This is a genomic window from Streptomyces sp. NPDC085937, from assembly GCF_044540535.1.
GTDB lineage: Bacteria > Actinomycetota > Actinomycetes > Streptomycetales > Streptomycetaceae > Streptomyces.
Genome location: NZ_JBITSH010000003.1, coordinates 1 through 54,398 on the forward strand (window position 1 = coordinate 1; position 54,398 = coordinate 54,398).

56 protein-coding genes are annotated in these 54,398 nt (G+C 73.2%); 34 read left to right on the forward strand and 22 right to left on the reverse strand.

Going from position 1 to position 54,398, the window contains the following annotated elements:
* The first annotated feature begins 334 nt into the window (after positions 1-334).
* The 10 genes from ACIF8S_RS07055 to ACIF8S_RS07100 all read left to right on the forward strand — a co-directional run bounded on the left by ACIF8S_RS07055 (position 335) and on the right by ACIF8S_RS07100 (position 11,896).
* Positions 335-1,591 (forward strand): ATP-grasp domain-containing protein, encoded by a 1,257-nt coding sequence (locus tag ACIF8S_RS07055; protein WP_399997810.1) that lies wholly within the window; start codon positions 335-337, stop codon positions 1,589-1,591.
* A complete protein-coding gene (locus ACIF8S_RS07060; RefSeq protein ID WP_399997812.1) occupies positions 1,588-2,544 on the forward strand; it encodes a hypothetical protein in 957 nt (318 codons plus the stop codon). The genes ACIF8S_RS07055 and ACIF8S_RS07060 overlap by 4 nt, the downstream gene beginning before the upstream one ends.
* Complete coding sequence (locus tag ACIF8S_RS07065) at positions 2,541-3,638, forward strand: PLP-dependent cysteine synthase family protein (protein WP_399997813.1); 1,098 nt, start codon at positions 2,541-2,543, stop codon at positions 3,636-3,638. Before ACIF8S_RS07060 ends, ACIF8S_RS07065 begins: the two co-directional genes overlap by 4 nt.
* The gene (locus ACIF8S_RS07070) at positions 3,635-4,711 is read left to right on the forward strand and encodes a dipeptide epimerase (protein WP_399997814.1); all 1,077 of its coding nucleotides are present in this window, start codon (positions 3,635-3,637) and stop codon (positions 4,709-4,711) included. The genes ACIF8S_RS07065 and ACIF8S_RS07070 overlap by 4 nt, the downstream gene beginning before the upstream one ends.
* Positions 4,708-5,970 (forward strand): MFS transporter, encoded by a 1,263-nt coding sequence (locus tag ACIF8S_RS07075; RefSeq protein WP_399997815.1) that lies wholly within the window; start codon positions 4,708-4,710, stop codon positions 5,968-5,970. Before ACIF8S_RS07070 ends, ACIF8S_RS07075 begins: the two co-directional genes overlap by 4 nt.
* 16 nt (positions 5,971-5,986) lie before the next feature.
* Positions 5,987-6,793: a class I SAM-dependent methyltransferase gene (locus ACIF8S_RS07080; protein ID WP_399997816.1), complete on the forward strand. Its 807-nt coding sequence runs from the start codon at positions 5,987-5,989 to the stop codon at positions 6,791-6,793.
* A gap of 66 nt (positions 6,794-6,859) precedes the next feature.
* Positions 6,860-8,455, forward strand: coding sequence for an ABC transporter substrate-binding protein (locus ACIF8S_RS07085; protein WP_399997817.1), 1,596 nt, complete (start codon positions 6,860-6,862; stop codon positions 8,453-8,455).
* Complete coding sequence (locus ACIF8S_RS07090) at positions 8,452-9,405, forward strand: ABC transporter permease (RefSeq protein ID WP_399997818.1); 954 nt, start codon at positions 8,452-8,454, stop codon at positions 9,403-9,405. The genes ACIF8S_RS07085 and ACIF8S_RS07090 overlap by 4 nt, the downstream gene beginning before the upstream one ends.
* The gene (locus ACIF8S_RS07095; RefSeq protein WP_399997820.1) at positions 9,402-10,322 is read left to right on the forward strand and encodes an ABC transporter permease; all 921 of its coding nucleotides are present in this window, start codon (positions 9,402-9,404) and stop codon (positions 10,320-10,322) included. The genes ACIF8S_RS07090 and ACIF8S_RS07095 overlap by 4 nt, the downstream gene beginning before the upstream one ends.
* Positions 10,319-11,896, forward strand: a complete 1,578-nt coding sequence (locus tag ACIF8S_RS07100) for an ABC transporter ATP-binding protein (protein ID WP_399997822.1) — start codon at positions 10,319-10,321, stop codon at positions 11,894-11,896. The genes ACIF8S_RS07095 and ACIF8S_RS07100 overlap by 4 nt, the downstream gene beginning before the upstream one ends.
* Before the next feature lie 16 nt (positions 11,897-11,912).
* Here ACIF8S_RS07100 and ACIF8S_RS07105 read toward each other — a convergent pair whose 3' ends face one another.
* Entirely contained in the window at positions 11,913-12,803 is an 891-nt protein-coding gene (locus ACIF8S_RS07105) for an SGNH/GDSL hydrolase family protein (protein WP_399997824.1), read from the reverse strand.
* Positions 12,790-13,359 (reverse strand): PadR family transcriptional regulator, encoded by a 570-nt coding sequence (locus ACIF8S_RS07110; RefSeq protein WP_399997826.1) that lies wholly within the window; start codon positions 13,357-13,359, stop codon positions 12,790-12,792. Before ACIF8S_RS07110 ends, ACIF8S_RS07105 begins: the two co-directional genes overlap by 14 nt.
* Before the next feature lie 73 nt (positions 13,360-13,432).
* On the opposite strand from ACIF8S_RS07110, the gene ACIF8S_RS07115 reads away from it, so the two are divergent.
* On the forward strand, positions 13,433-13,879 hold the full coding sequence (locus ACIF8S_RS07115) for a nuclear transport factor 2 family protein (RefSeq protein WP_399997827.1): 447 nt from the start codon (positions 13,433-13,435) through the stop codon (positions 13,877-13,879).
* A gap of 135 nt (positions 13,880-14,014) precedes the next feature.
* Entirely contained in the window at positions 14,015-14,725 is a 711-nt protein-coding gene (locus ACIF8S_RS07120) for a helix-turn-helix domain-containing protein (protein WP_399997829.1), read from the forward strand.
* Here ACIF8S_RS07120 and ACIF8S_RS07125 read toward each other — a convergent pair.
* Complete coding sequence (locus ACIF8S_RS07125; protein WP_399997830.1) at positions 14,707-15,282, reverse strand: dihydrofolate reductase family protein; 576 nt, start codon at positions 15,280-15,282, stop codon at positions 14,707-14,709. The two genes, ACIF8S_RS07120 and ACIF8S_RS07125, sit on opposite strands and share 19 nt — an antisense overlap.
* 112 nt (positions 15,283-15,394) lie before the next feature.
* Positions 15,395-16,933, reverse strand: a complete 1,539-nt coding sequence (locus ACIF8S_RS07130; RefSeq protein ID WP_399997832.1) for a fused MFS/spermidine synthase — start codon at positions 16,931-16,933, stop codon at positions 15,395-15,397.
* A gap of 185 nt (positions 16,934-17,118) precedes the next feature.
* Here ACIF8S_RS07130 and ACIF8S_RS07135 point away from each other — a divergent pair, with 185 nt between their 5' ends.
* The 4 genes from ACIF8S_RS07135 (at position 17,119) to ACIF8S_RS07150 (ending at position 23,175) form a co-directional block, all read left to right on the forward strand.
* Complete coding sequence (locus tag ACIF8S_RS07135; RefSeq protein ID WP_399997833.1) at positions 17,119-17,796, forward strand: 2-phosphosulfolactate phosphatase; 678 nt, start codon at positions 17,119-17,121, stop codon at positions 17,794-17,796.
* 256 nt (positions 17,797-18,052) lie between these two features.
* Positions 18,053-21,373 carry a GH92 family glycosyl hydrolase gene (locus ACIF8S_RS07140; RefSeq protein ID WP_399997834.1) on the forward strand — a complete coding sequence of 1,107 codons (3,321 nt, stop codon included), beginning with the start codon at positions 18,053-18,055 and terminating at the stop codon, positions 21,371-21,373.
* Between the two features lie 210 nt (positions 21,374-21,583).
* Positions 21,584-22,372: a DUF427 domain-containing protein gene (locus ACIF8S_RS07145; protein ID WP_399997835.1), complete on the forward strand. Its 789-nt coding sequence runs from the start codon at positions 21,584-21,586 to the stop codon at positions 22,370-22,372.
* A 254-nt stretch (positions 22,373-22,626) separates the two neighbouring features.
* A complete protein-coding gene (locus ACIF8S_RS07150) occupies positions 22,627-23,175 on the forward strand; it encodes a DUF1062 domain-containing protein (RefSeq protein WP_399997836.1) in 549 nt (182 codons plus the stop codon).
* Between the two features lie 293 nt (positions 23,176-23,468).
* Here the strand turns inward: ACIF8S_RS07150 and ACIF8S_RS07155 are convergent, their stop codons facing one another.
* Complete coding sequence (locus tag ACIF8S_RS07155) at positions 23,469-24,350, reverse strand: NAD(P)-dependent oxidoreductase (protein ID WP_399997837.1); 882 nt, start codon at positions 24,348-24,350, stop codon at positions 23,469-23,471.
* 97 nt (positions 24,351-24,447) lie between these two features.
* Between ACIF8S_RS07155 and ACIF8S_RS07160 the strand changes: the two genes are divergently transcribed.
* On the forward strand, positions 24,448-24,810 hold the full coding sequence (locus ACIF8S_RS07160) for a winged helix-turn-helix transcriptional regulator (protein ID WP_399997838.1): 363 nt from the start codon (positions 24,448-24,450) through the stop codon (positions 24,808-24,810).
* A 57-nt stretch (positions 24,811-24,867) separates the two neighbouring features.
* On the opposite strand, the gene ACIF8S_RS07165 is transcribed toward ACIF8S_RS07160, so the two are convergent.
* A complete protein-coding gene (locus ACIF8S_RS07165) occupies positions 24,868-25,443 on the reverse strand; it encodes a TetR/AcrR family transcriptional regulator (protein ID WP_399997839.1) in 576 nt (191 codons plus the stop codon).
* 372 nt (positions 25,444-25,815) lie between these two features.
* Between ACIF8S_RS07165 and ACIF8S_RS07170 the strand changes: the two genes are divergently transcribed.
* From ACIF8S_RS07170 to ACIF8S_RS07210, 9 genes are all read left to right on the forward strand, one after another.
* Complete coding sequence (locus ACIF8S_RS07170; RefSeq protein WP_349794954.1) at positions 25,816-27,015, forward strand: hypothetical protein; 1,200 nt, start codon at positions 25,816-25,818, stop codon at positions 27,013-27,015.
* Positions 27,016-27,028: 13 nt separating this feature from the next.
* On the forward strand, positions 27,029-27,619 hold the full coding sequence (locus tag ACIF8S_RS07175) for a hemerythrin domain-containing protein (protein WP_399997842.1): 591 nt from the start codon (positions 27,029-27,031) through the stop codon (positions 27,617-27,619).
* A 94-nt stretch (positions 27,620-27,713) separates the two neighbouring features.
* Complete coding sequence (locus tag ACIF8S_RS07180; RefSeq protein ID WP_399997843.1) at positions 27,714-28,232, forward strand: DUF2243 domain-containing protein; 519 nt, start codon at positions 27,714-27,716, stop codon at positions 28,230-28,232.
* The gene (locus tag ACIF8S_RS07185) at positions 28,229-29,104 is read left to right on the forward strand and encodes a cytochrome c oxidase assembly protein (protein WP_399997844.1); all 876 of its coding nucleotides are present in this window, start codon (positions 28,229-28,231) and stop codon (positions 29,102-29,104) included. Before ACIF8S_RS07180 ends, ACIF8S_RS07185 begins: the two co-directional genes overlap by 4 nt.
* A gap of 233 nt (positions 29,105-29,337) precedes the next feature.
* Positions 29,338-29,556 carry a hypothetical protein gene (locus ACIF8S_RS07190; RefSeq protein ID WP_399997845.1) on the forward strand — a complete coding sequence of 73 codons (219 nt, stop codon included), beginning with the start codon at positions 29,338-29,340 and terminating at the stop codon, positions 29,554-29,556.
* A gap of 109 nt (positions 29,557-29,665) precedes the next feature.
* Entirely contained in the window at positions 29,666-30,016 is a 351-nt protein-coding gene (locus tag ACIF8S_RS07195; RefSeq protein WP_399997846.1) for a hypothetical protein, read from the forward strand.
* An 85-nt stretch (positions 30,017-30,101) separates the two neighbouring features.
* On the forward strand, positions 30,102-30,278 hold the full coding sequence (locus tag ACIF8S_RS07200) for a hypothetical protein (RefSeq protein WP_399997847.1): 177 nt from the start codon (positions 30,102-30,104) through the stop codon (positions 30,276-30,278).
* A 43-nt stretch (positions 30,279-30,321) separates the two neighbouring features.
* Positions 30,322-30,840: an adenylate kinase gene (locus tag ACIF8S_RS07205; RefSeq protein ID WP_399997849.1), complete on the forward strand. Its 519-nt coding sequence runs from the start codon at positions 30,322-30,324 to the stop codon at positions 30,838-30,840.
* A gap of 133 nt (positions 30,841-30,973) precedes the next feature.
* Positions 30,974-31,195, forward strand: a complete 222-nt coding sequence (locus ACIF8S_RS07210; RefSeq protein WP_399997851.1) for a hypothetical protein — start codon at positions 30,974-30,976, stop codon at positions 31,193-31,195.
* A 41-nt stretch (positions 31,196-31,236) separates the two neighbouring features.
* Here the strand turns inward: ACIF8S_RS07210 and ACIF8S_RS07215 are convergent, their stop codons facing one another.
* Both ACIF8S_RS07215 and ACIF8S_RS07220 read right to left on the reverse strand, forming a co-directional pair.
* Positions 31,237-31,779, reverse strand: a complete 543-nt coding sequence (locus tag ACIF8S_RS07215; RefSeq protein ID WP_349794946.1) for a DapH/DapD/GlmU-related protein — start codon at positions 31,777-31,779, stop codon at positions 31,237-31,239.
* Between the two features lie 184 nt (positions 31,780-31,963).
* The gene (locus ACIF8S_RS07220) at positions 31,964-32,155 is read right to left on the reverse strand and encodes a hypothetical protein (protein WP_399997853.1); all 192 of its coding nucleotides are present in this window, start codon (positions 32,153-32,155) and stop codon (positions 31,964-31,966) included.
* Between the two features lie 245 nt (positions 32,156-32,400).
* Here ACIF8S_RS07220 and ACIF8S_RS07225 point away from each other — a divergent pair, with 245 nt between their 5' ends.
* Positions 32,401-34,563: a TerD family protein gene (locus ACIF8S_RS07225; protein ID WP_399997854.1), complete on the forward strand. Its 2,163-nt coding sequence runs from the start codon at positions 32,401-32,403 to the stop codon at positions 34,561-34,563.
* Positions 34,564-34,904: 341 nt separating this feature from the next.
* On the opposite strand, the gene ACIF8S_RS07230 is transcribed toward ACIF8S_RS07225, so the two are convergent.
* Entirely contained in the window at positions 34,905-36,146 is a 1,242-nt protein-coding gene (locus ACIF8S_RS07230) for a PP2C family protein-serine/threonine phosphatase (RefSeq protein ID WP_399997855.1), read from the reverse strand.
* A 256-nt stretch (positions 36,147-36,402) separates the two neighbouring features.
* A complete protein-coding gene (locus ACIF8S_RS07235) occupies positions 36,403-36,645 on the reverse strand; it encodes a DUF6411 family protein (protein ID WP_024887005.1) in 243 nt (80 codons plus the stop codon).
* Between the two features lie 234 nt (positions 36,646-36,879).
* Here ACIF8S_RS07235 and ACIF8S_RS07240 point away from each other — a divergent pair, with 234 nt between their 5' ends.
* Positions 36,880-38,247 (forward strand): hypothetical protein, encoded by a 1,368-nt coding sequence (locus tag ACIF8S_RS07240; RefSeq protein ID WP_399997856.1) that lies wholly within the window; start codon positions 36,880-36,882, stop codon positions 38,245-38,247.
* A gap of 290 nt (positions 38,248-38,537) precedes the next feature.
* Positions 38,538-39,056: a molybdenum cofactor biosysynthesis protein gene (locus tag ACIF8S_RS07245; RefSeq protein ID WP_399997858.1), complete on the forward strand. Its 519-nt coding sequence runs from the start codon at positions 38,538-38,540 to the stop codon at positions 39,054-39,056.
* Between the two features lie 48 nt (positions 39,057-39,104).
* Here the strand turns inward: ACIF8S_RS07245 and ACIF8S_RS07250 are convergent, their stop codons facing one another.
* From ACIF8S_RS07250 to ACIF8S_RS07260, 3 genes are all read right to left on the reverse strand, one after another.
* Positions 39,105-39,635, reverse strand: coding sequence for a hypothetical protein (locus ACIF8S_RS07250; RefSeq protein WP_399997860.1), 531 nt, complete (start codon positions 39,633-39,635; stop codon positions 39,105-39,107).
* Between the two features lie 259 nt (positions 39,636-39,894).
* Entirely contained in the window at positions 39,895-41,316 is a 1,422-nt protein-coding gene (locus ACIF8S_RS07255) for an amino acid permease (protein WP_399997862.1), read from the reverse strand.
* Positions 41,317-41,513: 197 nt separating this feature from the next.
* Positions 41,514-41,693, reverse strand: a complete 180-nt coding sequence (locus ACIF8S_RS07260; protein ID WP_399997863.1) for a hypothetical protein — start codon at positions 41,691-41,693, stop codon at positions 41,514-41,516.
* Positions 41,694-41,860: 167 nt separating this feature from the next.
* Between ACIF8S_RS07260 and ACIF8S_RS07265 the strand changes: the two genes are divergently transcribed.
* Positions 41,861-43,174 (forward strand): DUF2254 domain-containing protein, encoded by a 1,314-nt coding sequence (locus tag ACIF8S_RS07265; RefSeq protein ID WP_399997864.1) that lies wholly within the window; start codon positions 41,861-41,863, stop codon positions 43,172-43,174.
* On the opposite strand, the gene ACIF8S_RS07270 is transcribed toward ACIF8S_RS07265, so the two are convergent.
* The 4 genes from ACIF8S_RS07270 to ACIF8S_RS07285 form a co-directional block, all read right to left on the reverse strand.
* On the reverse strand, positions 43,159-44,622 hold the full coding sequence (locus ACIF8S_RS07270; protein ID WP_399997866.1) for a dihydrolipoyl dehydrogenase family protein: 1,464 nt from the start codon (positions 44,620-44,622) through the stop codon (positions 43,159-43,161). The genes ACIF8S_RS07265 and ACIF8S_RS07270 overlap by 16 nt on opposite strands.
* Before the next feature lie 88 nt (positions 44,623-44,710).
* Positions 44,711-45,184: a VOC family protein gene (locus tag ACIF8S_RS07275; protein ID WP_399997868.1), complete on the reverse strand. Its 474-nt coding sequence runs from the start codon at positions 45,182-45,184 to the stop codon at positions 44,711-44,713.
* A 153-nt stretch (positions 45,185-45,337) separates the two neighbouring features.
* A complete protein-coding gene (locus ACIF8S_RS07280; protein WP_399997869.1) occupies positions 45,338-46,267 on the reverse strand; it encodes an NAD(P)H-binding protein in 930 nt (309 codons plus the stop codon).
* 252 nt (positions 46,268-46,519) lie between these two features.
* The gene (locus ACIF8S_RS07285; protein ID WP_399997870.1) at positions 46,520-47,089 is read right to left on the reverse strand and encodes a CGNR zinc finger domain-containing protein; all 570 of its coding nucleotides are present in this window, start codon (positions 47,087-47,089) and stop codon (positions 46,520-46,522) included.
* A 335-nt stretch (positions 47,090-47,424) separates the two neighbouring features.
* Here ACIF8S_RS07285 and ACIF8S_RS07290 point away from each other — a divergent pair, with 335 nt between their 5' ends.
* Entirely contained in the window at positions 47,425-48,342 is a 918-nt protein-coding gene (locus ACIF8S_RS07290; protein WP_399997871.1) for an NADP-dependent oxidoreductase, read from the forward strand.
* A 130-nt stretch (positions 48,343-48,472) separates the two neighbouring features.
* Positions 48,473-48,949 (forward strand): VOC family protein, encoded by a 477-nt coding sequence (locus tag ACIF8S_RS07295; protein WP_399997873.1) that lies wholly within the window; start codon positions 48,473-48,475, stop codon positions 48,947-48,949.
* A gap of 119 nt (positions 48,950-49,068) precedes the next feature.
* On the opposite strand, the gene ACIF8S_RS07300 is transcribed toward ACIF8S_RS07295, so the two are convergent.
* Genes ACIF8S_RS07300 through ACIF8S_RS07315 form a run of 4 tightly spaced genes read right to left on the reverse strand, consistent with a single transcriptional unit; the run spans position 49,069 to position 51,950 of the window.
* Positions 49,069-49,341 carry a DUF6510 family protein gene (locus ACIF8S_RS07300; protein WP_145824458.1) on the reverse strand — a complete coding sequence of 91 codons (273 nt, stop codon included), beginning with the start codon at positions 49,339-49,341 and terminating at the stop codon, positions 49,069-49,071.
* A gap of 19 nt (positions 49,342-49,360) precedes the next feature.
* Positions 49,361-50,116, reverse strand: coding sequence for a ferredoxin reductase (locus tag ACIF8S_RS07305; RefSeq protein WP_399997875.1), 756 nt, complete (start codon positions 50,114-50,116; stop codon positions 49,361-49,363).
* Entirely contained in the window at positions 50,086-50,685 is a 600-nt protein-coding gene (locus ACIF8S_RS07310) for a sulfite oxidase-like oxidoreductase (protein ID WP_399997876.1), read from the reverse strand. The genes ACIF8S_RS07305 and ACIF8S_RS07310 overlap by 31 nt, the downstream gene beginning before the upstream one ends.
* A gap of 38 nt (positions 50,686-50,723) precedes the next feature.
* A complete protein-coding gene (locus tag ACIF8S_RS07315; protein ID WP_399997877.1) occupies positions 50,724-51,950 on the reverse strand; it encodes a cation:proton antiporter in 1,227 nt (408 codons plus the stop codon).
* Positions 51,951-52,123: 173 nt separating this feature from the next.
* On the opposite strand from ACIF8S_RS07315, the gene ACIF8S_RS07320 reads away from it, so the two are divergent.
* Positions 52,124-52,531 carry a YciI family protein gene (locus ACIF8S_RS07320; RefSeq protein ID WP_349794923.1) on the forward strand — a complete coding sequence of 136 codons (408 nt, stop codon included), beginning with the start codon at positions 52,124-52,126 and terminating at the stop codon, positions 52,529-52,531.
* An 8-nt stretch (positions 52,532-52,539) separates the two neighbouring features.
* The gene (locus ACIF8S_RS07325; RefSeq protein ID WP_399998462.1) at positions 52,540-53,685 is read left to right on the forward strand and encodes an RNA polymerase sigma factor; all 1,146 of its coding nucleotides are present in this window, start codon (positions 52,540-52,542) and stop codon (positions 53,683-53,685) included.
* Positions 53,686-53,732: 47 nt separating this feature from the next.
* Here the strand turns inward: ACIF8S_RS07325 and ACIF8S_RS07330 are convergent, their stop codons facing one another.
* Entirely contained in the window at positions 53,733-54,392 is a 660-nt protein-coding gene (locus ACIF8S_RS07330; protein WP_349794922.1) for a TetR/AcrR family transcriptional regulator, read from the reverse strand.
* Positions 54,393-54,398: the final 6 nt, after the last annotated feature.

Genomic DNA, 54,398 nt, shown 5'->3' on the forward strand with positions numbered 1-54,398 from the left:
ACAGCGGGTCCGGGGGCGGGTTAACCCTGGGGCGGCGGGGGGGGCCCCCCCCGGGGGCCCCCCCCCCCGGGGGGGGGCGGGGGGGGGGGGGGCCCGCGCCGGGCCCGGCCGTCCGCCGTTCCGTCTCCGTCCGCGACCGGCCGGCGAACCTTGGGACGCGACCGCCCGGCGGCCCGACACACCGTCAAAACAACCGCACCCCCTCGACGGCTGACATTGAAAATGATTACCGTTATCGTGTCCAGTGCGACGGCCCGGCCCCTCCCGCAGGGGTCCTGTCGGGCTGCCGCAACATGGCGACCGCGCCTCAGGACACGGCACGAAAAGGGGAGTTGTGGCTCATCTGCTGGTGGTCGAGAGCTGGGTCGGATCGATGAGCAGGCTGCTGCCACGGGCGATACAGGAGGGTGGACACACGTTCACGTTCCTCACCCGCGACCTGCACCACTACCTGCGTACGGCGTCCGAGGGCGCGGCGCACCCGCTGCTCGGGGCCCGCAACGTGATCACGGCGGACACCAACGACCCGGACGCCCTGCTGCCGCTCGTCGCGCGGCTGCACGAGGTGCTCGGGTTCGACGGCGTGCTCACGTCCTGCGACTACTACCTGCCGACGGCGGCGCTCGCGGCCGAGCGGCTCGGACTGCCCGCGCCGGACGCCGCGGCGGTGCGGGACGCCTGCCGCAAGGACACGACGCGGCGCGTGCTGGAGGAGGCCGGGGTGCCCGGTCCTCGGTTCGCGGTGCACGAGGAATGGGCGCGGATCGCCGCGGCGGCGCGGGACATCGGCTACCCGTTGGTCGTCAAGCCCGTCGACCTGTGTGCGGGGATGTACGTGCGACGGGTGGACGACGAGGCCCAACTCGCCGCCGCGGTGGCCGCGCTGGCCGACTTCCCGGTCAACGCGCGCGGTCAGCGGCGGGCTCCGGCGGTGCTGCTGGAGGAGCTGCTGGACGGGCCGGAGGTGAGTGTCGAGACCGTGTCGCACGCGGGCGCGGTCCAGGTGGTGGGGGTGACCGACAAGAGCATCGGCGGCGCGCCCGCGTTCATCGAGACCGGCCACATGTTCCCCGCCGCGCTGACGGCCGCCGAGGCCGACGACGCGGTGCGGACCGCGACGGACGCGCTCAAGGCGCTGGGTCTCACGGAGGGCGTCGTCGCGCACACCGAGATCAAGCTGACCCCGGCGGGAGCGCGCGTGGTAGAGGTCAACCCCCGGCCCGCCGGCAACCGCATCACCGAACTCGTCCGCCGTGTCACCGGTGTCGACCTCGTCGCGGCCTTCGTGGACGTCTCGCTGGGCCGCGCTCCCGATCTGCGGCGCACCGACACGGGACTGCGGTCCGCCGCCGTCGGCTTCCTCGTGCCGGAGTCCACCGGCACGCTCACGGCGCTGGACGGAACCGGACTCCGGTCGCTGCCGGACGTGCTGGAGGTGGAGCTCGCCGAGCCGGGACGGCAGGTGAGGGCGGCGGGCAGCAACAACGAGTACCTCGGGCACGTCATGGTGGGCGACCCGGAGGGGTCCGGCGCCCGGGCCAGGGTCGAGAGCCTGCTCGGCGAGCTGCGGTCCGGGCTGGTGATCCGATGACCACCGTCGATCCGTTGACCACCGCCGGTCCGACGACCGGCGCCGACCCGGCGACCATCGTCCGCCGGGCGACTCCGGCCGAGCGGACGGCCGCGGTCCCTGCGACGATCCCCGGCAGCCTGGCGTCCGCCGGCGCGACGACGTACGAGACGCTCCTGGCGCGGGTCCGCGGCGGAGCGCTCGGGCCGGATCCGGCGGCGCTGCGCATCGCCGTGGCGTTCACGACGCGGCAGGCCGTGCGGCACGACGGGCGGGGCACCGGCTACCGCAACGAGGTGCTCGGGCTGCGTCTCGGCGAGGCCGTCGGCAGTTGCGCGGTGGAACCGGGCACGCTCTCCGACACCGTGGTCGAGGAGTGTGCCGGCGCGGGCGTGGACCGGCTGCTCGCGCATCCGCTGGCCCCGGTGCGCGTGGCCGCCCTGGACGCCTACCTGATGCACGTCACCCCGCACTCACCGGCCCACGGGGCGCTGCCGGTGCCGGTGCCGGCCGGCAGCTCGCTGGAGAAGTCACGGGCCCGGGCGCGTGCGGTCGTCGGGCTGCTCGACCTGCCGCCGGGATCCACGGTGCTCGTGGTCGGCGTGGTCAACTCCCTGCTGGAGGCCCTGCGGAACCGCCACCTGGCGTACGTGCCCTGCGATCTCAAGGGCGGCGTCACCGAATGGGGCGAGCCCGTGGTCACCGACGCGTGCGCCGAGGCGGGCCGCTGTGACGCGCTGCTCGTCTCCGGGATGACCCTGGGCAACGGGACGTTCGAGCCGTTGCGGCGGCACGCGCTGGAGCACGGCAGGCAACTGGTGGCGTTCGCGCAGACGGGCAGTGCCGTGCTGCCCCGCTTCCTGGGCCACGGGGTGAGCGCGGTGTGCGCGGAGCCGTACCCCTTCTTCTGGCTGGACGGCGGTCCGAGCACGCTCCACCACTACCGCGCCGACCGTCGGGGAGGCGTCGGGTGACCGCCACCGTCGCTCCGGCGGCCCCTCCCACCGCCCGTCCGGAACTGCTGACCCTCCTCGGCCGCACCCCCGTCGTCCGTGTCACCACCGGTCTGCCGCACGCGCACCCGGGGTTCTGGGCGAAGCTCGAAGGGCTGTCGGCCGGCGGGATGAAGGCACGGCCCGCCGTGTCGATGCTGCTGGACGCCCGCGAACGCGGCGACCTGCGTCCTGGCGCACCGGTGGTGGAGTCGACGTCCGGCACGCTCGGGCTCGGCCTCGCCTTCGCGGGGCAGGCCCTCGGGCACCCCGTCGTCCTGGTGGGCGACGGCGAACTGGAGCCGTCCATGCGGCAGTTGTTGCGGGCCCACGGGGTGCGGCTGGAGATCGTGGACCGTCCCGTCGCACGGGGCGGCTGGCAGGCGGCCCGGCTGGCCCGGCTCCGGGAGCTGCTGGCCGAGTTGCCGGGAGCGTACTGGCCTGATCAATACAACAACCCTGGCAACAGCGCCGGTTACGCCTCGCTCGCCGCCGAACTGGCCGTGCAGCTCGACCACCTGGACATCCTCGTGTGCAGCGTCGGCACCGGCGGGCACAGCGCGGGGCTGATCGGTCCGTTACGACGTCACTGGCCCGCGCTGCGGCTGATCGGCGTGGACTCCACCGGCTCCACGATCTTCGGGCAGCCCGCCCGGCCGCGGCTGATGCGCGGGCTGGGCAGCAGCATCCACCCGCGCAACGTCGCCTACGACGCGTTCGACGAGGTGCACTGGATCGGCCCGGCGGAAGCCGTGGACAGTTGCCGGCGGCTCGCCTCCGGCAGTTTCGTCACCGGCGGCTGGAGCACCGGCGCCGTCGCCCGGGTCGCCGCCTGGGCGGCCCGCGTCCACCCGGGCGCGGTCGTCGCCACCGTCTTCCCCGACGGCCCGCACCGCTACCTCGGCACCGTCTACGACGACGATTTCACCTCCGCCCACGGCCTCGACCCCGCCACCGCGGCCACCCGCCCCGTGGAGATCCCGCACCCCCGCGCCGCCGAGGCCATCGGCTGGGCGCGCTGCACCCGTGTCACCGACCCCTTGAAGACCGCACCCCCCGCAGGGAGGACCCCGTGAAGGCCGCGACGCGCACCGTGCGGCTCGAACTCACCGAGCCGCTGCGCATATCCCGTGCGACGATGTCCGCCCGCGAGGCCGTGTGGCTGAGCGTCGAACACGACGGCGCCACCGGTCACGGCGAGGCCGTCACCAGCGTCTACTACGGCTTGGACGCCGCGGGCCTGCAGCGGTGGTTCACCGACGCCGCCAGGGACCTGACGCGCTACGCCGATCCGGTGAGCGCCCTGGAGTCGCTGCGCGCCGGTGAGCTGGCCGGCGGGGCCACTCCCCCGGCGGTGCGCGCCGCCGTGGAGTCCGCGCTGCTCGACCTCACCGGGGTTCTCGCGGGTCTGCCGGTGCACCGGCTTCTGGGCTTCCCCCGGGTTCCGGTGGCCGCCACCGCCCGCACCATCGGCATCACCTCGCCGCTCGAGGCGGCGGCGCGGGCGAGGTCGCTGACGGCCCGCGGTTTCGGCATCCTGAAGGTCAAGGCGGGCTGCCCCGACCCGGAGGACGACGTCGAGCGCCTCCGTGTCGTCCGGGACGCCGCGCCCCGCGCCCGGCTGCTCCTCGACCCCAACGGTGCCTGGACCACCCGTCAGGCCGCCTCGCTCCTGCCCCGCTTCGCCGACCTCGGCGTCGAGGCCGTCGAACAGCCCGTCGCCCCCGGCGATCCCGAGGCGCTCGCCGCACTCGCCGAACGCTCGCCGCTGCCCGTCGTCGCCGACGAGGACGCCGTCGGTCCGGAGGACGTACGCCGGCTCGCCGGACGCGTCCACGGGGTGAACGTCAAGCTCGCCAAGTGCGGCGGTGTGCACGCGGCCCTGCGTATCGCCGAAACCGTCGCCGGGAGCGGTACCGAGCTGATGCTGGGGTGTCTGACGGCCAGCAGCCTCGGCATCGCGCCCGCGGTGCATCTGGCCGGGCGGGCCCGCTGGACCGACCTCGACGGGCATCTGCTGCTGGCCCACGACCCGTGGACCGGCATCGGCGGCGAGGACGGGTACGTACGGCCAAGTGGCCTGCCGGGGCTGGGCGTCGCGCCACGAGGCGTGCGCCACCGCGCCGGGGGGCCGGTGGGTGTGTCGTGAGGACCTGGCAGGAGATACGCCGCTTCCCGCTCGCGGTCCAGTTGCTGCTGGTCAACCAGTTCGGTGTGAACACCGGCTTCTACCTGCTGATCCCCTACCTCGCCACCCACCTCACCGAGGACCTCGGCATGTCGGCCGCCCTCGTCGGCATGGTCCTCGGTGTCCGCACCCTCAGCCAGCAGGGCCTGTTCGTCGTGGGCGGGTCCGCCGCCGACCGGCTCGGTGCCCGGGGTGTGATCATCGCCGGCTGCGCGCTGCGCACCGTCGGGTTCGCCCTGTTCGCGCTCGGGGACGGCCTGGCGGTGCTGCTGTCCGCGTCCGTGCTCAGCGGCTTCGCCGGGGCGTTGTTCAACCCCGCCGTGCGCGCCTACCTCGCGCAGGAGGCGGAGGGGCGCAGGGCGGAGGCGTTCGCGTTGTTCAACGTGTTCGCCGCCACGGGTGCGCTGGCCGGGCCGCTGCTGGGCAGCGCGTTGCTGCTGGTGGACTTCCGCACCTCGGCCCTGACCGCCGCAGGAATCTTCGCCGTCCTCACCGTCGCCCAGGTCATGGTGCTGCCCGCCCGCACGACCGGGCCGCGTGCCGGGACGGTGTCGGCGGACTGGCGGGAGGTCCTCGGCAACCGGGCGTTCCTCGCCTTCGCGCTCGCCATGGTCGGCATGTTCACCCTGGAGAGCCAGTTGTATCTGCTGCTGCCCGACGGCGCGCGGCGGGCCACCGGCTGGGACGGCTCCGCCGGGCTCGTCCTCCTCGTGGGCACCGTCGCCCACCTGTCCCTGCAGCTGCGGGTCACCCGCGCCTTGAAGCGGCGGGGGCACCGGGGGCTCTGGGTCGTCGCGGGCCTCGCCCTGATGGCGCTTGCGTTCCTGCCGCCGGCCCTGGCCTCGGGCGCCTCCGGGGGGCCGGACGGTGTCGTGGACGGGGCGCTGCGTGTGCTGCCCGTGCTGACGGGGGCGCTGCTGCTGAGCCTCGGGGTGATGGTGGCACAGCCGTTCGTGATGGAGCTGATTCCCGACTTCGGCCGCGCGGGGCTGACGGGCACGTACTTCGGGGTCTTCTACGTCGTCTCGGGTGTGGCGGCGGCCGTGGGCAACACCGTCGTCGGCTGGGCCATGGACACGGCCGGGCACAGCGGCGCGGCATGGCTGCCGTGGGCGTGCTGTGCGCTGTTCGGGCTGGCGTCGGCCCTGGCGGTGGCCAGGCTGCGCCGGACAGGGGCGCTGCCCGCGTCGCCTAAGTCCGCCGTGCCTGCGACGGCTTGAGGGAGGAGAGACCGGCATGACTGTTCCGTCCGACGGGCGTAGCCGCAACCTGCTCACGGACCGTCCCGAGCTGTACGAGGCCCGCTTCCCCGATCCCGGCCGGCTGGCCGGGCGGTGGGCGGAGGACTGCCTGCGACGGCACGACGCGGGGCCGCGCGTGCTGGACGTGGGCTGCGGCACCGGGCGCGACGCCGCCCACCTGCACGGTGCGGGACGCCGGGTGACCGCGGCGGACCTGTCCGAGCGGATGCTCGCCCACGCCCGCCTCCATCACCCGGGGCCCCGTTACGTGCGCGCCGATCTGCACGGATTCGACCTCGGACGGGCCGCGTTCGACGCCGTCGTGTGCCTTGACAGCGCTCTGCTGTACTGCCACACCAACGAGCAGCTCGACCGCTTCCTGTCCTCCTGCCGACGGGCGCTGGACCGCGGCGGCCTGTTGGTGGCGGAGATGCGCAACGGCGCCTACTTCCTCGGGCGTTCGGACCTGCTCGGCTCCCCCGCCGTCGCCGCGTTCGACTGGCGGGGCACCGTCCACCGGTCCGTCACCACGCTCACCGTGGACCGGACGGCCCAGCTCCTGCGCCGGGTCCGCGTGTGGCACGCGGACGACGGCGCCGAGCCCGTCGAGGAGCGTACGGCGTGGCGGCTTCTGTTCCCGCAGGAGCTGCGCCACCTCCTGGCCTTCCACGGCTTCGAGGTCCTGGAACTGCACGACGGACCGGGCCCGCGCACCGAACCGCCCTGGCGCGAGGGGCTGCTCCCCGGCCGCACCGCCGACGCCGACCGGCTGCACGTCGTGGCCCGCCTGACCCAGCCCTGACATCTGCCTCCGCGTCCGTCTCCGGGCACCACCGACCATCGACCACACACCCGCAAGGACATCCCCATGCACGAAGGAACAACTCTCCCGTTGCCCCAGGACCGCTTCGCGGGCCTGCGACGACGCGGCTTCCTCGCCGCCACCGGCGCCGCCTCCCTCGGCGCGCTCTCCCTGGCCGGCTGCGGCGGCCCCGGAGACGACAGTGACCCCGAGCCGGGCGGCAGGCCGAAGCGCGGCGGCCGGCTGCGCGCCGCGTTCGCGGGCGGCGGCGCCAGTGAGACGCTCGACCCGCACCGGGCCAACCTGTTCGCCGACGCGGCCCGCGCCAAGGCGCTCTTCGACAAACTCGCCGACTACGGCCCCGATCTGTCCGCCCGGCCGCGCCTCGCGGAGCGGTGGGAGCCCAACACGACCCTGGATCGCTGGCAGGTCACCCTGCGGGAGGCGACCTTCCACGACGGCAGACCGGTCACCGCCGAGGACGTCCTCCACAGTTACCGTCGTATCGCGGATCCCGGGGAGTCCTTCCGGGCCCGGGCCTCCCTGGAACCCGTCGACCTGGACGCGAGCCGTGCCACGGGCCGGCGGACCGTCGAGTTCGTCCTCAAGCGGCCCACCGCCGAATTCCCCAACGTCCTGGCCGCGTTCGGCGCGTACGTCGTGCCCGCGCACGCGTCCGACTTCGACCGGAACCCGGTCGGCTCCGGCCCCTTCCGCTTCGTGTCGTTCACCCCGGGCCGCTCGGCCGTCTTCCGCCGCTACGACGACCACTGGGACGGCGCCCCGTACCTGGACGAGGTCGAGTTCGTCGTCGCCAACGACGAGTCGGCCCGTGTCAACGCCCTGCTCGGCGGACAGGTCGAGTACGCCCACGAGCTCGCCCCGACGACCGCCCGCGCCCACGAGGACCAGGGCCGGATCAGGATCGTGCGGCTGCGGAACAGCGCCATGCAGGCGTTCTGCATGAAGACCGACCGGCCGCCCTTCGACGACGTACGGGTACGCCGGGCGTTCTTCCTGATCGCCGACCGGCGGGAACTCGTCGACGCCGCGCTGTCCGGTGCCGGCGAGACGGGCAACGACCTGTTCGGCAAGGGCTACGAGTACTACGCCGACGGTCTGCCGCAGCGCGAACAGGACCTGGACAAGGCCAGGTTCCTGCTCGAGCAGGCGGGTGCCGCGGACCTGCGGGTCACCCTCGACACCTCTGCCGTCGCCGCCGGTTTCACCGAGGCCGCGAGTGTCTTCCGCGACCAGGCGAAGCGGGCGGGAGTCACGGTCGACGTGCGGATGGGCGGCAAGGACACGTACTGGAGCGACGTCCTCGACCGCGGCACCCTCTGCTGCTACCGCTCCGGCGCCATGCCGATCGAGTCCCACTTCTCGCAGCGCCTGCTCACCGACTCCACCACCAACGCCACCCGGTGGCGGCACCGGGACTTCGACGCGCTGTACCGGCAGGCGCAGTCCACCCGCGACCGGCGGGAACGCGGCGCCGTCTACGAGCGGATGCAGCGCCGTCTGTACTCCGAGGGCGGGTTCCTCGTCTGGGGGTTCGCCGACTGGATCATCGGAACCGCGCGCACGGTGCGGGGGGTCGCGACGGACGCGCCGGCCAACACCCTCGACTGGGCGCGCTTCGACACGGTGTGGCTCGCGTGAGCGGACTGCGCTCCTTCGTCGCCCGGCGGCTGCTCCTCGGTGTGCTGCAGATCGTGGCCGTGGTGCTGCTGGTCTTCGCACTCACCGAGGCGCTGCCGGGCGACGCCGCCGTCGCCCTCGCCGGTGACCAGCCGGACCCGGCCCGCATCGAGGCGATCCGCACGGCCATGGAGCTGGACCGGCCCGCGTGGGAGCGGCTGGCGGACTGGACGGTGGGCCTGCTCCACGGGGACTTCGGCACCTCCCTGACCTCGGGGCGTCCGGTCGGCCGGTACCTCGCCGACGGCTTCGGTCCCACCCTGCTGCTGGCCGCGCTCACCGTGGTGCTGCTGGTGCCGGCCGGGCTGGGTCTGGGGGTGCTCGCCGCCCGGTACGAGGGCCGCGCGGTCGACCGGCTGATCAGCTCGGTGACGCTCGCGGTGTACGCGGTGCCCGAGTTCGCCCTGGGGGTGCTGCTGATCACGGTGTTCGCGCTGCGGCTGGGCTGGCTGCCGCCGACCGCGGTCGGCCACGGCACGGACCTGCTCGGCCGGCCGGAAGTGCTCGTCCTGCCCGTCGTCGTACTGCTCGCCCGGCCCGTGTGCTCCCTGGTCCGGCTGGTGCGCGCCGGCATGATCGACGCGCTGGCCTCCCCGTACGTGGCGCAGGCCCTCCGGTACGGCGTCCCGGGCGTCCGCGTGCGCTTCCTGCACGCGCTGCCGCACGCGCTGGTGCCCGCGGTCCAGCAGTTGGCCCGGACGATCGACTGGCTGCTGTGCGGGGTCGTGGTCGTGGAGACGCTGTTCGTGATCCCGGGGCTCGGCACCGTTCTCCTCGGCGCCGTGGGTGAGCGCGACATTCCTGTCGTGCAAGGGCTGGCGGTGGTGTTCGGTGTGGTGACCGTCGTGCTGAACCTGGGGGCCGACCTGGTGGCGCACCGGCTCGCCCCGCGTGCGGGGGTGGCGGCGTGAACAGTGTTCGACATGCGCGGACGGGCCGCTTCGCGCTGGGGGCCGCGATCGTCACCGTGCCGGTGGTGCTCGCCCTGCTGGGGCCCGTCCTCGCGGGCGAACCCGGCCCGCGGGCCGCGTCGTTCGCCGAGGGCGGCGGGCACCTGTTCGGCACCGACTTCGTCGGCCGTGACGTCGGGTACCAGGTGCTGCACGGCGGGCGGCCGGTCGTGCTGACCGCGCTCGCCGCCTCCGCCCTGGCCTACCTCGTGGCACTGCCGATCGGCCTGGCCGGCGCGCTCACCCGCCGGCGGTGGCTGGAGGAACTGCTGATGCGGCCGCTGGACGTCCTGCTCGCCGTGCCGTCACTGCTGATGATCCTGCTGGTCGCCACCGTGTTCTCGCCCGGAGCCGTGGGGCTCGCGCTGCTGGTCGCGGTCGTCAACGTGCCGGACGCGGCCCGGCTGGTACGGGCGACGGCGACGGAGATCGCGGCACGCCCGGCGGTGGAGGCCCTGCGGATGCAGGGGGAGACGTGGTGGCGCGTCGCCGTCGGCCATGTCGGCCGTTCCATGGTGCGCACGTTGGCCGCCGACGCCGGTACCCGGCTCACGGGTGTGCTGTACCTGGTAGCCACGGCGGCGTTCCTCGGCGTCGGAGCGGCGCCCGACGCCGCCGACTGGGCCGTCATGGTCGACCGGAACCGGACCGGGCTGTTCGTGCAGCCCTGGGCCGTGGTCGTGCCCGCGCTGTTGATCGTCGCCCTCACCACGGGGACCAACCTGCTGTTCGACGCGGCACTGGACAAGGGCGAGCGGGGGTACGGCCGCGCGTCGGTGCCCGAGTCGGGGTCCGCGTCGGTGTCCATGTCGGTGTCCGTGTCGGAGACGGCCGGTCGCATTCCGGAAGGTCGCACAGGGAAGGAGACGCGTCCGTGAAGCACGACAGCGACGTCGACGAGGGGCCCGTGGCCGAGGTGAGTGGCCTGCGCGTGGAGATCGGCGGCAGGGCGATCGTCGACGGGGTCTCCTTCAGGGTGCTGCCCGGCAAGATCACTGCGCTGGTGGGTGCCTCCGGCAGCGGCAAGACGACGACGGGACTGGCCCTGCTCGGCTCGTACCCGCACGGCGCCCGGGTCACCGGCGAGGTGCGGGTGGCCGCCGGGGAGCGGGTCGGCCACATCCCCCAGCATCCGGCGACCGTGCTCGCGCCGGCCCGGCGTATCGACGCCCTGCTCACCGACATCGCCCGGCCACGGGTGCGCCATCTGCCGCGCGGGCGGCGCCGGGCGGCGGCCCGCACGCTGGTGGTGCGGGCACTCGCCGACGCGCAGATCCCGGACGCGGAGCATCTGTTGCGCCGGTACCCGCATCAGTTGTCCGGTGGTCAGCAGCAACGTGCCGTGCTCGCCCAGGCCCTGCTGCTCGGCTCGCGGATCGTCGTCGCCGACGAACCCACGACGGGGCAGGACAGCCTGACCAAGGGCCGTGTCGTCGAGCAGCTCGCGGCCGTCGCGGCCCGCGGCATCGCCGTGGTGCTGCTCAGCCACGACCTGGAGGTCGTCCGGGCGCTCGCCGACGAGGTGGTGGTCATGCGGGCGGGCAAGATCGTCGAGTCGGGCCCCTCCCCGCGCGTGTGGGCGGCTCCACGCCATGCGTGGACACGTGAACTGCTGCGGTCGGGCAAGGAGTTGCCCTCCTTCGAGGACGCGTTGCGCGTCGGGCCTCCCGCACTGAGCGTGCGCGGGCTGACGGCGCGGCATCGCGGCGCGCGGTCCGCCGCCTCCACCACCGTCGTGCTGCGTGTGCCCGAGCTCGATCTGGGGGCCGGGGAGTGTCTGGCCGTGGTCGGCAGGTCCGGGAGCGGAAAGACCACCCTTGCCCGCTGTCTCGCCGGTCTGCACCGCGGCCACGACGGCGAGGTCCTGCTCGACGGCACGCCGCTCCCCCGCAGCCTGCGCGACCGCCACCGCGCCCAACTCGCCGCCGTGCAGTACGTGTTCCAGGACGCGCAGGCCTCCTTCGACGAGCACCGGTCCGTGCTGCACCAGGTGGCCCGCAGCGCGGTACGTCTGCGCGGGGCCGACGCGGAGACGGCGCGGCGGGAGGCCCTGGCCACCACGGCCCGCCTCGGTCTGCCGGAAGACCTGGTCCGTCGCCGGCCGGGCGGTCTCTCCGGTGGCGAACTCCAGCGTGCCGCCCTGGCCCGTGCCCTGCTGGCCCGCCCCCGCGTGCTGCTGTGCGACGAGATCACCTCCGGCCTCGACATGGTCACCCGCCGGGACATCCTGCGGACCCTGACGGAACTGGTCCGGGAGCGCGCCGACATGAGCGTGGTCCTGATCACCCACGACCTGGAGACAGCGGCCCTCGCGCATCGCCTCGCCGTCCTGGACGCGGGAGAGGTCGTCGAACAGGGCCCGGCGCAGGCGGTCCTGAGCGCTCCCCGGCATCCGTTCACCAGGTCACTGGTCGGCTCGCTGGAACGGCCGGCCGCGCGCACAGGTCCCTGAGACGCGGGCGTCCGGATCAGCCGTCCGTCACGGGACGCCGATCATCCGCCACAGGACGCCGGTCGTCCAGCGAAGGACGCCGATCGTCCGGAGCGGGACGCCGTCCGTCCGGAGCGGTGAGCGGTGCGTCCAGCACCGGGTGGAGCAGCGGGCGTTTGGGGCCACGGCCGTCGCCGGAGGACCGGCCCCTCAGCCGGCGGAGCAGCCACGGTCCGAGGAAGCCCGCGGCCCACCGCAGTTCGGTACCGGCGGCGCGCAGGCCTGTGGGCAGGGTCTGCGGCGGAAGGGGGTGGGTCCAGGCGTCGTCGCTGCCCGGCAGGGACAGGGCCTGGGCAAGAGCGGCGGCGATGCGCCGGTGGCCCAGCGGACTCGCGTGGAGCCGGTCGTGACTCCACAGCCGGGGGTCGCCCGCCACCGGGTGGAGCGCCGTCTCGGCGACGACCACCCCGTGCCGGCGGGCGGTGTCGCGGATGCCCTCGTTGAGGGCCGTGACCCGGGGGATCAGGGGACGCGCGATCGGGCAGACGCGGGAGAGGTCGGGGATGGTGATCGTGGCGACCCGGGCACCCTGTGCCGTGAGGGCGCCGAACATCGCGTCCAGGTGGGTGCAGACCTCGTCGGCGTCGAAGCGGGGCCGCAACAGGTCGTTGACTCCGGCGACGACGGTCGCGAGGTCGGGCCGCAGCGCGAGGGCGGGGGCGAGCTGCTCGGCGTGGATCTGCGCGGCGAGGCGGCCCCGTACGGCCAGGTTGGCGTACTGGAGGGCGGGCTCGCGGCGGGCGAGGTGCTCGGCGAGACGGTCGGCGAAGCCGCGCAGGCCGCCGATGTCGTCGCCGTCGCCGACACCCTCGGTCTGGCTGTCGCCGAGGGCGACGTAGCGGAGGTAGGGGGTGTCAGTGCTGGGCACGGCTGTGCCGCCTTCCTTCGAGTACGGCGACGGTCCGCAGGCACCAGTCGCGGTTCTCCTGTTCGAACGCCACGCCGCGGAGGCAGGTCAGGTAGGGGCCGATCCGTTCGCCGTGGCGGAGGAAGTCCTCCTCGTCGCGTTCGCCGCGCAGGCGCCGCAGGAGCGCTTCGAACAGCTCGATCCGGGCGCGGGCGATCTCGGCGCGTTCCGTGAGCTGCTCGACGAGGACGGCGGTGTCGACCCGGTCCGCCGCCTGCACCTTGACCATGAGGTCGTCCCGGACGAAGGCGGGCTTGGCGGAGGCCGCCGTGAAGGTTTCCAGCTCCGCGAGGCCGGCGTCGGTCACATGGAACAGCCGCTTGTTGGGCCGGCTCTCCTGGACCACCTCCCGGCCCTCGACGAGGCCCTGCTGCTCCAGCCGGGTCAGCTCGGCGTAGAGCTGCTGGGGCTGTGCGTACCAGAAGTTGGCCACGCCCACGTCGAAGGCCTTGGCCAGCTGGTAGCCGCTGAGCTCGCCGTCGAGCAGCGCCGCCAGCACCGCGTGTTTGAGTGCCATGTGATCCCCTCCTGTCCGCCTCTGTCGCGTCGCGGGCCCCCCATGATAGTCATGAATCTGACTACTCACATCCATGACTATCAAGGTGGTGTGGCCCGTGAACACCGCGGACCGTTTCCGTGCAGCCGTCGACAGCCGGGACCTGGCGGCCCTGGAGGACCTGTTCACCGACGACATCCGCCTCTACAGCCCGGTGAAGTTCACGCCGTTCGAAGGCAAGCCGATGGTGACGGGCCTCTTCGGGGTGCTGCTGCGCACCTTCGCGGACTTCCGCTACGTCGGCCATCACACCGGCACCGCGCAGACCAGCGCGGACGGGGCGACGCTGCCGTCCGCGGTGCTGCTCTTCCGCGCCACGGTGGGCGGCAAGGAGATCCATGGCATCGACCTGCTGCATTTCGACGAGGACGGCCGGATCAAGGAGTTCACCGTGATGGTGAGGCCCAGGTCCGCCGTGGAGGCGCTCGGTCAGGCCGTGCTGGAGGGATTGGTGGCGGACGGTCTGGTCCCGTCACCGTAGGCCACCGGCCGGCTCCGTAGGCCTCCGGTCGGCACCGTGGACCACCGGCCGGCACCGTGGGCGACCGGCCGGGCACACGGTGCGTCCGCCGCCGTTCCCCGCGCTCCGACCCTCCCCGCGGAGTAACCTGCGGACGTGGAGCTGCAGTTCGAGACACGTCATTCCGACTCGCCGTGGGTCGACAGCGTGTGGACGTGCACCAGCGAGCGGGTCACCACCATGACGTCCGTCGCCGGCGTGCGGCTGGGTCTGGTGTTCTGGCAGCAGGACGGGCGGTCGTACACGACGGTCACGGGCCCCGAGACCCGTACGGGTACGGCGCCCGTGCCCGAGGGGGCCACGTTCACCGGGATCGAGTTCGCCGTGGGCAGCACGCTGCGCATGGTGCCGACCGCGGAGCTGGTCGACGGCGGTGTCGTGCTCCCCGACACGTCGCACCGGACGTTCCGGCTGGACGGCGCCCGCTGGGAGACGCCCGGGCCCGACGACGCCGAGGCGCTGGTCGAGCGGATGGTGCGGGCCGGGGTGCTGGCCCGCGATCCGTTCGTCACGGACGTGCTCCGCGGCCGTCGGCCCGCCGTCTCGCAGCGGACCGTCGAGCGGCGTTTCCGCGCCGCGACGGGACTCACCCAGGGCGCCGTACGGCAGATCGAGCGGGCGCGCACGGCGGCTCAGCTGCTGGCGGCCGGCCATCCGGCGACCGACGTCGCCGTCAAGCTCGACTACTTCGACGAGCCGCATCTGGCCCGGGCCCTGCGGACGTATGTCGGGCGTACCGCAGGGCAGTTGCGTGAGGGCGCGGGCGGCGCGATCGGCCTCGACGTCGATCAGCGCCTGACGTCGTAGATCATCTTGATGATGCCGTTGGAGTACGCCTGCGACTCCCGCAGTGCGAGCATCTGCTTGTCCCGGTCGGCGCGGCCGAACAGGCTCTTGCCGGCGCCGAGCAGCACGGGGAAGACCAGCAGGTTGTACTGGTCGATCAGGCCCGCCTCCGACAGCCGCCGGGCCAGTTCCGCGCTGCCGTGGATGAAGATCGCGCCGCCGTCGCCCTCCTTGAGCGCGGCGACGTCCTCGGCCGAGCGCAGGACGCTGGTCGGCCCCCACCCGTCGACCAGGCCGTCCTCGGCCAGCGTCGTCGAGACCACGTACTTCGGCAGGTCGCGGTAGGCGGCGTGGTCCTCCGAGCCGGGCCAGACGGCCCCGAACGCCTCGTAGCTGCGGCGGCCGAACATCAGCGCCGTCGTGTCGGCCAGTTCCTCGCCCTTCAGCGACCAGGCCTCCTCGACGAAGTCGAGGTCCAACACCCAGCCGCCGCTGCGGTGCTCCTCCCCCGGCCCTCTGCCGGGCGAGTCCACCACGCCGTCCAGCGACATGAATCCCGTGTACACCAGTTTCCGCACGATGCGCCTCCTCGGTCCCCCTGTGCTTCGAGCGTTCACGCTAGAGGGAGGCGGGGGCGGCCGTCTTGGACGAAAACGACAGCGGCGGCGGGCAGCGGCCTCGTCACGCGGGTCAGCGGCGGCCGGGTGAGGCGTGGGGCTGGAGGAGCTGGTCGACGGGGGCGTGGTCGTCGGTGAGGACGGGGGCGTCGCCGGTCCATGAGGTGAGTGCGGCGCCCGTGGCGATCTTCCAGCCCGTGCGGCGGGTGTCGAGCGCCCGCTGGACCGCACGCAGGTCGACGGCACGGTCGGAGGCGATGACCACGACGTTGCCGCCCACGGGCGCCTCGGAGCGGGCGAGGCCGATGTCGGTGGGTTCGCCGAGCAGTGCGACGTACTGGAACACCTCGCCGGCCGTGGCCAGTTCGGCCTTCACGAAGGACATGTCGCCGTGGTCGATGAGGTTGGCGACGTACAGGCCGTCCGTGGCAAGGACGCGCCGCACCTCCGTCAGCGCCTCCACGGTGGTCAGGTGCCACGGCACGGCGACACCTCCGAAGGCGTCGCCGACGACGAGGTCGAGACGGCCGGTGTCCAGCCGCTTCAGCCCCAGCCTGCCGTCCTCGGTGCGCACGTCGATGCCGGTCCCCGGCGCGAGGCCGAATCGTTCGCGGTCGATGCGGACGACCCCGCCGTCGATCTCGGAGACCACGCTGCGCGTGCCCGGGCGGGTGGCCGCGAGGTAGCGGGGCACGGTCAGCCCGCCGCCGCCCAGATGGTGGGCGGTGATCGGCCGGTCCCCTGGGTACGCGGCGTCGGCCACCGACGCGACGGCCTTGACGTACGTGAACTCCAGGTGGGCCGGGTCGTCGACGTCGACGTAGGAGTGCCGCACGCCGTCCAGGACGAGCGTGTGGCCGCCGTCCCGGGCGGGGTCGGCGACGACCCGCGCGCAGTGGTACCGGGTCTCGACGTCACAGCCGCCCGGCGCGACGGAAGCCGCCAGACCCCCCGCGCCCAGGGCGAGCACCAGGGCGACGGGGGCGCCTTTCCCGCCGCGTGTCCGCCGGCCGACCGGCACCGAGGCGATCACCAGCAGCGCGCCGAGGCCGATCAGGATGCCGCTGACCGGCAGTCTCGACAGGAGGACGAAGCCGGTCAGGACGGTACCGACGATCGACCCCACGGTGCCGATGCCGGACAGCCGGCCGACCACCGTGCCGGTCTCGGCGAGGCTGGTCAGGCGCACCTTGGTCACCAGGGGTGTCACCGCGGACAGCAGCGCGCCCGGCACCAGGACGGCCAGCGCCGCGACGAGGATCAGCAGCGCCGGCGCCCGTTCCGCCGTGCCGCGGAGCACGGCCGGAGTGAGGGCCACGACCACGCCGGAGATGCCGAGTGCGGGTCCGAGGAGCCGCAGCGGATCGACCCGGTCGGCGATGCGCCCGCCCAGCCAGGAGCCGAGCGCGATCGCCGTGAGGGCGATGCCGATCACCAGGGTGCTGGTCTCGAGCGTGAGGCCGAGGTACGGGGCGAGCAGGCGCAGGGCGACGATCTCGACGACCAGCACCGCGGCCGAGGCCCCGAAGACCAGGACGGCGGCGGCCCTGGGGCCGAGGCCGGGACGGCTGGGCGCCTTTTCGGCGACGGGTGAGGAAGACAATCCGGTCACAGGCGGCATCCTTCCACGCGGACGTGCACGGCATGCCGTGCACGTCCACCGTGACCGGACGTCGGACCCTATCGGCTCGGGTCCACGCGATCCCGCCGACTCGCGCCCCTGCGAAGGGATTCGTGGGATTGCAGTACCGGAAAAAGCAGGAGCGCCCGAGCACCCGCCTGCCTCATCATGACCCTATGGAGGCGCGCTTCCTCGGTATCGCCGAGTTGACCGATGTCCCGGACGTGGCCGTCGTGGTGGACGTCATGCGCGCCTGCACGGTGGCCGCCTGGGCCTTCGCCCGGGGCGCCGAACGGATCGTCCTGGCCGAGTCCCTGGAGGACGCGCTGGACCTCAAGGCGCGTCACCCCGCATGGGTCGCACTCAAGGACGGCCCGCCCGCGCCCGGCTTCGACCTGGTCAACTCCCCCGCCCTGCTGCGGTCCGCCGACCTCGACGGGCGCACCGTCGTGCAGAAGACGACGGCGGGCACCGTCGGCGCCCTCGCGGTCAAGGACGCCTCGCTGGTGCTCTGCGCCGGCTTCGTCGTCGCGGAGGCCACTGCCCGGGTGCTGCGTGAACGGAGGTCCGGGAGCGTCACGTTCGTCGTCACGGGCGAGGACGGGCGCGCCGAGGAGGACCTGGCGTGCGCCGAGTACATCGCCGCGCGCGCCGGCGGGTCCGGGACGGACGCCGCGGAGTTCCTGCGCCGTGCCGGTGCGTCGCGTGCCGCCGCCGAACTGACGCGGGGGGTGCGGCGGGGGTCCAGCCCGGAGGACGTCACGCTCTGCCTGGAACTCGACCGGTTCCCGTTCGCCATGGCCGCCGCGGTGGAGGACTCGCTCATGGTGCTGCGCCGGTGCGCCGTTCCCTGAACATCCGGCGCGACCGCGGGGATTGACTCGACAGGCCGCCGCAGGGATTCGACGGACAGGTCACCGGCGCCCCGCCGGACAGGTCACCACCCACCCCCCGGACAGGTCACCGTCAGACCTATTGACAACGATGTCAGCACCGTGATCTAGTCCGCTTCCGTCCCGCCGGGTGAGCAACGAGCCCACTCACCCCGTCCCTTGACGATCGCCTCCCGTGCCGCACCACGGGGCAGGCGAGGAACAGGAGACCGCTTCCATGCACAGACCCCTCCGTCGATGGCGCCGTCGCGCCTCGACCGTCCTCGCCGCACTCGTCGTCACCGGCGCCGGCCTCGCCCCCGTACCGGCCTTCGCCCAGTCCCCCTCGGCGGAGCGGCCCTCCTCGGCCGCCCGGTCCGCTCCGGCCGGTGAGCGCCTCACCTCACTCGTCAACCCGTTCATCGGCACCCAGAACTTCGGCAACACCTTTCCCGGGGCGAGCGCGCCGTTCGGGATGGTCCAGGTGAGCCCGGACACCGGCGGCCAGGGCGGCTACGACTACCAGCAGGACAAGATCCACGGGTTCAGCCAGACCCACCTGTCCGGCGTCGGCTGCTCCGTGATGGGCGAGTTGCCCCTCATGCCGACCACCGGGGCCGTCGACACCGTCGATCCGGACGCCTACCGCTCGGCCTACACGCACGACGACGAGGAGGCCGAACCCGGGTACTACCGCGTAGGGCTGACGACGTACGGCATCGACGCCGAGCTGACGGCCACCCCGCGCACGGGCTGGCAGCGCTACACCTTCCCCGCCACCGACCGCGCCAACGTCCTGTTCAACACGGGCAAGGCCAACCAGCGGGTGTACACCTCGGAGGTGCACGTCGTCGGTGACCGGACGGTCGAGGGCCGGGTCGAGGCGGGCAACTTCTGCGCGGGCAAGGACCGCCACACCGTGTACTTCACGGCCACCTTCGACCGGCCGTTCGCCTCGCACGGCACCTGGCGGGGCGACACCCGCAGCCCCGGTGAGCGCGACGCGTCCGGTGAGGGCGGAAACGGCGCCTGGGTGACCTTCGACGCCGAGGACGACCATGACGTCGTCGTCAAGGTGGGCCTCTCGTACACGGGCGTCGAGGGAGCCCGGAAGAACCTGAAGGCGGAGACGGACGACTCCTACGACTTCGACGCCACGCGGGCCGCGTTGCGCGACGCGTGGGAGCGCCGGCTCGCCGCGGTGACGGTCGGCGGAGGGTCGGCCGAGCGGCGCCGCGCGTTCTACACGGCCCTGTACCACGCCCAGTTGCACCCGAACCTGGCCGGGGACGTCGACGGCCGGTACGCGGGCTTCGACGGCGAGGTGCACGCCGCGTCCGGGTTCACGCCGTACCAGAACCTGTCGTTGTGGGACACGCACCGTCCGCAGAACCAGCTGCTGCAGCTGCTGGAGCCGCAGGTCGCCCGCGACGTCGCGCTGTCGGTCGTCGCGATCGGCCGGGACGGCGGCTGGCTGCCGCGCTGGTCGCTCGCCAACAGCGAGACCAACATCATGACCGGCGACCCCGTGACCCCCTTCCTCGTCGAGGCCTGGTCGAAGGGCCTCCTCAAGGGTTACGAGAAGGAGGCGTACGCGCTGCTGCGGAAGAACGCCCTGGAGACGCCGCCGGACGACTCCCCCTACAACGGCCGCGCGGGGATCGCCGCGTACCTGGAGCGCGGCTACGTGCCCAGCGGGCTGGAGCTGGGGAAGGACTGCCCCGACAAGGGGGGTGACAACGACTGCGTCCATCCCGCGTCCGCGACCCTGGAGTACGCGGCGGCGGACGCGTCCCTCGCCCTGATGGCCAAGGGCCTCGGTCACGGCGCCGACGCCCGCCTGTTCGCGGCGCGCGGCCAGTGGTACCGCAACCTGTGGGACTCCTCCATCCAGCAGTTCCGGCCCCGCACCACCGAGGGCACCTGGATGACGCCGTACGACCCGGTCGAGGCGGGGCACCAGTTCCATGAGGGCGGCGCCTACCAGTACCAGTGGCTGGTCCCGCAGGACCCGGCCGGCCTGGTGGCGCTGATGGGCGGCAAGCGGAAGACGGAGCAGCGGCTCGACGCCTTCTTCGCCTACGACAAACTGCTGAAGGACCCCGCCGGGACCGCCCGCGACGAGTGGATCTCGGCGCCGTACGACTACTACGGCAAGCCGACCTACAACCCGAACAACGAGCCCGACCTGCACGCCCCGTACATGTATCTGTGGGCCGGTGCTCCGGCCAAGACCGCCACCGTGGTCCGCGCCGCGACGACCCTCTTCACCGACGGCCCCGACGGCATGACCGGCAACGACGACCTGGGCACGATGTCCGCCTGGTACGTCTTCTCGTCCCTGGGCCTGTACCCGACGACGAACGGCGGCGACTTCCTCGCCGTGTCCAGCCCGCAGTTCCCCTCGGCGGTCATCCGCATCGGCGCCTACGGGAACCGGCAGGGCGGCACCCTGACCGTGAAGGCGCCGGGCACCAGTGACAGCCGGCGGTACGTGCAGCGGGCGGAGTTCGGAGGCAGGGACCTGCGCGCCACCTGGCTGGACTGGGACGCCGTCGCCAAGGGCGGACACCTCTCCTTCCTGATGGGCGACAGGCCGTCGGCGTGGGGCACGGGCAAGGGCGCCGAGCCGCCGTCCGTGAACCGCGCGGCCGCCGACTCCCGGCGCCACCTCGACGCCTCGCTCCGTACCGCGGCCGACGTGGTGCCGACGTCCGACAGCGCCCAGGACGTGCGGCTGCACCTGGACGTACTGGGGCAGGCCCCCGGCACGCTTCGCGCGTCGGTCCGCGCCGAGGTGCCCGACGGGTGGGCGGTGAGGACCTCCGGCCCGCTCACCCTGGCGTCGCAGCGGCTCCCGGTGCAGCGGACCGCGACGGTGGACGTGCGCGTCCCCGCCGGGACCGCGCCGGGCACGTACACCGTGCGGATCACGGCGGCCGCGAGCGGTGTGAAGGGCGTGGAACGGGTCGCCACCGTCGAGGTGCGCGAGGCCGCGCGCTGTGCCGGGGACGGCGGTGAGCAGTGCGCCGTCGACCTGGGCAGGGAGCGCAACCACGACGGGACCGCGACCGTCGCGGCCTCCGGCGAGGGGGACTTCGACGGTTCGGGGTGGAGCTTCGACGGTGACCTGCTGCCCGCGGCGGGACCCGTCGTGTGGGACGGCGTGACCTACGACGCCCCCGATCCGTCCGGTTCGGCCGCGAACTTCGTCGAGGCCCGCGGTCAGGCGATGCTCCTGCCGGCGGGGTCGTACGGCACCCTGCGTCTGGTCGGCGCGGCTCACCACGGCCCGGTGACCACCGGCCTCACCGTCCGCTACACCGACGGCACCACCGCGGAGCTGCCGGTCACCGTGGGCGACTGGGCGGGGTCCGCGCCGGCGGGCACCTCCGTCGCGCTGGAGATGCCGCACCGCATCAAGCGGGGGCAGGGCGTGGACGGCCCGCCGGTGCGTCTGTTCGCCGACTCGGTGGCCCTCGACGCGACGAAGACGGTCCGCTCGCTCGGTCTGCGGAACGATCCGCGGGTGCAGATCTACGCCGTCACGCTCGGCTAGGGCGCCGGGCAGGGCGGGGGGGGGGGGGGGGGGGGGGGGGGGGGGGGCGCCCGCCCCCCCCCCCCCCCCCCCCCCCCGGCCTTCATGACACGTGGGTCCGCGCTGACGCGTTCCGCCGGTCACGCACGGTAGCGTGCCCGGTGCAGACGAGACCGGAGCCGCGTGGATCCCAGGGGACCCGTGGACCCCAGTGGATCGAGGTGGCCGCCGATGGGTGACGAAAGTGTCCTGCACCCCAGCCTGATCGTCCCGGTCGGGCACGTCGAACCCGTACCGCGCCGCGTGCGCGGCCTCGTGGACGGGCACGTCGTCTTCGACACCCGCCGCGCCCGGTACGTGTGGGAGTGGCCGGGATACCCGCAGTACAGCATCCCGCCGGAGGACCTGGTCGAGGGCACGCTGATCGACGACGGCCGGACCGGGAAGCTCGGCGCGGGGCCCGCCCGACGCCATTCCCTGCGGGTACGGGACGCGGTCCGCGAGGGCGCCGCCTGGATCTGGCAGGACGGCGCGCCGGAGGCCGTCGTCGGCACCGTCCGCTTCCGGTGGGACGCGCTGGACCGGTGGCTGGAGGAGGACGAACCGGTCTTCGTCCACCCACGGAGCCCCTACACCCGGGTGGACGCGCTGCGTTCGTCCGGTGCGGTGCGCGTGGAGCTGGACGGCGTGGTCCTCGCGGACGCCCCGCACTGCGTGAAGCTGTTCGAGACCGGCCTGCCGACCCGGTACTACCTCGACCCGGCGCACATCAACTGGCCGCTGCTGCGCCACACCGACAACGTCACCCAGTGCCCCTACAAGGGGACGACGAGCGGTTACTGGTCCTTCGACAGCGAGGCCGGCACCCACGAGAACATCCTCTGGGCGTACGACTTCCCCACCGTCCAGTCGTCGGGCATCGCGGGACTGGCGGCGTTCTACAACGAGTACGTCGACCTGTACGTGGACGGCGTCCTCCTGCCCCGCCCGACCGGCACCCCCGGCGTACCCCCCAGGTAACCGTCGCGACGGGCCTGAGCGGCCGGCGCGGACGAGCCCACCGGAAGACCCCCGGGCCCGCGCGGAAAACCGGTGGAGCGGCGTCTCCGTCCGTGGCTACAGTGCTCCGCGTCCGAACCGCCGAGCCAAGGACAGCCGTTGTACACCGTGTGAGACCTCCCAAGCGCTGATCTGTCGCGCGTCGCCTTCGCGGCGGCGTGCTGATCCCTGCTGCGGATTTCTCGCGGATCTCACGCGGAGAACGGTGTACTTCTGTGCTCAACACCTGGGTTGTCATACCCACCTGCCTGCCGTTGGTCCGGCGCCGCTGCCACACCTGTGCGTCCGGTCGTTTCCGGCCGAGCGGCAGGTTCCGCGTCAACGCCCACCACAAGCTCATCGACGTCTGGCTCCTCCTGCTCTGCACGGGGTGCGGGGAGACGGTGAAGCTCTCGGTGCTGGAGCGCGTGCGTGTGCGCTCCGTGCGGCCCGAGATGCTGGACCGGCTGCACGACAACGACCTCGGTCTGACGGCCGAGTTGCTCCAGGACCCCGCCGTGCTGCGCCGCAACCGCGTCGCCCTCGACCGGGCCGGCGCCTGGCGGCTCGACACCGGCGGTTCGGACCACCTCGTCCAGGAGGTGGCCGACGTCTCGGTCCGGTTCGCGGCACGGGTCCCGGTCCGGCCGGTGCGTCTGGTCGCCGACGGGTTCGGTCTCACGCGAGGTGAGGCGGAACGGCTGGCGGCGGAGGGGAAGTTGGTCTCGGCGGTCCGGCTGGGCAGCCGTCTTTCCGGTGACTTCACCTTCACGCTCAAGCGCTGACCGCGCTGCGAGGCGAGGGGGCCCGCCCGGCGGATCCCGCCGGGCGGGGCCCTGTTCGTTCATGACGGTGTCCCGGCGGCGAAGAAAAGGAACGTGGGGCGGGTGGACAGGTCCCGGAAGGCGTCGGGGAACAGGTCGCGGGCGGCCGGGTCGGGCTGGGGCGCGGTCGTAGTCGTTCACTCCGTCGGCGTGCGCGTCCGCGTCGGCGTCGGCGGGGTGGGCCGGGCTTTCGGGTTTCTCGGTCGCGTGTCCCATCGGCGCAGCCTAGGGGAAGCGTGTGCGCCGTGGGCCGGTCAGCGTACGAGGAGGTCGATCACGCCCGTCAGGTCCTCCTCGCCGCTGCCCTCGGCCAGGCGACGGCGCATCAACGCGAAGTAGGGAGTGAGCAGTTCTGGGCTCACACCCTGCTCCTCGGCGGTGGTCAGGAAGGTCGGTGTGCCGGCCACCTGCATGGCGAGCGTGGAGACGACGTCCTTGGTGTAGTCGCCGCTCCGCAGCTGGTCGGCGGTCTGATGGACGGCGGGGGCCATGGCGACGAGCCAGTCGGCGAGCAGCGGGGCGAACTCCGTGGGGTCGACCTCCTCCCCGCGGATCAGGGCGAAGGCGTGCGCCGCCCCGGCGAACATGCCGTACATGGCGCTGAGCAGGGCCACGTCGTACAGGGCCGCGAAGCCCGCGTCCTCGCCGACGAAGGTGGCTACGGCCGGGACGGCGAGGGTCTGGTGGTGCTGATCGAACAGCTCGCGCGAGCCGCTGAGGAGGACGTGGCCGCCGGCGTCCGGGACGCCGATCATCGGCGGGACGGCCATGATCCCGCCGTCCAGGTAGCGGGCGCCGCGCTCGCGGGCCCAGGCGGCGCGGGCACGTGCCTGGGCGGGCGTGCCGGTGGTCAGGTTGACCAGGTCCTTGCCGGTCAGATCAGTGCCGTTCAGTGTCTCCTCGACCGAGGCGTCGTCCAGGAGGCACACGACGGTCAGGGTGTTCGCCGCGACCGCCGTGGCGGCGCTGTCCGCCACCCGCGCGCCCGCGGCGGTCAGCGCCGCGGCGCGGGAGGGGGTGCGGTTCCACACGGTGAGGGGGTGGCCGGCGGCCAGCCAGACGCGGGCCAGCGCGGTGCCCATCGCGCCGAGGCCGAGCAGGGTGACGGGAGTCTTCGTCCCGGTGGTGTGCGACATACCGGTCAGGCTGGCCGTACCCGCGGTGGTGATCAAGTACGCACTCGCAAGTGGGTGGTTACCTTGGGGTGAGCGAGCAGGTCGAAGGGGTGGGGACATGGCGACGTCGAACCGGCCGGGCGCGTCGGACGGACACGTCTGCGGGATCGACACGGCGATGGAGGTGATCGGCGGCAAATGGAAGGTGCTCATCCTGTGGGCGCTGCACGAGCACCCTCGCCGCCGTTTCGGTGAGCTGCGCCGGCTGCTTCCCGGCGTCACCGAGAAGGTGCTGGCCTCCCATCTGCGGGAGATGGAGGCGGACGGCGTGGTGCGCCGGGTCTCCTACGACGAGGTGCCGCCCCGCGTGGAGTACTCGCTGACCGAGGACGGTGAGCGCCTCAATGACGCCCTGGAGCCGCTGGCCGCCTGGGGGCGCGAGCGGCAGGGGCCGGGCGGCGGACGGGGGGCGGCGCGATGACGGCCAGGTGCCCGTGAGCGCCTGCCCCCTCGTCGGGCGGGCGTGTGCGCCCCCTGGTCAGCCGGACGCGCCCGGGTCCTGGGGGTCCACGGCGCCCGCCTGCGCCTGTGCGATCAGCGCCTCGCGGGCGGCGGTGAGGATCTGCTCCGAGACGGGGTCCCCCTTCGTCGCACGGGAGAGCGTCAGGGCTCCCACCATGGTGCAGAGGCGGACGAAGCCGTCCTGGTCGTCGTCGGTGAGGGTGTCGGCGAACCTCCGCACGCCCTCCGTGTACACACGGTGGGCCTCGGACTCGCTGCCCGCCCGCGCTCTGTCGGGGGCGAAGCCGGTGATCGGGCAGCCCTCCGCCGCGCCGTCCCGGTGCTCTACGGAGAGGTAGCTCTCGACCACCTCACGGACGCCGTACTCCGGCGGGTACGCGTCGGCGGTCTCCTCGAAGGCGTACGCGGTGGCCTCGTCGACCAGGGCTTCCTTGGAGGCGAACTGCTTGTAGAAGCCACCGTGGGTCAGGCCGACGGCCTTCATCAGGTCCGCGACGCTGACGTTGGTGCCCTGCTCACGGAAGAGGCGGGAGGCGGTTTCCACGACCCGCTGCCGGTTCTCCTGCGCCTGCGCCTTCGACACACGGCCCATCGTTCACTACCTCTCAGTAGATGTCGGCTGACATCTTACATCGCGGCCCGCCGTCCGGTCACGCGATGTCCAGGGCGCCTTGCCGGCAGGCGTTGCTCGATCAGTGCCTCCCCCACGTTCACCCGCCGCCGCGAGCCGGCGGAGGGGGCCGCGCCGTCGCCCCCACAGGCGAGCCACGCCCCGCATTGTCCATGGCACCGCCCCCTGGGCCATCCGGATGCGGCATCCGGGGCGCGTCCGTGCCCGACGGGCGTGTGGCGTGGCGAGCCCGCCCGGTCGGGCCGAGCATGGGGGGTGCCCTGCCGGACATCGGACTCCCTCCGCTGTCGTGGGGTACTCCGTCCGCTCGGCCCCTCGACGAGGAGAGTGCCCATGACCTTCAACCCCCTGGAACAGCGTGGCATCCCGCTGGACCGCCAGCTGCGCAACTGGCGCGAGCTGAACGTGGAACCGATCGACCCGGACCGGTGCGACCCGTACACGCGGTGCCGGATCATCACCATGAACGGGATCGAGGTGGAGGCGATCCTGTTCAGCCACCAGCTCGCCCGCCACACCCCCGACCCGGAGATCAAACGGCAGCTGGCCCGGACCCGGTACATCGAGGCGCAGCAGCAGAAGGTGGTGAACTGGCTGCTGCCCGGCCTGTCCTCGGTGCTGGAGACGACCATCGCGTACGAGCAGGTGGCCGTCGACCTGACCGCCTGGGTGGCCCGTATGGAACCGGACCCGTATCTGAAGCAGGCCTACCAGTTCGGTGTGCTGGAGGACTTCGACCACCTGTACCGGTACGCCAACCTGTACGAGATGATCGAGCACCGCAAGGCGGAGTCCATCGTCGACAACCTCACGGAGGTCATGCCGGGCCGGCCCACGCGGTACCACCACCGCAACCCGGTCGACAACGTCCGCGACCCCTACGCGAAGGACCAGGCCAGCCCGCTGTCCAAGCTGCACGCGTTGACGATCATGTCGACGGAGCAGCAGACCATGAACTTCTACATGAACACCGGCCCCACCTACATGGAGCCGATCGCCCGTCAGCTGTACCAGGAGATCGGGCTGATCGAGGAGGAGCACGTCACCCACTACGAGTCCCTGGTGGACCCGGGTGAGACGTGGTGGGAGCAGCTCGTCAACCACGAGTACAACGAGTGCTACCTGTACTACTCCTTCATGGAGCAGGAGAGCGACCCGAAGGTCAAGGCCATCTGGGAGCTGCACCTGAACATGGAGCTGGAGCACCTGCACACGGCCTGCGACCTGATGCGTCAGCACGACGGGCGTGAGCCCGCCGAGGTGCTCGCCCCCGAGCTGCCCAACGTGCTCACCTTCGAGCCGAACAAGGCCTACCTGCGGGAGCTGCTCGACACGCAGATGGACCTGACCACGCTCGGGGCCGGTTACGTGCGTGAGGCGCACGAGCGGTTCGAGAAGATGCAGGAGCAGATCCACGGCGGTGAGGCCCCGCCCAGCGACCGGGTGATGCACGAGCACGACGCCATGTTCGGCCGCGAGTACCGCGTGCAGACCGAGGGTGAGCACCCCGACCCCGCCCAGCGCGAGAAGTAGGGAGGGGCCCCAGATGTCCGAGTTGCAGACTCCGCAGGCCGGGGACGACCACGCCCCGGACAACGACGTCGTCGCACTGCTGATGCGCCAGCACGGCGACATCCGCAACCTCTTCGACGAGGTTGAGGCGACCGCCGGCGACGAACGCCGGGACGCCTTCCGGCGACTGGTTCGGCTGCTGGCGGTGCACGAGACCGCGGAGGAAGAGGTCGTCCACCCCTTCGTCCGCCGGGCGGTGGCGGGCGGCGAGCAGATCGTCGAGGACCGGCTCACCGAGGAGCGTGAGGCCAAGGAGATGCTCGCGTCCCTGGACGAGATGGACCCCGACGACCCGCAGTTCCTCCCGCAGTTGATCCAGCTGCGACACGACGTGCAGACGCACGCCCGGGCGGAGGAGCGCTACGAGTTCAACCACATCCGCCGCAGCACCGACGTGACCAACCTCGCCGCGATGGCCAGGGCCATCAAGGCGGCCGAAGCGATGGCGCCCACCCGGCCCCATCCGGGTGTCGAGTCCGGCGCGAAGAACATGGCCCTCGGTCCGGTGGCCGCCCTCATGGACCGCACCAAGGACACCGTGCGCAAGGCCATGGGCGGGAGCTGAACCCGCACGACGGGCGCCGGCCGGCGGGGCTGGCCGGCGCCGTGCGGGGTAGACGGCGAGCGGCAGCCGATCGTTCGGAAGGACGGACCGCACCGTGAGCACCCCTGACCCGTGGGCCGACACGACTACCGCACCACGCCCGGAGCCTCGCCGGTCTTTGCTGGTGTGCGCGCTGATCGGCGCGGCCGTCATGGCGGCCGTGGACGAGATCGTCTTCCACCAGGTGCTGCACTGGCACCACTTCTACGACCGCTCCACGCCGGGCGTGGGTCTGCTGTCGGACGGTCTCCTGCACACCGCGGAACTGCTGGCGCTCGTCGCCGGGTTCTTCCTCTTCGCGGACCTGCGGCGGCGCCGGGCGCTGTCGACGGCGCACGCGTGGAGCGGGGCCCTGCTGGGCGCGGGCGCCTTCCAGGTCTTCGACGGTGTCGTCGACCACAAGGTGCTGCGGGTGCACCAGATCCGCTACGGGGTCGATGTCACCCCGTACGACTGGGCGTGGATCGCGGCGGGACTCGTGCTGTTGCTGGCCGGGGGCGCCCTCCTCGTCCGGGCGGGACGTGCCCGGGCGGGACATGTGCCGTCCGGGCGGGCAGGGCGACGGCCGTCGTGACGCCCGCCGTGTCCACGGCGTTCGGAGCGCCGGCCGTCCTCGCATGTGTCCTCGCGGGTGCGGCGTACGTGGCGGGTGCCGTCCGGCTGAGGCGGCGGGGTGACGCCTGGCCGTGGTGGCGGGACTGCGTCTTCGCCGGCGGCTGCGCGGCGGTCGTCTGGGGTCTGGCGGGACCGGTGCCGGGCGGGCCGTTCACCGCCCACACCGGCCGGCATCTGCTCGTGGCCATGGCGGGTCCCGCGCTGCTCGCGGTGGCCCGTCCGCTCACCCTCGTGCTGCGACTCCTGCCCCCGGGCGCTCTCCGTCGGGGGCTGCTGCGGGTGGCGCACTCCCCCGTCGCCGGGTGGTTGCTGTTCCCGCCGGTCGCCGCGGTCGTCGACATCGGCGGGCTGTGGGCGCTGTACCGCACGGACCTGTGGTCCGCCGCCCACCGACACTCCGTACTCGGGGCGCTGCTGGAGCTGCACATGCTGCTCGCGGGTGTGCTGTTCGCCATGGCCGTGTGCGCCGTCGATCCCGTCCGCAGGCGGTGGGGGCTTCCGCTGCGGGCCGTGACGCTGCTGGCGGCGGGGGCGGCCCACGCGGTGCTGGCGAAGGGTCTGTACGCGGCCGGCCCGCCGGGCACCGCCTTCGCGCCGCCCGACCTGCGGGCCGGGGCGCAGCTCATGTACTACGGCGGCGACGCGGTCGAGGTCCTCCTCGCGGTCGCGCTCGCCGTCCAGTGGTACGTGACGACGGGACGACGGCGGGCGCGGGAGGCGGTGCGGCCGGCGCGTGCCGGCAACCCCGCGCGGACGGGGGCGCACGCCGGGCCACCGGCACGGGGGCGGGCCTCCACCGGAGCCCCTCGGCCTGCGCGTTCCTCACGGTGACCCTCCCTTACGTGCTCTCGTGACCGTTGCCGGACGTCGACCGGCAACGGTCCGAGCGCGAAACGGCACCCCGCACATCGCCCCCACTCGTACGGCAGGCGTACTTCCGGCACCCCCCACGGTGTGCGTCACAGCGCTCCTTCCGGAGGGATTCGCCCAGCCCTGTCACCCCTTGTCCTGCCCTGTCTGCTGTTGCTCTGGTGCTGGCTCACGTACGGCCTGTTGCCGCTGCGGTGGCTAACCCGCGCCTCGCCGGCCCGGATCCCTCGCTGCAGCGCGCGTGCCAGGCCGCTTCGCGGGGCCGCTGGGAGCCCGCGGCCCGGCTCTTCGAGGAGGCCGGTCAGGACTGGGAGCGCCGTAGCCTGTACGCCCAGCGGCTGGTACAGGTCGCCGCCGGAGGGCGCGACCGCTGGCTGGAAGGCGTGGGAGGAGTCCAGGCCCGAAGACCCTGACGCCGCGCTGGTGGCGGCGCGTGCCGCAGTGGCGTACGCGTGGAGGGTGCGAGGCGGCGCGTCCGCGAGGGGAACGTCGCGGAGCCAGTTCGAGGGCTTCCACCGGGAGTTGCGTGCCTCGCGGGACGACATCGAGCGGGCTACGGCGCTCCGCCCCGACGACCCGTCGCCGCTCGTCGCGGAGATCCTGAGAGCGCGCGGACTGGGGTACTCCCACGAGGAGGTGCACGCGTTGCTGTCCCGTGTCACGGACCTGGCCCCCCAGCACTTCGAGGCACACAGCAGTGCGCTTCAGGACTGGACCGCAAAATGGCATGGCTCGCATCGGCTCGCGCGCGAGTTCGCCGAGAAGGCCGCCGCCGGTGCGCCGCCGGGGAGCCTGCTGGCGGTGCTGCCGATGATCGCCTGGTACGAGAACCACGTCGGCAAGCCGGGTGCCGCCGACTTCCTCGGCCCGTGAGGGACGTGCACTGGTCGACGCGGCAGTCGCCGACGTCGCACTGGCCGATCCGGATCACCCGAGGCTTCCGGAAGTACGGCACCTGTTGGGCTACTTCCTGTTCCGGCAGGGCCGGTACAGGTCGGCCCGGGAGCAGTTCCGCCATGTCGACGGCTTCGCGGAGGCGCTCCCGTGGCGGTACGCGCACGTGGCGTCGCTCCACTACCGCAGCGTCCGTACGAAGACGGGCCGGAAGGCGCTCACGGATCGCCGGCTGCGCTGATCACCCGGGCGGTCGTCGACGGGCTCCGGGTTAGGGTGCGTGCGTGGAGCGGATCGTGGTCGTGGGTGTCACCGGGGCGGGCAAGTCCACGCTCGCCCGCGCCTTGAGCGGTCGTCTGGGCCTGCCGTACCACGAGCTGGACGCTCTGTACTTCAGCGGGCCCCGGTGGGCCGTCAATGAGCGTTTCGTCGAGGACGTGTCGAGGCTCACCGCCGAGCCTCGCTGGATCATCGACTCCCTCGGCTACCCGGACGTCCGTGACCTGCTGTGGGACCGGGCCGACACGGTGGTCTGGCTGGACTATCCCAAGCGCGTCGTCATGCCTCGCGTCCTGCGCCGGTCCCTGCGGCGCACCGTCACACGTGAGGTCCTGTTCGGCGGCAACCGGGAGACCGTGTCGGGCTGGCTGAGCCGGGAGCACCCGGCCTGGTGGGCCTGGTCGCAACACGCGCCCCGTAGCCGCGAGATCGAGTGCCGTGTCCGCGATCCTCGCTTCGCCCCGCTCGACACCCACCGCTTCGACCACCCCGACGCCACGGCAGCCTGGCTGGCGTCCGTCTGATCCGGTGGGCCGCGTGTCCGGCCCCTCTGTGTGACGCTGCTTGACGGTTGGGGCGGCATGCGATCCCCTGCGCGCCCGTGCGCCCCTATCGGCTCCTCCCGTGGACAGGGAGCAACCGCGCAGGCTCGGACGTATGGGGGACACCACAGCAGACCGCATGTGCGCGGGCCGGGGAGACGGCACGGCCTGCCCGAACGGCGAGACCGAGGTCCTCGTGGACGGCGTTCGGTGTGAGGAGTGCCTGCATTACTGGGAGTTGGACGAGACCATGCCGTCGCGTCGATCGGTGGAAGGGGTCGAGTTGACGCGGCCGTCGGGGGATCACTGGGAGGTCGGCCCCGACACCGCCGCGTGACCATGGTGCGTGTGAGACGAATCCGCAGATTGCAGGCGGCGTCACCACTGCCGGTGCACGGTTGCCTTGCCTCCGGTCACCAGGCTGGCCGGCGGCACGTCTTCGGCCACGACCGCGCCGGCGGCGACGACCGCGTCACGGCCGATGGTGACGCCGGGGAGGATCGTGGCGCCGGCGCCGATCCACACGTTCTCCGCCACGTCGATCGGCGCGCCGGTGAGGTACAGCCGGCGTTCCTCCGGGTCGACCGGGTGTCCGCCGGTGATGAACGTGACCTTCGGACCGATCATCACGCGCTCGGCGATCCGGATCCCCGCGTAGTCCAGGAACGTGCAGTTCTGGTTGATGAAGACGCGTTCGGCCAGGTCGAGATTGAGGCCGTGGTCCGTGAAGAAGGGCGGGTAGATCGTGACCCGCGACGGCAGCGGCTTGCCGAGGATCTGCTCGAACAGCCGCGCCTTGCCCTCCTCGTCGTCGAACGGCAGGACGTTCAGGCGGGACGTCAGCTCGGTGACTCGCAGGACCCTCTCCGCCATGGCCTGGAACTCGGCGCTGTGGATGCGCATGAGACGGTCGCTGGGCATGTCACGGTCCCTTCTGGGGTGGAGTGGCTGGACGCCTTGGTGTGCGAACTACAGCGTGGAGACCGGGGCCCGGATCAACTGTGACTGACGACGTCCCGTTGGCGTGCGGCGCGGTCGGGGAGGCGTCAGCGACGTGATGCCGCCCTGCGGTGCCGCCCCGCACGCCGTCCACCTGTAGGTGGCGTTACGGGTGCCGCTGCGGGGCGGCAGGCCCCGGGGGCGCCTCGGCGGCGTCGTACGCGGGCGGGGACGAGGGCAGCTGGGGCAGGACCTCGGCCAGGTCACGGTGGATCCGGTCGGCTTCTCCACGGACCTGGACGGGGATGTCCCCGCGTTCGGCGACGAGGCGGTCATAGACGGGGGTGAGCTGAAACACGATGGGGGCGCTTTCCCTTTCTGAGCACGGCGTTTCCCAGGACTGACGCAGCATACGGGCCGCACCGCACGCCCCGACGACGGGCCCCGGCCCCTCGATCGCCGGCGAACGGGCTTCACGGAATCTCCACGCGGGTGTTGCGTGCGTATTACAGTCTTCTCTGCGCGACTGGTCATCTTGTGTCGCGCAAGAGATGGATGGGCCGGATTGATTCCGTGTGCCCGAGGTGCGCAGTGGGGGGCTTCATGCAGGAAATGGTCAAGGGTGCGAACGTGGCCCTGGCGGACCTCAGCGAGGACGTCGGATCGGTCATCGTCAGTCTGGGCTGGGCCAGCCCCACCGGCGAGGGCGACGCTGACGTGTCGGTGCTGCTGCTGGACGCGAACGGCAAGGTGCGCAGCGACAGCGACTTCTACTTCTACAACCATCCGGTGGCCGACGACGGAAGCGTGCAGCTTCTGGGGAAGACGCCGGCGGCGGACGGCAGCGAGGACCGGATCAGCTTCGACCTGACCGCGGTGCCCGGCGAGGTCGAGCGGATCGTCGTCGCCGCGAGCAGGTACGAGGGTGCCAGCTTCGGTGAGCTGGAGGACGTGAGGATCACGCTGGCCGACGCGGCCGGGGAGGGCCTGCTGCGGTTCGCCGTCGACGACGCCGACTCCGTCACGGCGGTCATCTTCGGCGAGCTGTACCGGCGGGGCGAGGAGTGGAAGTTCCGCGCCGTCGGGCAGGGATACGCGACCGGGCTCGCCGGGCTGGCCACCGACTTCGGCGTGGACATCGAGGACGACGCGGCCACGGAAGCGCAGGCGCAGGCGGAGGCGGCAGCGGACGCTGACGCGCAGGCGGAGGCGGAGGCGGGAGAAGAGCCGGGAGCGCTGCTCGACGCCGTCGGCGGGAGCGCCGGAGCCGACGGGCAAGGGGGCGTGACGGCGTCCGTGCCCGTCGCGGAGTCGGCCGGGCAGGCGTTGATGGACGCCGTTCCCGCCCCCCGCCGGCCCGACGACCAGGCGGACAAGGGCCAGGCGGACGCGGCCCGGAGGGACGAGGCCAAGAAGACGGCCGCCCGGCCGCGTACCGCGAAGAAGAAGGTCACCCTTCCCGCCACGGTGAAGAAGACTCTGGCGGAGAACGACTCGTGGAAGGCCGCGAGGCTGTTCCCGGTGTCCGCACTCAAGAGCGACCGGGACCGTGAGATGCGGGCCACCTCCGTGTTGTTGTCGGTGATGGCGCAGGTACCGGAGTTCAGCCGACGGCTCACCGCGGCGTTCGGGGCCCCGGCGGGCCGCATGGAGACGTTCACGGAAGTCTCCCTGCCCCACGGCGACAGCCCGCGCCGCCCGGACGGCGTCATCCGCGTGGAACGGGCCGGGAAGCTGTGGACCGCCCTGGTGGAGACGAAGACCAACGGCAACGCCCTCAAGGCCGAGCAGGTGCAGGCGTACATGGACATCGCCGCGCGCCGCGGCTACGAAGCCGTGATCACGCTGACGAACGACGTCGCCCTGGAAGGCAGTCCGCTCGTCGACGTCAAGATCGACAGGCGGCGCAAGCACAAGGTCGCCCTGTGGCACCTGTCCTGGGCGGAAGTGGCCCACCAGGCGCAGATGCTGATCAGGCACGAGGGCGTGGGCAACGCCGCGCACGCCTGGCTGCTGCAGGAACTGCTGCACTACCTCCAGCACGAGAACTCCGGCTGCCACGGCTTCCAGAACATGGGGCCCTCCTGGGTCCCCGTGCGCAACGGCATCGACGACGAGACCCTCTGTCAGGGGGACGGCCGGGCGCTGGAGGTCGTCGAGAACTGGGAACGGCTCATCCGCCAGGTCTGCCTCAGGCTGGGTGGCGAGCTGGGCCAGAAGGTCCTGCCCGTCCAGCGGGCCAAGCGCGGGACGGACCCGAAGGAACGCCGTGACCGCCTCGCCGACCAGCTCTGCCTCGACGGGCGCCTCCAGGCCGAGCTGCGGATCGACGGCACCCCCGGCGTCCTGACCGTCGGCGCGGACCTGCGCACCGGCAAGCTGCGCACCGCCATCGACGTCCCCGCACCCGAGCAGGGCTACCCGCTGAGCTGGGCCAAGCGGCTCGTCCGGCGTCTGGCGGACGCACCGGCGGACCTGCACGTCGAGACCCTCGTCGACAGCACCGGCCCGGGTCCGCGCGGCACCCTGGAGCGGTTGCGTCCCGAACCGGCGGACCTGCTCCCCAAGGACGGCGCGACCAGGATCACCGGGTTCCGGCTGTCCCTGTTCAAGGGCATGGGAAGTGGCCGCGGCAACGCCGAGACCGGTTTCATCCGCAGTGTCGACGACGCCGTGCACCGCTTCTACACCACGGTCGTCGTCCACCTGGACGCCCCCGTGGCACGCCGGAAGCCGGCGAGGGAGCGCGTGGCGGCGGCCGAGTGACGTGACGGACGGTCGGGGGGGGGGGGCCGGCGCGCGCCCCCCCCCCCCCGCCGGGCGGGGGGGGGGGGGGCCCGGGGGCCCCCCCCCCCCCGCCGCCGGGGGGGCCCCCGGCCCCCGGGGCGGGGGGGGGGGGGGGGGGGGGGGGGGGGGGGGGGGGGGGGGGGGGGGGGGGGGGGGGGGCCCCCCCCCCCCCCCCCCCCCCCCCGGCGGTCCGGGGCCTGACTCGTACCAGGTGCACCGCCGGCACCGTCGACGAGTGTGCCCAGCACGTCGAGGACGAGGGCGTCGATGCTCACGGGTCGCGGCAGCGGGAACTCCGCAGGCGGGTCGGGGAGGACCGTTCAGAGGCGTACCACGATCAGGGCGATGTCGTCGCGGCCTCCGTCGGCCACGCCCAGGCGGGTGAGCAGGGTGTCGGCCAGGGGCTCGGGGTCCAGGTGCGCGTGGCCGGCGAGCGCGTCGGTGAGGCGGAGCAGGCCCGCGTCGATGTCCTCGCCCCGGCGTTCGATGAGCCCGTCGGTGTACAGCACCAGGGTGTCGCCCGGCAGGTAGTCGACCGTGGCCTGGGGTCGCGGGGTCCGCTCCGTGAGGATGCCGAGCGGCGGGTCGGTGGCCTGGTCGAGCAGGAGCACCGTGCCGTCGGGGCTTCCGAGGACCGGCGGGGGGTGACCGGCGCACGTGTAGGTGATGTGCCGGCCGCGGGTGTCGACGACGGCCTTGGCCGCGGTCGTCGCGAGCGCGCCCTCGAAGGTGCGGGCGTAGCGGCTGAGGAGGTCCATCGCCCCGCCGGGCTCCTGGATGGCGCGTACGGCGGCGGACAGCGCGCTGCGGAGCATGCCCATGACGGCGGCCGCCTCCAGGCCGTGGCCGACGACGTCGCCCACCGCGACGGTGAAGCTGTCGTCGGCCAGGTCCACCACGTCGTACCAGTCGCCGCACACGTTGAGGGACCGGGTGGCGGGCATGTAACGCACGGCGATGCCGCGGTGGGAGGCCAGGTCCGGGGCGTGCAGCATGACCTCCTGCAGGGCCAGGGCGGTCCTGCGTTCCCAGTCGTGCGCGGCGCGGAGCTTCTCGTTGGTCTCCTGCAGTTCGCGTGCCCGCGCGTACAGCTCCGCCTCCGTCACGGCCCGGGTCCTGCCCCGGCCCGTCGGCGCGTCGTGCGCCGTGCGGGACAGCAGGAACTCGGTCATGTCCTCGACGCGGTGCACGATCCACGCGATCTCGCCGTCGGGTCCGAGGACGGGTGTGTTGACCGGCGACCACCAGCGTTCCTGGAACTCGCCGGGGCGGCCCGGCACCGCGAGGTCGTACCGCTGCACGGCCAGGGAGTCCGGTTCCCCCGTATCGAGGACCCGCTGGAAGGAAGCGCTCAGGTTGCGGATGCCGTCCGCCGCCGGGTCGTCGGGGTTGTCCGGGTAGACGTCGAACAGGTACTGGCCGATCAGGTCCTGACGGGCACGGCCGGTCACGCTGAGGTACATCTCGTTGACCTCGACCACCACGAGATCGGGGTCCAGCACCAGGTAGGGGCTGGGCATGACCGAGAACAAGGCCCGGTAGTCGACCCTCGGTGTGCTCATGTGCGGTCTCCCGTCCCGCGCCGGCGCGTCACGGACAGTATGCGCCGTGGAGGGGGACGACGTCCCTCGGCTCGCCCGGCCGCCTGCAGGGGTGCCGCGACCGGGTTGCTTGCCGGCTAGGGCATGACGCCCCAGGAATTGGCGAAGATGAGCGGACAGCATGAAGCTGACGACCATCACCAACGTCTCCGTCGACGGGGTCATGCAAGGGCTCGGCGGCTCGCAGGAGGACCGCAGGCGGGTCCGCGCACGCGGGTCAGAACGGCATCTTGCCGCGTGCCCGACGGCCGGCGGAGCCGCTGCGGCCGACCGCGCGGGAGCTGGAGCTGAAGGGCTTGCTGAACAGCCGCCCGAGCGGTCCCGGAGCCTTGGAACCGGCTCGGGAACCGAGGCCGAGCGTGCGTTGCGTGCCGTTCTGCGGGTGTCGGGACAGACGCGGGACGAAGAACGCGAGCACGGCGATGACCACGCAGACGGCGACGATGCCGACGACCATCATGAAGGCCTCCTGAGGTGTTGCGGTGGAGCTGTGACGTGCGGACCGGGCGGTCCGTGCGACCACTCGTTCCCGCTCCCGGCGCGAACACGCTTCCGTTTCCTGTCGGGTGCCGCGCCCGCGCCTCAGGCGTGCACAGCGGTACCGTGATCCCCACGTGATCATGGACGCGTAAGGTCCGCCTGGCCACGACGGCTTCGTGGCCTGGACGGTGAACTCGGGGGACGGGGGCGGCACATGGAGTACCGGTACGCGGCGATACCGGCCGTGGCGGGCGGGCTGATGCTGACACTGCTGCTGTGGTGGGCGGGGGGCAGTGCGGACGCCCTGCAGTTGGACGGCGCGACGGGGGTGCTCGGCATCGAGACGGACGCCGCCCTGCGGAGCTGGCTGTACCCGTGGGCGTACGGCCCCTACGCCGGCGCACTCTCGCACGGGTCCGCCGTGCCGACGCCCGACGGCTCCCACTACCTCGGCCTGCACCACACCGCGATGCAGATCCGCTTCGTCGCCGTGTTCGTGTTCTACGCGGCCGGGGCCCTGCTGCTCGTCCGGCGGATCCCCGCGGAGCGCGGGCGGGTCGGGCCGGCCCTGCTGGCGTTGTGGGCCTGGGGCGTGGTGGCGGGCACGCTGGCGGTGACGGTGTCGTCCCCCTGGCTCATCGCGGCCGGGGGACGCGGAAGTTACCGCTTCCTGCCACAGCTGGCCGGGCTGTCCTCTTCCGGGCGGACGGTCCTGGTGCCGCTGGCGCTGGCCGTGGCGGTGTGGACGGTGCTCGTGACCCGGCTGGCGCTGAAGCACGCGGAGCCGCAGCCCCGCGGGGACGTACCGGCGCGGGCGGCGCTCGTGGCCGCCACCGTGGGAACGGGCGTGGTCGCGGTGTCGGTGGTCGTGCTGTCGTACCAGGAGAACGCGGCGCGAATCCAGACGGCGTTCGCGGGTGGAGGCTTCCTCAGCGAGCCGGGCGATCTGCTGCGCCAGTGGCTGGTGCTGAGCGCGTGGTCCGGTCCGGCCGGGAGCCCTTTCGGTGACTGGCTGCTGGTGCGGCTCGGGGACGTCCTGCTGTTGGCCGTGGTCTGGTGCGCGCTGCGGTGGCTGCCCGGCGTACTCACCCGTGTCTCCGTCCCGGCGATGGCGGCGGGCGCGGTCTGTGCGGTCGTCCTCGGGCTGCTGGCCCGGCATCTGGTGCGTGTGGCGGTGGCCGACGGGTCGTGGAACTACCGGGGTCTGCTGCAGGCGGCGTCCGGGCTCGGCGAGGGGACGAGCGCCGCGATGCTGTGGGGCACGCTGGCGGGCATCGCGGCGGCGGTGACACTGAGGATGTCCGGGAGGGGGACGGCGGCGCCGGGCTCGGGGGGCCCTGGCTCGGCGGACCCCGGATCGGCGGACCCTGGATCGCCGGTGCCCGGCCCGGCAGTCGGTCCCGGCTCGGGAGTCCTTCCCGGCCCGGCGGACGGCCCCTCTATGGGAGGCCTGACCGGCCCGGCTGACGGCCCCGGCATGGGGAACCTGCCCCGCGCTGCAGATGGCCCCGTCCCGGACCGCTCCGCAGGTGCCCTGGACGGCGGGCAGCCCCGGCCCGGCGAACAGCCCCCGCTCGGCTGACGCCCCCAACCGCTGCCACCGGCCCCGACCCGCACCACTCCGTAGATGCCCGGGACAACGGGCACCCTCGCTCCGGCGGGCGGTACCAGCCGGCGGAGGGACCAGCCCGGTCGGCGTCCCCCACGCTGCCGGCGGCTCCGGCGCGGAGGCGCCCGCATCGGGGGCACCCTGCCGGCGGGTGCCGGTCCGGTAGGTTCCGGTCCGGTGGGGTCCGGTTCCGCTTCCGCGCAGGTGAAGGGGGACGGGTAGGGTCGGTTCCGCTGTGTTCGCCGGAGCCGACGAGGAAGCGCATGATCGACGTCGAGGTGGTCCAGCTTCTGGTGTCGCCCTCCCACCGGCTCGACGGCCGGCCCTCGGACGGGCCCGCGCCCGGTCCCGACGACGAGCGTGTCCCGCGCGCCGAGGTGCGGGCGAGGCTGGGGCTGGTGGGCGACCGCTACTACGCGCAGCCCGCCCACCGCGACGCCTCCGTGACGATCATGTCCGCGGAGAACCTGCCCACGGACATCGATCCCGCCGTCGACCTGCGGCAGACCCGCCGGAACGTCCTGCTCCGCGGGGTCGGCATCGACGCGTACGTGGGCGCGACGATCAGTCTGGACTGCGGGCCCGGGCCGGTGCGCTTCTCCGTGAACCGGCCCGCGCGACCGTGCGCGTGGATGAACGTCACCGTGGGCCCGGGCGCGCAGCGCGCGCTCAGGGACAAGGGCGGGGTCCGGTGCACCCCGCTCGACGACGGCGTCCTGACCGTCGGGCCCGCGCGGTTCGCCGTCCTGTCGGAGCCCGCCCCGTCCGCCCCGCGCCGCTGACGCCGCGGCCGGTCGCGACGGCCAGGGCCACCCGTCGCCGGGCGGCCGCTACTTGATCACGGCGTTGGCCCCGATGATCACCAGGCCGATGAACATGTCGCCGAGTCCGGCCCGCAGCGCGGCCGGCCAGCGCCGGCCCGCGTGGCGGGCGGTCCAGACGCCCCATCCGGCGAGGATCAGGGTGTTGAGCACCAGCGCGACGTCCACCGCGTCGGCCTCCGACCACCAGTCCGGCACGGCGAACAGCAGCAGGATCACCGTGGGGACCGCCGCGGCGACGACCGGCCACTCCGCGATCATCGCGCGCAGTCCGGCCATCAGTCCCCCGGGCTCCGCGGACATGCGGTGGGAGAGGACGTGCGCGTAGCCGTGCGCGGCCGCGGCGGCGAGGGCGGTGAGCAGGACCCACAGGGCGTCCGAACCGGGGGTCGTCTGCTCGTCCGGGGAGTCGAGGGCGGCCGCCAGGGCGCTGGCCAGGACCAGCCCGTAGACGCCGCTGAGCAGGCGGGGTTCCGGGGGTCGCCGCCCCGCTGTCGGCGGGTCGGCCGGGCGGGGGGACGGCTGGGCGGGTTCGCGCATCGCTGGCGGCCTCCGGTGGGAGGGGCGGGACAGGGGGACACGGCAGCACGTGAGGCGGCCGGAAGCCCGGCCGCCTCACGTGCGCCGTGGTCTGGATCAACTGCCGGACCGCCCGGAGGCAACGCCCTGTCGCCGAAGCTGCCCCATTTGCCCGACCCGCCGGCGCGCGCCGGGCGCCGGACCGGGCAAGGCGGCGGGCCACAGGCACCGGACGGCGGGCCGGTGTCCGCAGGCCGCGGATCGCCGTGCGGCCCGCCGGTCACCCCTCGGCCGTACGGGCCTCCGCCCGCTGCTTGCGCGCCGCCATGACGGCGTAGACCAGCACACCGGCGAACAGGAAGAGCACTCCCTGGTAGACGGCCTGGTAGCCGGCGCCCGCGACCAGCCACAGCGAGAACGCGGCGGCGACGGACGCGACCACCGCGTCGCGGACCAGGCGTCCCCGGTCGACCCGCTCCCGGTGCCCGCAGACGAGGTGGAACAGCTGCGCGGCGGTGGCGAGCAGGTAGGGCACGGTCGCGGTGAAGGTGGTGACCAGGACCAGCGTCTCGAAGATCCGGGCCGTGCCGGAGGCGTAGTTCCACACGGTGAGCAGGGAGGCGAGGAGCACGGTGACGCCGACGCCGGCCGTCGGCACCCCGCGCCGCTTGCGGGCGAGGGCGGCGGGGAAGAGTCCGTCCTTGGCCGCGGCGTACGAGGTCTGCGCGCTCATCAGGGTCCAGCCGTTGAGGCAGCCGGTCATCGACACGAGCGCGGCGAGCGCCACCGCCCAGCCGCCCCAGGCCCCGCCGAACATGGCGTTGACGGCGTCCGAGAACGGCGCGGTGGAGTCGACCAGCCGGTTGTGGGCGACCGTGCCGAAGACGGCGAGCGTGCCCAGCAGGTAGACGATCGCCGCTCCGGCGGTGCCGATCACGGTGGCGCGTCCCACGGTCCGCCGGGGGTCGCGCACCTCGCCGGCGCTGACGGCGGCGGATTCCACGCCGAGGTAGGAGAAGAGAAGGATGGCGGCCGCCGCGGAGATCGCGCCCGTCGCGCTCTCCCCGCCGGCGCGGAACGGCCCGAGGTTGTCCGCGTCGAAGGCGAACAGGCCGCCGACGGCGACGAGCAGCAGGGGTACCAGCTTGAGCACGGTGGACACCACCTGTACGGCGCCGACGTAGCGGGTGCCGGCGACGTTGGCGAGGGCGGGCAGCCATTGCAGGGCGAGGGCGGCGAGACAGGCGGTCCAGCGGTGCTCGTTCACCGGGATCAGCACGTCGAGGTAGCCGACGGCGGCGACGGCGAGGGCCGCGTTGGAGACCCAGGTGGTGATCCAGTACGCCCAGGCGGCGAGGAAGCCGGCGAAGTCGCCGAACGCCTCGCGGGCGTAGACGTACGGGCCGCCGGTCCTGGGGTCGCGTTCGGCGAGCCGGCCGAAGACCAGGGCCAGGGCGATGGCGCCGACGGTCAGCACGCCGAAGGCGACGAGGCTGATGGTGCCGTACGGGGCGATGGAGGCCGGGAGCAGGAAGATGCCGCCGCCGATGATGTTGCCCATGACCAGGGCGGTGGCGACGGGCAGGCCGAACCGGCGGGTGCGCCGTCCCGTGCCGTCAGGGGTGTCGCCGGAGTGGGCGGGGCCGTCGGTGGTGGCCTGCGGGGCCGGAGCCGGTGGGGGGACGGTTCCGGTGACGTGCATGGGGTGGTGCGCCTCTCTTCGAACTGGCGCCCGGGATCGCCGGGCCGGAGCAATGGTCGGACATCATCATGGATCCCGCCAAATCGGACGTAATCGTCCGGCGACATCCCGTCCGGCTCCGGAAAAGGTGCACCGTGAAGACTTCGGGACGCTCAATCGTCCGGCGGTGCGCCGTACCGCCCGGGGCGGGGCGCCACTCAGACGCCGCCCATACGGATGAGCCACCAGTCCGGTGTGACGGCGGCGTCCGCCGAGGCGCGGGGCGCGGCGGGCCGCTCCTCGACGGTGTCCTCGATCCGGATCCTGTCGGGCAGGTGCGAGAAGCGCGTGCGGCGCCGCGGCTCCGCCTCGTTGCCGGGTTCACGTATCTGGTCCATGCGTCTGCTCCTTGTCCGGGGGCCGCCGTTGTGACCCGTCAGGTCAGCAGGAGTATGCGTGCGGCTTCGTCACCTGTCAAACAGGTGACGTCAGCGCTCTGCGTCGGCCGGGCCCCGGCGGTAGCGTGAGGGCGACGGCCCGTTCCCGGGCACTGCGGAGGCTTCCCATGCCTACCTGGTCGTTCCGGTTCCAGCTGGGGCAGTACGTCAGGACGAGCCTGTGGATCCTGCCGGTGCTCGGACTGGCCCTGGGAGCTCTCCTGGGCGAGGGCGCGCTGGCCCTGGACGACATGGTGGGGATCCCGACCGGCTGGCGGTACACGGCCACCACCGCGACGGGCGTGCTGACGGCCATCGTGGGTGCCATGGTCGCCCTGCTGGGGTTCGTCGTCACGATCGGTTTGCTGGTCGTCCAGCAGGCCACGGGCACGCTGTCCCCGCGCTACATGCGCCTGTGGTACCGCAACCGGCTGCAGAAGGCCGTGCTGTCGCTGTTCGCGGGCACCTTCGCCTTCGCGTTCACGCTGCTGCGCCGGATCGGCCCCGGCACGGTGCCCGATCTCGGCGTCACCCTGGCCGGCCTGGCCGTCGCGGTGAGTCTGGTGATGCTGCTGGTGTACCTCAACCGGTTCGTGCACGACCTGCGTCCCGTGGCCATCGCGGACCGGGTGCGCCGCACCGGCCTGCGGGTGCTGGGCACCTCGCTGCAGGCCCAGGGGCGGTGCACCCTGCTCGACGAGGCGGCCCACCCGGGACACGGCACGCCGGCCGATGTGGTGCGCTCCACCGACGGCGGGGCCCTTCAGGGGATGGACGTGGGCGGGTTGACGAGGGCCGCCGCGCGCCACGACTGCGTGCTGGTGGTGGCGCACCGCGTCGGTGACTTCGTGCCTCCGGGGGCCGTGCTGATCGAGGTCCACGGGGCACCCCGCACTCCGCCCGACGCGCGCCGGCTGGCCGGGCTGGTGGCGCTGGGCGCCGAGCGGACCGTCGAGCAGGACCCCGCCTTCGCGCTGCGCGTGCTGGTCGACATCGCCGCCCGGGCGCTGTCGTCGGCGGTGAACGACCCGACCACCGCCGTGCAGGTCCTCAATCACGTCGACGCGTTCCTGCACGCGGTGGGCAGGTCCGAGCTGAGGGGCCGGCACGTGCTCGGCGACGCCGACGGCGTGCCGCGGGCCGTCGTACCCGGCCGGAGCTGGGAGGAGTACCTGGAGCTCGGCGTGACGGAGGTGCGCGAGTACGGCGTCGGTTCGCTGCAGGTGTGCCGGCGTCTGCGGGCCCTGCTGGAGGGCCTGCTGTCGGGTGTGCCGGCGGAGCGGCGTCCGGCGGTGCGCCGCCAGCTCACGCTGCTCGACGCCGCCGTGGAGAGGGAGTTCCCCGACGCCTTCCGCCGCTCGCTGGCCCGCGCCGCGGACCGTCAGGGCATCGGGGGCGGCAGCCCCTCCCCCGATGCCCCGCCGCGTCACGGTCCGCGGTAGCTCTCCAGCAGACGCAGCCACACCTCCCCGAGGGTGGGGAAGGCGGGTACGGCGTGCCAGAGCCGTTCGACCGGGATCTCCCCGGCGACCGCGAAGGTCGCCGAGTGGACGAGCTCGGCCACGCCGGGCCCGGCGAACGTGACGCCGACGACGGTGCCGCGGTCCGGGTCCACCAGCATCCGGGCCCGGCCTCGGTAGCCCTCGCCGTACTGGTGTGCTCCGGCGACGCCCGTCATGTCGTGGTCGACGACCTCGACCCGGCGGCCGGTGCGTTCGGCCTCCATCGTGGTGAGGCCGACCGCGGCGATCTCGGGCACGCCGAAGACCACCTGGGGCACGGCCGCGGTGTCGGCCGTGCCGGCGTGGGCGCCCCAGGGCGCGTCGTCGACGGGCCGTGCCGCCGCCCGGGCCGCTATGACGGCACCGGCGATGCGGGCCTGGTACTTGCCCTGGTGGGTGAGCAGCGCCCGCCCGTTGACGTCGCCGACCGCGTAGAGCCAGCCGTCCGGGACGGTGGTGACGCGGTAGGTGTCGTCCACGGCGAGCCGGTCGCCCGGGGTCAGTCCGACGGTGTCGAGCCCCACGTCGCGGGTCCGCGGCACGCGGCCGGTGGCGAACAGGATCTCGTCGGCGGTCAGTTCCTCACCGCCGGTGAGGGTGATCCGCACCGGGCCCTGGCTCCCTGATCCCCCGTCCCGACGCAGGGACTCCACGGCCGTTCCGAAGCGGAGGTCGACGCCCGCCGCACGCAGACCGCCCTCGGCCATCTCGCCCGCGAACGGCTCCATCCGCCCGAGCAGATGGTCCTCGATCACCAGCATGGTCACCTGCGAGCCGAGGGCCTGCCAGGCGGTGGCCATCTCGACGGCGACCACACCGCCGCCGACCACGGCCAGGGAGCCGGGGACGCGCCGGGCTCCTGTGGCCTCGCGGCTGGTCCAGGCGCGGACCCCGTCGAGGCCGGGCACGGGCGGCAGGGAGGGGACGCTGCCGGTGCCGAGGACGACGGCGTGCCGTGCGGCGAGGCGCACGGTGTCGCCCTCCGGGGTCGTCACCGTCACACGCCGGGGGCCGTCGAGCCGGCCGTGGCCCCGTACGAGGTCGACCGCGACCGACTCCAGCCAGTCGGCCTGGCCGTCGTCCTTCCAGTGGAAGGCCGTCGCGTCCCGGTGGGCGAGGACGGCCTCGACGTCCAACGGCCCCTCGACCGCTCGGCGCAGACCGGGGACGCGCAGCGCGTCGGCGCGCGCGACGACCGGGCGCAGCAGCGCCTTGCTCGGTTCGCACGCCCAGTAGGAGCACTCCCCGCCGAGCAGTTCGCGCTCGACGATCACGGCGGTCAGGCCCGCGGAGCGGACCCGCTCGGCCACGTTCTCGCCGACGGGGCCCCCGCCGACGACGACCACGTCGTACTCACGGACGCCGCGGCCCGTCGTTGCTTCGTTCATCACTGATCCTGAGGTCGTGGCGGTGGTGCGGGCCTGTGCCCGCGGCGGGGTGGCGGCCGGTGCCGGCCGCCACCCCGCACGGACTCCCCTACCGGCCGGGGAAGCGCTCGGTGATCTCCTGCAGGACCCAGCCGTTGCCGTCCGGGTCGCTGAACGTGGCGTAGGAGGCGTAGGAGAGTCCCTCGGGGTGGCGGCCGGCCAGGCGCTGCTGGGCGGGCAGGCCGTGGGTGGCGGTGCCGTCGGCGTGGCCGTGGAAGAGCACGCCTCCGCCGTCGTGGAAGACCTCGCTGACCGCTATGCCGCGCTCCAGGAGCTCGGCGCGGGCCGCCTCGATGTCGGTGACGATCAGGTACAGGCCCTGGGCCGAGCCGGGCTCGGCGGTGGTCAGTCCCTCGCCGAACAGGATCGACGCCTCGGAACCGGGGGGCGTGAGGTGCACGGCGCGCCATCCCTCGACGGGGGCCTTGTCCACGTCCAGGCGGAAGCCCGCCCGCTCGTAGAACGCCTTGGCCCGGTCGACGTCGGAGACGGGCAGGACGACGAGTTCCAGCTTGAGGTTCATGCGGTGACGCATCCACTTCGGGAGAGGTGACCGGGCGCCGAATGCGTCACCGGTCAGGATGGTGACGAGCATGCGGCACGTTTCGTCACCTGTCAAACAGGTGACGAGAAGAGGGTGCGCCCGGCGGCCGAGATGACCGGCGGGGCGGATCGCTCAGCCGAGGTGGTCGGCGGGCTCCGGGGCGAGGTACTGGTCCCGGCGGGCGGCCACGAACTCCTCGACGGTCCGGGCCGGTACGCCCGTCACCCGCTCGACGTCGTCGGTGACCCGGTCGTAGCGGTTCTCCTGGTGCAGCCTGCACATGGTCACGATGTGGTCCTCGATGTGCGGGGGCAGTCCCGCCCGGGAGAGGACCTCCTCCCGCCACCGCTGCAGGGGCACGTCCGTGTAGACGACGGACCGGCCGAGGGCCCGGGAGTACGCCCCGGCCATCTCCGTCATGTCCATCGACCGCGGGCCGGTCAGCTCGTAGACGTGGTCCAGGTGGCCCCGCCGGCCGGCCAGCAGGCCGGCCACGACCCGGGCGACGTCGGCGACCGCGACGGGGGACGTACGTCCGCCGCCGAAGGGCAGCGCGAGCGTGCCGTCCGCCGTGATCGACCGGGCGGCGAGCGTCGTGAACAGCGGGTTGTCCAGGAACGACGTGGGCCGGACGTGCACCACGGGCAGCCCGGACCAGTCGAGCACCCGCTCGGCCAGCCAGTGCAGGCGCTGCTGGTGGGACTCGTCGGTGCTGGTGGCGGTCATCTGCGACACCGTCATCTGGGACATGCCGACCAGGACGTCCAGCCCGCCGTACTCGCGGGCCACGCTCGCCACGACGGTCGCGGCCAGCAGGTGATCACGGGAGACCGGCATGGCGAAGTACATGCGGTCGATGTCCCACAGGCCGGCGGCGACGGTCTCGGGCCGGGTGAGGTCACCGAGGACCACTTCCGCGCCGAGCCGGCGCAGTTCGGCCGCCCGCTCGTCGTCGCGACGGACCAGGACGCGTACCGGTACGTCGTCCGCGCGAAGCTGCTGGACCACCGCGCGGCCCACACCGCCGGCGCCGGTGACGAGGACGGACGGACGAGAAGGCATGGTCGGCCTCCCTCCGGCCCGGCCGGCCCGCCGCGCGCCCGTCGGCATCCGTCCGGTGCGTGAAGCCGCCCGGCGCGCGGCGCGGTTCCGGCGGACCCGGTCTCGAGGATGTGACCAGCTTCGCACAGGCGGCGCGGGCCTTCACGGCGAACGGCGGGCCACCGAGGCCGCCCCGCCAGACGCGCCCGCCGCGCCCGCCGCGTATGGGCGGCGGATCGTCACCGTGCGCGTGCCGTGCGGGGACGCCGAGTGCTAGCCGGACCGACGCGCCGTGAGCAGGCCGTTCGCCCGCTTGCGGGCGCGGTAGGCGGCGGCCTTGATCTTGTTGCCGCAGGGATCCATGGCGCACCACTCGCGGCGCGCGCCGCGGGAACGGTCGATGAAGACCTGCGAGCAGTCGGGGTTGCCGCACTCCTTGAGCAGCGGCACGTCCGGACCGCTCAGGGTCACGACGACGTCGCGGGCGACGTGGGCGAGCCCCTGCTCGACGGTGGCGTCCACCTGCCGCCCCTGGGTGGTGAGTTGGGGCACGGGCGTGGGCTTGCGTGCGTACGCGTTCACCAGTGCCAGCGCGTCCCGGTCGTAGTCCTCGCCCGCCATGGCGGCCCGGACCAGCAGGTGGACCGCCTCCCGGAGGGTCAGCGCCTCGCGCAGGTCGTCGGGCCCGGCGGGGACGTCGTCCACGCTGATGCCCGCCTCGCGGAACCACACCCCGAGACTCTCCGGGGAGTCGAGGTCCTCCCGCGGTTCGGAGCGGTGCCGGAAACGCAGCGTGCCCGGGAAGTCGAGTGCCGGGGTGCCGCCGGGGAACGCATGCCTCATATCACCAGTCTGAACGGTGACGCAGCGGAACGCAAGAACGTCGTTGCTCGCGGCAACCGCGTGCCGTCTTTGTTGCCTGTTGACCGGTACAGCCGGTGGCAGGGGGCTTACAGTCGTGGCGCTGCTCCTGCCGGGGCCGGTGGGGTTGCGCCGACGGAGTGAGGAGCCGCCCGCCGTACCACCCGCGGCGGACGCGCCGCGGGGCCGGGCGGCCTCCGGTCGTGCGGTGGCGGCGCACAGGGGCGCGTGCGAAACTCCGCCGCTCCGTTCGACCTGAGGGCGTTGTGCCCTCATGCTGGAAGGAGGAGGTCTTCCACACTCGTCAGGGGGCCTCGATGAGAGCGGTACGAGCTCATGATCGCGACGCACCCGTGGCCGGTCTGGTCGCGGAGGAGGCCCCGTATCCGTACGCGGGCGAAGGCGACGTCGTCGTCAAGGTGCACGCGGCCTGCTTCACCCCCGGTGAACTCAGCTGGCCCGCCTCGTGGGTCGACCGGAGCGGCCGGGAGCGGGCCCCCGTCGTACCGGGGCACGAGGTGTCGGGGGAGGTCGCGGAGGTGTCGGTCGGCACCACCGGACTGTCCGTGGGACAGCGGGTGGTGGGCCTGACCGACTGGAACCGGGACGGCACCCTCGCCGAGTACGTGGCGGTGGAGGCGCGCGATCTCGCGCCGCTTCCCGCGGGCATCGATCACGTGCACGCGGCGGCCCTGCCGATGCCGGGCCTCACGGCCTGGCAGGGGCTGTTCGTGCACGGCCGGATCGAGACCGGACAGAGCGTGCTGGTGCACGGAGCGGGAGGGGGGGTGGGAATGGCAGCCACACAGCTGGCCCGGGACGCCGGCGCGCGTGTGCTCGGATCGGGCCGCGCGAAGAGCAGGGAGCGGGTGCTGGAACTGGGCGCCGAGGAGTTCGTCGACCTGGAACAGCCGGCGTGGGAGCAAGCCGTGGGCCTCGTCGACCTCGTCTTCGACGCCGTCGGCGGGACGGTGCTCGACCGCTCGGCGGCCGTCCTCAGACCGGGCGGCACCCTGATCAGCATCTCCCGCCCTCCGACCGTACGGCCCGAGGACGGACGGGCCCTGTACTTCATCGTCGAGCCCGGCCGTGACCACCTCGCGCAGGTCGTCGACCGGTGCGGGACGGGGCGGCTGCGGCCCCTGGTGGGACGCGTGTGCTCGCTTCCCGAGGCGCCGGACGCGTTCCGCACCAAGTCCGGGACGGCCGGCAAGACGGTCGTCGCCGTCGCCTGAGTCCGCCCGACCCCCGGACCGGAGCCCATGTGCCGTCCACGGGCGGCCATGCGGCCTCGGGACCGACCGCCGTCGTGCCCGACTCCGGCCGGCGGAACGGGAGTTCCGTCCACGGAAAGCAGACACTCTCATGGATCTGAAACTCGAACTCATCGTGCTGCCCGTCTCGGACGTCGACCGGGCCAAGGCCTTCTACGAGGGCCTGGGATTCCGCCTGGACCTCGACAAGGCGGCCAGTGAGGACTGGCGTGCGGTGCACTTCACGCCGCCCGGTTCGGAGTGCTCGGTCATCTTCGGCAAGGGCATCACGTCCGTGCCGCCGGGCTCCGCGCAGGGCATGTACCTCGTCGTCACCGACATCGAGAAGAGCCGCGCGGAACTCGTCGACCGCGGTGTCGAGGTGAGCGAGGTCTTCCACGATGCGAACGCCGTCTTCTACCACGGTCACGGCGGCGGGGACTTCACCCACGACCCCGGCCAGGGGCAGGGCCGGCTTCCGGGTCTCCACCCGGACCGGATGTCCTACGGCTCCTTCGCCACCTTCAGCGACCCGGACGGCAACGGCTGGGTGCTGCAGGAGGTGCAGCAGCGGCTCCCCGGCCGCTGACGAGCCGCCGGCCCGCAGCAACTCCCCACGGCCGCCGCCCGTTTCGCGCGGGCCGGCGGCCGTGCCCCGTCGACGCCGTTCCCGGGGTCTTCCGTCGGACCGTGCGGGCGCGCCCGTGGTCAGGCGGAGGCGGGGACCCGCAGGTAGTTCAGGCCGCTCGCGTCGAACCACATGTGCTGCGGGGAGCGGACCATGCGCAGCAGCACGTCCTCGCAGCCGGGGCAGCGCAGCACCGTGCCGGGGCCTCCGAGGTAGGCGTGCGCCTCGGCCAGCATCATCCGCCGGCCGCAGCCCTGGCACTGTCCCGAGGCCATGGTCATGTCGGTGCCGAACAGCGACTCCAGGTCCCCGGCGGCGGCGTTGCCGTCGAGGAAGCCTTGCGTGACGGTCATGGGAATCCCGTTCCTTCGCTCATCCGGTGGGTCCGAAACGTTCGGTCCGGATGCGGCCGGGGTCGTGTCCGAGTGCCACGAGCAGACCGGCCGCCGTTTCGACGAATCCGGTGGATCCGCAGACGTAGCAGGTCGGCTCGAAGTCCGGCGGCCATCCCGCGACGGTGAGATCGTTCGCGGTGATACGCCCGGGAGGCCGCGGCCAGCGCTCCGGAGCGGAGCGGCTGTAGAGGAAGGTCTTGTCGAGCCCCGGGTCGTCCGTCCGCAGGTCGCTCACGAACAGCTGCGACTCGGGGCCGCGCAGGCTGTACACCAGCCGGAAGGGGACGCGGCTGGCGGCGGCGCGCCGGGTGCGGATCATGGCCATGAGCGGTACCAGGCCCGAACCGCCGCCGACGAGGAGGACGGGCTCCCGCTGGACGTCGGGCCGCCAGACGAACCAGCCGCCGACCGGCCCGCGCAGCTCCACCAGGTCACCCACCGCGAGGTCGTCCACCAGATACGGCGACACCTCGCCGTCGTCGACCCGCTCGACGGTCAGCTCGACGCGTTCGCCGTCGGACGCCGAGGCGATGGAGTAGCTGCGCTGGGTGCTGTAGCCGTCCTCCGCCGTGAGCCGCACGTCGACGTGCTGCCCCGCCAGATGGCCCGGCCAGCCGGGTACGTCGAAGACGAGGGTGCGGGCGTTGTCCGACTCGTCCCGCCGCTCGGTCAGGCGGGCCGGCAGCCAGAGCAGCCGCCCGCCTAGTCGCCCTGATACCGCTGCTCGCGCCATGGGTCACCGTAATCGTGGTAGCCGACGGTCTCCCAGAAGCCGCGTTCCTCCTCGTCGAGCAGCTGGATGCCGCGCACCCACTTCGCGGACTTCCAGAAGTACAGGTGCGGGACGAGGAGGCGCGCCGGACCTCCGTGTTCCGGGGGGATCTCGTCGTCGTCGTAGCGGTAGGCGATCCATGCCCGCCCGTCGAGGAGGTCCTCCACCGGGATGTTCGTGGTGTAGTCGCCGTAGGAGTGGACGAGGGCGTACTCGGCGCCGGACTCGACGTCCTCCAGCAGGACGTCCAGGGAGACGCCCTGCCATCGGGTGCCGAACTTCGACCACTTGGTCACGCAGTGCAGGTCGACGGTCGGGGTCTGGGAGGGCAGCGCCATCAGCTCTTCCCAGTTCCACAGGTGTCGCACACCCGTCTCGGTGCGGATGGTGAACTCCCAGTCGTCGAGGCTCACTTCCGGCGTGGGGCCCGCGGACAGCACGGGGAATCCGGTGGTCTCGTACTGCCCGGGAGGCAGTTCGTGTCCCTCGTCCCGCGCCCGACCGTGGAACCCGCGTGAAATGACGGCCATGTCGCATCCCCATTCTCCGAGCGGGCAGTCCCCATTTTTCAGGAGTCGGGGCGGCCCGGCATCTCGGCGGGACCGTCGCCCCGCGCGGGCGCGGTGTCCGTGCGGCCGAGCAGGGGCAGGGCCACCAGGGGAAAGACGATGCAGGACAGCAGTCCCGCGGCCACCAGCGCGGCCGCGTTCTCCGGCCGGATGGCGTCGAGCCGCACCCCGATCGTCGTGGCCGCCACGATCAGCGGCAGGGACGTGGCCTGCAGGAGTCCGGCGGCGACGAGCTCCGCGCGGGAGAGGCCCGCCCCGCGGTAGAGCAGTGCGGGCAGTCCGCGCACGAGCAGCAGGGCCGCGAGGAACAGCGGCACCCGCAGGACGGTGCCGGCGTCGGCGAACAGCGCCACGAGGTCGAACTGGATGCCGCTGGTGACGAAGAAGACGGGGACGAGGAAGCCGTAGCCGATGCCGTCGAGCTTGGTGTGGAACTGGGGGTGCCGGCTCTCGGCGTCCGGGTCGACCAGGCGGAGCACGGCCCCGGCGACGAAGGCGCCCAGGACGGCCTCGAAGCCGAGGTGCATGGCCAGCGCGGACAGGCCGACGATCAGCAGCATCGTCAGCCGGACCCGGATCTGGGCGCTGGTGTCCGCCAGGCCGGTCACGGTCCTGGACAGCCACCGGGAGCGGGTGGCGCGGATCGACGTCACGACGACGAGCACCGTCAGGCAGGCCAGGCCCAGCAGCAGGAGCAGCCGTGAGGCGAGGCCGGAGGCGTGCTCGGAGAAGAACAGCGACAGCAGGATCACCGCGCAGAACTCCCCGGCGGACGCGCCCCCGATGACCAGCTGTCCGACCGGGCGGTCGGCCGCGCCGGCGTCCTTGAGGACCGGGATGAGCAGTCCGAGGGACGTGGCCACCAGGGCGATGCCGACCAGCAGCGGGCTCTCGACCAGCCCGGCGAGGTCCAGCGACCAGCCGACGGCGGCGGCGAGGGCGAGCGTGGCGGCCAGGCCCAGGCCGACGAGCCGTGCGGCCGGTCCGCGCCAGCGTTCGAAGTCGATCTCCAGTCCGGCGAGGAACAGCAGGAAGCCCAGCCCGATGACCGACAGTGCCTCGACCGTCCCGTCGGGCTGGACCCAGTTCAGGACCGCCGGTCCGAGGACGACTCCGGCCACGATCTCCAGGACCGGGCCGGGCAGTGGCAGGCGGGGCACCAGGGCGAGGAGGAACGGAACGGCCGCGGCCACGGCGAGCACGATGACCAGGTTGTCGTACGACATGGTGGCTCCCGTGGCCTCGGACCCTCCCACCATGCACACACGACGTGGGCCACGCATCCTGTCCGGACGCCTGGAAAGAATCTTCGCCGGTGGTGTCGAGAACCGTCGTCCGGCTCCGTCCCCGCTGTGAACGCGACGACAATGGGTCGCACCACACCGAGGAGAGATCCACGATGGCCAAGTACCTGCTGCTGAAGCACTACCGCGGCGCTCCGGACCCGGTGAACGACGTCCCGATGGACCGGTGGACCCCGGAGGAGATCTCCGCGCACGTGGGCTACATGAACGACTTCGCCGCCCGGCTGGAGAAGACCGGCGAGTTCGTCGACGCCCAGGCGCTGGCGCCCGAGGGGTCGTGGGTCCGGTACGACGGCGAAGGGCGTCCGCCGGTGACCGACGGGCCGTTCGCCGAGACCAAGGACCTCATCGCCGGGTGGATGGTGATCGACGTCGACAGCCACGAGCGCGCCGTCGAACTGGCCGGGGAGCTGTCGGCCGCGCCCGGCGCGGGCGGCAGGCCGATCCACGAGTGGCTCGAGGTGCGCCCCTTCCTCACCGCGCACCCCACCGTCACCGAGTGACCTCGCCGATGGACGAGGCGCTGCTCAGGGCGCTCACCCCGCGTGTGCTCGGGATCCTCGTCCGCCGCGGAGCTGACTTCGCGGCGGCCGAGGACGCCGTGCAGGAGGCGCTGGTGGAGGCGGTCCGCGTCTGGCCGGAGGACCCGCCGCGCGATCCGCAGGGCTGGCTGGTCACCGTGGCCTGGCGCCGGTTCCTCGACGCGACGCGGGCCGACACCGCGCGCCGCAGGCGTGAGGACCGGGTCGAGGAGGAGCCGCCGCCCGGGCCCGCGCCCTCGGTGGACGACACGCTCCAGCTGTACTTCCTGTGCGCCCACCCGTCGCTGACGCCGGCGTCCGCGGTCGCGCTCACCCTGCGGGCCGTCGGCGGACTGACCACGCGGCAGATCGCGCAGGCGTACGTGGTACCGGAGGCGACCATGGCGCAGCGCATCAGCCGCGCCAAGCGCACCGTCTCCGGCGTGCGGTTCGACAGGCCCGGCGACGTGTCCACGGTGCTGCGGGTCCTGTACCTGGTGTTCAACGAGGGCTATTCGGGCGATGTCGACCTGGCGGCCGAGGCGATCCGGCTCACCCGGCAGCTCGCGGCTGTGATCGACCACCCGGAGGTGGCGGGGCTGCTCTCGCTCATGCTGCTCCACCACGCGCGGCGGGCGGCCCGTACCGCGTCCGACGGGAGTCTGGTGCCGCTGGCCGAGCAGGACCGCGGCCGGTGGGACACGACCCTGATCGCCGAGGGCATCGGCATCCTCCAGGCGGCCCTGGCCCGTGACCAGCTGGGCGAGTTCCAGGCGCAGGCCGCCGTCGCGGCGCTGCACGCCGACGCGCGGAGCGCCGAGGAGACGGACTGGGTGCAGATCGTCGAGTGGTACGACGAACTCGTCCGGCTGACCGGCAGCCCGGTGGTGCGGCTCAACCGGGCGGTGGCCGTCGGCGAGGCGGACGGGCCGCGGGCCGGGCTTGCGGAGCTCGCGACGCTGGACGACTCGCTTCCCCGGTACGCGGCGGTCGCGGCGTACCTCCATGAGCGCGACGGTGACCCGGGGAAGGCCGCGGCGCTGTATGCCGAGGCCGCGCTGAAGGCCCCGAACCTCGCCGAGCGCGACCATCTGACGCGTCAGGCGGCCCGGCTGAACACCCGCGGGCGCCGCTGAGCACGTCGCCGGGAGGCGCTCGTCCTCCCCCGAAACGGGGCGAGCCGTCAGCCGCGCTCGACGGCGGCCTGAATGTGGTCGAGGTGGGCGGCGAGGATCTCCTCGAAGGCGGCGGAGCGGTCCGCGCCGAGCGGGCGGACGTCGCGGGCGAAGTGGGCCAGCGCCGGGAAGCGCTCGGGGTCGGCGCCCAGGACCGCGACGCGGAACAGCTCCAGGCCCTGTTCCCGCTCCTCGGCCGTCACCGTGCCGATGCCGGCGTCGGAGGCGATCAGCGCGGCGATGAGTACCGCCAGACGGTGGTAGTGCGCCGGGACCTCCTCGTCCGGCAGGCCGGACGCGCGCAGCGCCTGGAGCACTTCCTCCATGATCAGCCGGGAACCGGTGCCGCTCGACGCGTAGCGGCCCCAGACCGCCGCGAGCTGCGGCTGCCGGCCGAAGGCGTCCCTGATCCGCAGGGCCAGGGACGTGATGCGCCGGCGCCAGTCGCCCTCGGGGCGGTAGCCGTCCAGGGCGGCGAGGAGGGTGCGGTCGGCGACCGCGCGCAGCAGTTCGGTCTTGCTGCGGAAGTGCCGGTAGAGGCTGGAGGAGTCGGTGCCGAGCACCGCCGCCAGCTTGCGCACGCTGAACGACTCGGCGTCGCTCGTGCGCAGCAGGTCCGCCGCCGCGTCCAGGATCTCCTCGGTCGACCAGCGCCTGCGGCCTGCCATCGCGTT

What these genes read in the sequence shown, in the direction of transcription:
- ACIF8S_RS07060 (WP_399997812.1), top strand. Translation starts at nt 1,588, where the DNA reads ATGACCACCGTCGATCCGTTGACCACCGCCGGTCCGACGACCGGCGCC.
- ACIF8S_RS07080 (WP_399997816.1), top strand. Translation starts at nt 5,987, where the DNA reads ATGACTGTTCCGTCCGACGGGCGTAGCCGCAACCTGCTCACGGACCGT.
- ACIF8S_RS07085 (WP_399997817.1), top strand. Translation starts at nt 6,860, where the DNA reads ATGCACGAAGGAACAACTCTCCCGTTGCCCCAGGACCGCTTCGCGGGC.
- ACIF8S_RS07110 (WP_399997826.1), bottom strand. Translation starts at nt 13,359, where the DNA reads ATGGCACTCAAACACGCGGTGCTGGCGGCGCTGCTCGACGGCGAGCTC.
- ACIF8S_RS07115 (WP_399997827.1), top strand. Translation starts at nt 13,433, where the DNA reads ATGACTATCAAGGTGGTGTGGCCCGTGAACACCGCGGACCGTTTCCGT.
- ACIF8S_RS07135 (WP_399997833.1), top strand. Translation starts at nt 17,119, where the DNA reads ATGGAGGCGCGCTTCCTCGGTATCGCCGAGTTGACCGATGTCCCGGAC.
- ACIF8S_RS07140 (WP_399997834.1), top strand. Translation starts at nt 18,053, where the DNA reads ATGCACAGACCCCTCCGTCGATGGCGCCGTCGCGCCTCGACCGTCCTC.
- ACIF8S_RS07145 (WP_399997835.1), top strand. Translation starts at nt 21,584, where the DNA reads ATGGGTGACGAAAGTGTCCTGCACCCCAGCCTGATCGTCCCGGTCGGG.
- ACIF8S_RS07155 (WP_399997837.1), bottom strand. Translation starts at nt 24,350, where the DNA reads ATGTCGCACACCACCGGGACGAAGACTCCCGTCACCCTGCTCGGCCTC.
- ACIF8S_RS07160 (WP_399997838.1), top strand. Translation starts at nt 24,448, where the DNA reads ATGGCGACGTCGAACCGGCCGGGCGCGTCGGACGGACACGTCTGCGGG.
- ACIF8S_RS07165 (WP_399997839.1), bottom strand. Translation starts at nt 25,443, where the DNA reads ATGGGCCGTGTGTCGAAGGCGCAGGCGCAGGAGAACCGGCAGCGGGTC.
- ACIF8S_RS07170 (WP_349794954.1), top strand. Translation starts at nt 25,816, where the DNA reads ATGACCTTCAACCCCCTGGAACAGCGTGGCATCCCGCTGGACCGCCAG.
- ACIF8S_RS07175 (WP_399997842.1), top strand. Translation starts at nt 27,029, where the DNA reads ATGTCCGAGTTGCAGACTCCGCAGGCCGGGGACGACCACGCCCCGGAC.
- ACIF8S_RS07210 (WP_399997851.1), top strand. Translation starts at nt 30,974, where the DNA reads ATGGGGGACACCACAGCAGACCGCATGTGCGCGGGCCGGGGAGACGGC.
- ACIF8S_RS07215 (WP_349794946.1), bottom strand. Translation starts at nt 31,779, where the DNA reads ATGCCCAGCGACCGTCTCATGCGCATCCACAGCGCCGAGTTCCAGGCC.
- ACIF8S_RS07225 (WP_399997854.1), top strand. Translation starts at nt 32,401, where the DNA reads ATGCAGGAAATGGTCAAGGGTGCGAACGTGGCCCTGGCGGACCTCAGC.
- ACIF8S_RS07230 (WP_399997855.1), bottom strand. Translation starts at nt 36,146, where the DNA reads ATGAGCACACCGAGGGTCGACTACCGGGCCTTGTTCTCGGTCATGCCC.
- ACIF8S_RS07235 (WP_024887005.1), bottom strand. Translation starts at nt 36,645, where the DNA reads ATGATGGTCGTCGGCATCGTCGCCGTCTGCGTGGTCATCGCCGTGCTC.
- ACIF8S_RS07240 (WP_399997856.1), top strand. Translation starts at nt 36,880, where the DNA reads ATGGAGTACCGGTACGCGGCGATACCGGCCGTGGCGGGCGGGCTGATG.
- ACIF8S_RS07245 (WP_399997858.1), top strand. Translation starts at nt 38,538, where the DNA reads ATGATCGACGTCGAGGTGGTCCAGCTTCTGGTGTCGCCCTCCCACCGG.
- ACIF8S_RS07250 (WP_399997860.1), bottom strand. Translation starts at nt 39,635, where the DNA reads ATGCGCGAACCCGCCCAGCCGTCCCCCCGCCCGGCCGACCCGCCGACA.
- ACIF8S_RS07255 (WP_399997862.1), bottom strand. Translation starts at nt 41,316, where the DNA reads ATGCACGTCACCGGAACCGTCCCCCCACCGGCTCCGGCCCCGCAGGCC.
- ACIF8S_RS07260 (WP_399997863.1), bottom strand. Translation starts at nt 41,693, where the DNA reads ATGGACCAGATACGTGAACCCGGCAACGAGGCGGAGCCGCGGCGCCGC.
- ACIF8S_RS07265 (WP_399997864.1), top strand. Translation starts at nt 41,861, where the DNA reads ATGCCTACCTGGTCGTTCCGGTTCCAGCTGGGGCAGTACGTCAGGACG.
- ACIF8S_RS07270 (WP_399997866.1), bottom strand. Translation starts at nt 44,622, where the DNA reads ATGAACGAAGCAACGACGGGCCGCGGCGTCCGTGAGTACGACGTGGTC.
- ACIF8S_RS07275 (WP_399997868.1), bottom strand. Translation starts at nt 45,184, where the DNA reads ATGAACCTCAAGCTGGAACTCGTCGTCCTGCCCGTCTCCGACGTCGAC.
- ACIF8S_RS07280 (WP_399997869.1), bottom strand. Translation starts at nt 46,267, where the DNA reads ATGCCTTCTCGTCCGTCCGTCCTCGTCACCGGCGCCGGCGGTGTGGGC.
- ACIF8S_RS07285 (WP_399997870.1), bottom strand. Translation starts at nt 47,089, where the DNA reads ATGAGGCATGCGTTCCCCGGCGGCACCCCGGCACTCGACTTCCCGGGC.
- ACIF8S_RS07290 (WP_399997871.1), top strand. Translation starts at nt 47,425, where the DNA reads ATGAGAGCGGTACGAGCTCATGATCGCGACGCACCCGTGGCCGGTCTG.
- ACIF8S_RS07295 (WP_399997873.1), top strand. Translation starts at nt 48,473, where the DNA reads ATGGATCTGAAACTCGAACTCATCGTGCTGCCCGTCTCGGACGTCGAC.
- ACIF8S_RS07300 (WP_145824458.1), bottom strand. Translation starts at nt 49,341, where the DNA reads ATGACCGTCACGCAAGGCTTCCTCGACGGCAACGCCGCCGCCGGGGAC.
- ACIF8S_RS07305 (WP_399997875.1), bottom strand. Translation starts at nt 50,116, where the DNA reads ATGGCGCGAGCAGCGGTATCAGGGCGACTAGGCGGGCGGCTGCTCTGG.
- ACIF8S_RS07310 (WP_399997876.1), bottom strand. Translation starts at nt 50,685, where the DNA reads ATGGCCGTCATTTCACGCGGGTTCCACGGTCGGGCGCGGGACGAGGGA.
- ACIF8S_RS07315 (WP_399997877.1), bottom strand. Translation starts at nt 51,950, where the DNA reads ATGTCGTACGACAACCTGGTCATCGTGCTCGCCGTGGCCGCGGCCGTT.
- ACIF8S_RS07320 (WP_349794923.1), top strand. Translation starts at nt 52,124, where the DNA reads ATGGCCAAGTACCTGCTGCTGAAGCACTACCGCGGCGCTCCGGACCCG.
- ACIF8S_RS07325 (WP_399998462.1), top strand. Translation starts at nt 52,540, where the DNA reads ATGGACGAGGCGCTGCTCAGGGCGCTCACCCCGCGTGTGCTCGGGATC.
- ACIF8S_RS07330 (WP_349794922.1), bottom strand. Translation starts at nt 54,392, where the DNA reads ATGGCAGGCCGCAGGCGCTGGTCGACCGAGGAGATCCTGGACGCGGCG.